The 56,392-nt window shown below is 70.7% G+C and carries 51 protein-coding genes and 1 other RNA gene (2 of these 52 only partly in view); 29 read left to right on the top strand and 23 right to left on the bottom strand.

Annotated elements, in window-relative coordinates; all coding sequences use genetic code 11:
* On the top strand, positions 1 to 1,034 hold the final stretch of the coding sequence (locus QRN26_RS00540; RefSeq protein WP_285034876.1) for a family 43 glycosylhydrolase. It extends 2,596 nt beyond the left edge of the window; only the last 1,034 of its 3,630 coding nucleotides appear in the window; the start codon falls outside the window, past its left edge; its stop codon occupies positions 1,032 to 1,034.
* A 98-nt stretch (positions 1,035 to 1,132) separates the two neighbouring features.
* Here the strand turns inward: QRN26_RS00540 and QRN26_RS00545 are convergent, their stop codons facing one another.
* On the bottom strand, positions 1,133 to 2,332 hold the full coding sequence (locus tag QRN26_RS00545) for an ROK family protein (RefSeq protein WP_285034877.1): 1,200 nt from the start codon (positions 2,330 to 2,332) through the stop codon (positions 1,133 to 1,135).
* A gap of 211 nt (positions 2,333 to 2,543) precedes the next feature.
* Here QRN26_RS00545 and QRN26_RS00550 point away from each other — a divergent pair, with 211 nt between their 5' ends.
* The 5 genes from QRN26_RS00550 (at position 2,544) to QRN26_RS00570 (ending at position 7,782) form a co-directional block, all read left to right on the top strand.
* The gene (locus QRN26_RS00550) at positions 2,544 to 3,842 is read left to right on the top strand and encodes an ABC transporter substrate-binding protein (protein WP_056780860.1); all 1,299 of its coding nucleotides are present in this window, start codon (positions 2,544 to 2,546) and stop codon (positions 3,840 to 3,842) included.
* Positions 3,839 to 4,750, top strand: coding sequence for a carbohydrate ABC transporter permease (locus QRN26_RS00555; protein ID WP_056006124.1), 912 nt, complete (start codon positions 3,839 to 3,841; stop codon positions 4,748 to 4,750). Before QRN26_RS00550 ends, QRN26_RS00555 begins: the two co-directional genes overlap by 4 nt.
* Positions 4,750 to 5,643 (top strand): carbohydrate ABC transporter permease, encoded by an 894-nt coding sequence (locus tag QRN26_RS00560; protein ID WP_056006121.1) that lies wholly within the window; start codon positions 4,750 to 4,752, stop codon positions 5,641 to 5,643. Before QRN26_RS00555 ends, QRN26_RS00560 begins: the two co-directional genes overlap by 1 nt.
* Positions 5,644 to 5,713: 70 nt before the next feature.
* Positions 5,714 to 7,393: a glycoside hydrolase family 13 protein gene (locus QRN26_RS00565; RefSeq protein WP_285034878.1), complete on the top strand. Its 1,680-nt coding sequence runs from the start codon at positions 5,714 to 5,716 to the stop codon at positions 7,391 to 7,393.
* A 107-nt stretch (positions 7,394 to 7,500) separates the two neighbouring features.
* Positions 7,501 to 7,782 carry an ArsR/SmtB family transcription factor gene (locus QRN26_RS00570; RefSeq protein WP_056006115.1) on the top strand — a complete coding sequence of 94 codons (282 nt, stop codon included), beginning with the start codon at positions 7,501 to 7,503 and terminating at the stop codon, positions 7,780 to 7,782.
* A 6-nt stretch (positions 7,783 to 7,788) separates the two neighbouring features.
* On the opposite strand, the gene QRN26_RS00575 is transcribed toward QRN26_RS00570, so the two are convergent.
* The 9 genes from QRN26_RS00575 to QRN26_RS00615 all read right to left on the bottom strand — a co-directional run bounded on the left by QRN26_RS00575 (position 7,789) and on the right by QRN26_RS00615 (position 18,996).
* Positions 7,789 to 9,489 carry a sensor histidine kinase gene (locus QRN26_RS00575; protein WP_285034879.1) on the bottom strand — a complete coding sequence of 567 codons (1,701 nt, stop codon included), beginning with the start codon at positions 9,487 to 9,489 and terminating at the stop codon, positions 7,789 to 7,791.
* A 145-nt stretch (positions 9,490 to 9,634) separates the two neighbouring features.
* The gene (locus QRN26_RS00580) at positions 9,635 to 10,525 is read right to left on the bottom strand and encodes a siderophore-interacting protein (protein WP_285034880.1); all 891 of its coding nucleotides are present in this window, start codon (positions 10,523 to 10,525) and stop codon (positions 9,635 to 9,637) included.
* A complete protein-coding gene (locus QRN26_RS00585) occupies positions 10,522 to 12,339 on the bottom strand; it encodes an ABC transporter ATP-binding protein (protein ID WP_285034881.1) in 1,818 nt (605 codons plus the stop codon). Before QRN26_RS00585 ends, QRN26_RS00580 begins: the two co-directional genes overlap by 4 nt.
* A gap of 7 nt (positions 12,340 to 12,346) precedes the next feature.
* Positions 12,347 to 13,984 carry an ABC transporter transmembrane domain-containing protein gene (locus QRN26_RS00590; RefSeq protein ID WP_285034882.1) on the bottom strand — a complete coding sequence of 546 codons (1,638 nt, stop codon included), beginning with the start codon at positions 13,982 to 13,984 and terminating at the stop codon, positions 12,347 to 12,349.
* Complete coding sequence (locus QRN26_RS00595) at positions 13,981 to 14,769, bottom strand: ABC transporter ATP-binding protein (protein ID WP_285034883.1); 789 nt, start codon at positions 14,767 to 14,769, stop codon at positions 13,981 to 13,983. Before QRN26_RS00595 ends, QRN26_RS00590 begins: the two co-directional genes overlap by 4 nt.
* 10 nt (positions 14,770 to 14,779) lie before the next feature.
* A complete protein-coding gene (locus QRN26_RS00600) occupies positions 14,780 to 15,826 on the bottom strand; it encodes a FecCD family ABC transporter permease (RefSeq protein WP_285034884.1) in 1,047 nt (348 codons plus the stop codon).
* A complete protein-coding gene (locus QRN26_RS00605; protein ID WP_285034885.1) occupies positions 15,823 to 16,920 on the bottom strand; it encodes a FecCD family ABC transporter permease in 1,098 nt (365 codons plus the stop codon). Before QRN26_RS00605 ends, QRN26_RS00600 begins: the two co-directional genes overlap by 4 nt.
* A gap of 8 nt (positions 16,921 to 16,928) precedes the next feature.
* A complete protein-coding gene (locus tag QRN26_RS00610; protein WP_285034886.1) occupies positions 16,929 to 17,990 on the bottom strand; it encodes an ABC transporter substrate-binding protein in 1,062 nt (353 codons plus the stop codon).
* Positions 17,991 to 18,153: 163 nt separating this feature from the next.
* Positions 18,154 to 18,996: a helix-turn-helix transcriptional regulator gene (locus QRN26_RS00615; protein WP_285034887.1), complete on the bottom strand. Its 843-nt coding sequence runs from the start codon at positions 18,994 to 18,996 to the stop codon at positions 18,154 to 18,156.
* Positions 18,997 to 19,129: 133 nt separating this feature from the next.
* On the opposite strand from QRN26_RS00615, the gene QRN26_RS00620 reads away from it, so the two are divergent.
* The 3 genes from QRN26_RS00620 (at position 19,130) to trxA (ending at position 21,247) form a co-directional block, all read left to right on the top strand.
* On the top strand, positions 19,130 to 19,660 hold the full coding sequence (locus tag QRN26_RS00620; protein WP_285034888.1) for a hypothetical protein: 531 nt from the start codon (positions 19,130 to 19,132) through the stop codon (positions 19,658 to 19,660).
* Between the two features lie 237 nt (positions 19,661 to 19,897).
* Positions 19,898 to 20,776 carry a DUF2510 domain-containing protein gene (locus tag QRN26_RS00625; protein ID WP_285034889.1) on the top strand — a complete coding sequence of 293 codons (879 nt, stop codon included), beginning with the start codon at positions 19,898 to 19,900 and terminating at the stop codon, positions 20,774 to 20,776.
* Positions 20,777 to 20,869: 93 nt separating this feature from the next.
* Entirely contained in the window at positions 20,870 to 21,247 is a 378-nt protein-coding gene (gene trxA / locus QRN26_RS00630) for a thioredoxin (protein WP_056006082.1), read from the top strand.
* Positions 21,248 to 21,267: 20 nt separating this feature from the next.
* Here the strand turns inward: trxA and QRN26_RS00635 are convergent, their stop codons facing one another.
* The 5 genes from QRN26_RS00635 to QRN26_RS00655 are packed head-to-tail and all read right to left on the bottom strand — an operon-like array spanning position 21,268 to position 29,779.
* Complete coding sequence (locus QRN26_RS00635; RefSeq protein WP_056777640.1) at positions 21,268 to 23,658, bottom strand: glycosyl hydrolase family 95 catalytic domain-containing protein; 2,391 nt, start codon at positions 23,656 to 23,658, stop codon at positions 21,268 to 21,270.
* Positions 23,658 to 24,956, bottom strand: coding sequence for a glycoside hydrolase family 27 protein (locus QRN26_RS00640; protein ID WP_235522544.1), 1,299 nt, complete (start codon positions 24,954 to 24,956; stop codon positions 23,658 to 23,660). The genes QRN26_RS00635 and QRN26_RS00640 overlap by 1 nt, the downstream gene beginning before the upstream one ends.
* Entirely contained in the window at positions 24,953 to 26,485 is a 1,533-nt protein-coding gene (locus QRN26_RS00645; protein ID WP_056006076.1) for an alpha-N-arabinofuranosidase, read from the bottom strand. The genes QRN26_RS00640 and QRN26_RS00645 overlap by 4 nt, the downstream gene beginning before the upstream one ends.
* Before the next feature lie 32 nt (positions 26,486 to 26,517).
* Positions 26,518 to 28,728: an alpha-galactosidase gene (locus QRN26_RS00650; protein ID WP_285034890.1), complete on the bottom strand. Its 2,211-nt coding sequence runs from the start codon at positions 28,726 to 28,728 to the stop codon at positions 26,518 to 26,520.
* Between the two features lie 52 nt (positions 28,729 to 28,780).
* Entirely contained in the window at positions 28,781 to 29,779 is a 999-nt protein-coding gene (locus tag QRN26_RS00655) for a LacI family DNA-binding transcriptional regulator (protein ID WP_056006070.1), read from the bottom strand.
* A 258-nt stretch (positions 29,780 to 30,037) separates the two neighbouring features.
* Between QRN26_RS00655 and QRN26_RS00660 the strand changes: the two genes are divergently transcribed.
* The 7 genes from QRN26_RS00660 to QRN26_RS00690 all read left to right on the top strand — a co-directional run bounded on the left by QRN26_RS00660 (position 30,038) and on the right by QRN26_RS00690 (position 39,719).
* Positions 30,038 to 31,297, top strand: coding sequence for an ABC transporter substrate-binding protein (locus QRN26_RS00660; protein WP_162235729.1), 1,260 nt, complete (start codon positions 30,038 to 30,040; stop codon positions 31,295 to 31,297).
* Between the two features lie 80 nt (positions 31,298 to 31,377).
* Entirely contained in the window at positions 31,378 to 32,337 is a 960-nt protein-coding gene (locus QRN26_RS00665; protein ID WP_285034891.1) for a carbohydrate ABC transporter permease, read from the top strand.
* Entirely contained in the window at positions 32,337 to 33,230 is an 894-nt protein-coding gene (locus tag QRN26_RS00670; protein ID WP_056006061.1) for a carbohydrate ABC transporter permease, read from the top strand. The genes QRN26_RS00665 and QRN26_RS00670 overlap by 1 nt, the downstream gene beginning before the upstream one ends.
* Positions 33,227 to 35,626, top strand: a complete 2,400-nt coding sequence (locus QRN26_RS00675) for a beta-glucosidase family protein (protein WP_285034892.1) — start codon at positions 33,227 to 33,229, stop codon at positions 35,624 to 35,626. The genes QRN26_RS00670 and QRN26_RS00675 overlap by 4 nt, the downstream gene beginning before the upstream one ends.
* 3 nt (positions 35,627 to 35,629) lie before the next feature.
* Complete coding sequence (locus tag QRN26_RS00680; protein ID WP_285034893.1) at positions 35,630 to 37,882, top strand: beta-L-arabinofuranosidase domain-containing protein; 2,253 nt, start codon at positions 35,630 to 35,632, stop codon at positions 37,880 to 37,882.
* 43 nt (positions 37,883 to 37,925) lie between these two features.
* A complete protein-coding gene (locus tag QRN26_RS00685) occupies positions 37,926 to 38,939 on the top strand; it encodes a LacI family DNA-binding transcriptional regulator (protein ID WP_056006055.1) in 1,014 nt (337 codons plus the stop codon).
* Positions 38,940 to 39,005: 66 nt separating this feature from the next.
* A complete protein-coding gene (locus QRN26_RS00690; protein ID WP_285034894.1) occupies positions 39,006 to 39,719 on the top strand; it encodes a cyclodeaminase/cyclohydrolase family protein in 714 nt (237 codons plus the stop codon).
* Between the two features lie 21 nt (positions 39,720 to 39,740).
* Here QRN26_RS00690 and QRN26_RS00695 read toward each other — a convergent pair whose 3' ends face one another.
* Entirely contained in the window at positions 39,741 to 40,748 is a 1,008-nt protein-coding gene (locus tag QRN26_RS00695) for a diacylglycerol/lipid kinase family protein (protein WP_285034895.1), read from the bottom strand.
* Positions 40,749 to 40,826: 78 nt separating this feature from the next.
* On the opposite strand from QRN26_RS00695, the gene arfB reads away from it, so the two are divergent.
* The 6 genes from arfB to QRN26_RS00725 all read left to right on the top strand — a co-directional run bounded on the left by arfB (position 40,827) and on the right by QRN26_RS00725 (position 45,489).
* Positions 40,827 to 41,249, top strand: coding sequence for an alternative ribosome rescue aminoacyl-tRNA hydrolase ArfB (gene arfB, locus QRN26_RS00700; RefSeq protein ID WP_285034896.1), 423 nt, complete (start codon positions 40,827 to 40,829; stop codon positions 41,247 to 41,249).
* Between the two features lie 107 nt (positions 41,250 to 41,356).
* Positions 41,357 to 42,319 carry an NAD-dependent epimerase/dehydratase family protein gene (locus QRN26_RS00705; RefSeq protein ID WP_285034897.1) on the top strand — a complete coding sequence of 321 codons (963 nt, stop codon included), beginning with the start codon at positions 41,357 to 41,359 and terminating at the stop codon, positions 42,317 to 42,319.
* A 49-nt stretch (positions 42,320 to 42,368) separates the two neighbouring features.
* The gene (locus QRN26_RS00710; RefSeq protein ID WP_285034898.1) at positions 42,369 to 43,028 is read left to right on the top strand and encodes a ThuA domain-containing protein; all 660 of its coding nucleotides are present in this window, start codon (positions 42,369 to 42,371) and stop codon (positions 43,026 to 43,028) included.
* Positions 43,029 to 43,204: 176 nt separating this feature from the next.
* Entirely contained in the window at positions 43,205 to 43,555 is a 351-nt protein-coding gene (locus QRN26_RS00715; RefSeq protein WP_056777626.1) for a hypothetical protein, read from the top strand.
* A gap of 49 nt (positions 43,556 to 43,604) precedes the next feature.
* The gene (locus QRN26_RS00720; protein ID WP_285034899.1) at positions 43,605 to 44,648 is read left to right on the top strand and encodes an LLM class flavin-dependent oxidoreductase; all 1,044 of its coding nucleotides are present in this window, start codon (positions 43,605 to 43,607) and stop codon (positions 44,646 to 44,648) included.
* 64 nt (positions 44,649 to 44,712) lie between these two features.
* On the top strand, positions 44,713 to 45,489 hold the full coding sequence (locus QRN26_RS00725; RefSeq protein ID WP_056777620.1) for an SGNH/GDSL hydrolase family protein: 777 nt from the start codon (positions 44,713 to 44,715) through the stop codon (positions 45,487 to 45,489).
* Between the two features lie 18 nt (positions 45,490 to 45,507).
* Here QRN26_RS00725 and QRN26_RS00730 read toward each other — a convergent pair whose 3' ends face one another.
* Together QRN26_RS00730 and QRN26_RS00735 are read right to left on the bottom strand one after the other, a co-directional pair.
* Positions 45,508 to 47,082, bottom strand: coding sequence for a molybdopterin-dependent oxidoreductase (locus tag QRN26_RS00730; RefSeq protein ID WP_285034900.1), 1,575 nt, complete (start codon positions 47,080 to 47,082; stop codon positions 45,508 to 45,510).
* A 90-nt stretch (positions 47,083 to 47,172) separates the two neighbouring features.
* Positions 47,173 to 47,817 carry an FMN-dependent NADH-azoreductase gene (locus tag QRN26_RS00735; RefSeq protein WP_285034901.1) on the bottom strand — a complete coding sequence of 215 codons (645 nt, stop codon included), beginning with the start codon at positions 47,815 to 47,817 and terminating at the stop codon, positions 47,173 to 47,175.
* 71 nt (positions 47,818 to 47,888) lie between these two features.
* Between QRN26_RS00735 and QRN26_RS00740 the strand changes: the two genes are divergently transcribed.
* The 3 genes from QRN26_RS00740 to QRN26_RS00750 all read left to right on the top strand — a co-directional run bounded on the left by QRN26_RS00740 (position 47,889) and on the right by QRN26_RS00750 (position 50,510).
* Positions 47,889 to 49,187 (top strand): kynureninase, encoded by a 1,299-nt coding sequence (locus tag QRN26_RS00740; protein WP_285034902.1) that lies wholly within the window; start codon positions 47,889 to 47,891, stop codon positions 49,185 to 49,187.
* 9 nt (positions 49,188 to 49,196) lie between these two features.
* Positions 49,197 to 50,123, top strand: coding sequence for an aldose 1-epimerase family protein (locus QRN26_RS00745; protein WP_285034903.1), 927 nt, complete (start codon positions 49,197 to 49,199; stop codon positions 50,121 to 50,123).
* 147 nt (positions 50,124 to 50,270) lie between these two features.
* On the top strand, positions 50,271 to 50,510 hold the full coding sequence (locus tag QRN26_RS00750; RefSeq protein ID WP_285034904.1) for a hypothetical protein: 240 nt from the start codon (positions 50,271 to 50,273) through the stop codon (positions 50,508 to 50,510).
* 46 nt (positions 50,511 to 50,556) lie between these two features.
* Here the strand turns inward: QRN26_RS00750 and QRN26_RS00755 are convergent, their stop codons facing one another.
* From QRN26_RS00755 to QRN26_RS00765, 3 genes are all read right to left on the bottom strand, one after another.
* Positions 50,557 to 50,706, bottom strand: coding sequence for a hypothetical protein (locus QRN26_RS00755; RefSeq protein ID WP_157579782.1), 150 nt, complete (start codon positions 50,704 to 50,706; stop codon positions 50,557 to 50,559).
* A gap of 82 nt (positions 50,707 to 50,788) precedes the next feature.
* Entirely contained in the window at positions 50,789 to 51,208 is a 420-nt protein-coding gene (locus tag QRN26_RS00760; RefSeq protein WP_056006014.1) for an organic hydroperoxide resistance protein, read from the bottom strand.
* Positions 51,209 to 51,271: 63 nt separating this feature from the next.
* Positions 51,272 to 52,171 carry a LysR family transcriptional regulator ArgP gene (locus tag QRN26_RS00765; RefSeq protein ID WP_200921007.1) on the bottom strand — a complete coding sequence of 300 codons (900 nt, stop codon included), beginning with the start codon at positions 52,169 to 52,171 and terminating at the stop codon, positions 51,272 to 51,274.
* Between the two features lie 68 nt (positions 52,172 to 52,239).
* Between QRN26_RS00765 and QRN26_RS00770 the strand changes: the two genes are divergently transcribed.
* The 4 genes from QRN26_RS00770 (at position 52,240) to rnpB (ending at position 54,947) form a co-directional block, all read left to right on the top strand.
* Positions 52,240 to 52,857 (top strand): LysE/ArgO family amino acid transporter, encoded by a 618-nt coding sequence (locus tag QRN26_RS00770; RefSeq protein ID WP_285034905.1) that lies wholly within the window; start codon positions 52,240 to 52,242, stop codon positions 52,855 to 52,857.
* A gap of 50 nt (positions 52,858 to 52,907) precedes the next feature.
* A complete protein-coding gene (locus QRN26_RS00775; RefSeq protein ID WP_285034906.1) occupies positions 52,908 to 53,747 on the top strand; it encodes a Nif3-like dinuclear metal center hexameric protein in 840 nt (279 codons plus the stop codon).
* 23 nt (positions 53,748 to 53,770) lie between these two features.
* Positions 53,771 to 54,508, top strand: coding sequence for a zinc ribbon domain-containing protein (locus QRN26_RS00780; protein WP_056777599.1), 738 nt, complete (start codon positions 53,771 to 53,773; stop codon positions 54,506 to 54,508).
* A 72-nt stretch (positions 54,509 to 54,580) separates the two neighbouring features.
* An RNA gene (gene rnpB / locus QRN26_RS00785) (RNase P RNA component class A) lies at positions 54,581 to 54,947 on the top strand.
* 141 nt (positions 54,948 to 55,088) lie between these two features.
* Here the strand turns inward: rnpB and ppgK are convergent.
* Together ppgK and map are read right to left on the bottom strand one after the other, a co-directional pair.
* Positions 55,089 to 55,865 (bottom strand): polyphosphate--glucose phosphotransferase, encoded by a 777-nt coding sequence (gene ppgK, locus QRN26_RS00790; RefSeq protein ID WP_285034907.1) that lies wholly within the window; start codon positions 55,863 to 55,865, stop codon positions 55,089 to 55,091.
* Positions 55,866 to 55,875: 10 nt separating this feature from the next.
* Positions 55,876 to 56,392 carry the 3' portion of a type I methionyl aminopeptidase gene (gene map / locus QRN26_RS00795; RefSeq protein ID WP_285034908.1) on the bottom strand. It continues 386 nt past the right edge of the window, so only the last 517 of its 903 coding nucleotides appear in the window; its start codon lies off the right edge, out of view; its stop codon occupies positions 55,876 to 55,878.

Raw genomic sequence — 56,392 nt, forward strand, 5'->3', positions numbered from 1 at the left:
GCCCCACCGGCCCGTTCACGGCACAGCCGGACGCGATGATCCTGAACGATGAGGCGGTGACCTCGGGACAGGCGATCGACCCGGCCACCTTCACCGACCCGGTGACGGGGAAGAGCTACCTGTTCTGGGGCAACGGTTCGCCGGTGTACGCGGAACTGTCGGACGACATGCTCTCGATCAAGGCGGACACGCTCAAGCGGATCGACGGCTTGACCGACTTCCGCGAAGGGGCCTTCGTCAACTACCGGGACGGCCTGTACCACCTGACCTACTCGATCGACGACACCGGTTCGGAGAACTACCGGGTCGGCTACGCGACGGCGACGAGCGTCGACGGGCCGTGGACCGCCCACGGCGTGATCCTGCAGAAGCGACCGGAACTCGGCATCCTCGCCACCGGTCACAGCTCGATCCTGAACGTGCCGGGCACCGACGACTGGTACATCGTCTACCACCGGTTCGCCATCCCTGGCGGCGACGGTCAGCACCGCGAGACGACGATCGACCGCGTGACCTTCGATCCGGAGACGGGTCTGATGAACCCGGTCGTCCCGACCCTCGAGAGCGTGGGTCCGCAGCGGATCGCGGTGCCCGGTGCCGAGGGCACGCTGACGATCGATGCGGCGTCGGTGCGGGTCGAGGAGTCGTTCTCGGTGTCCGGGTCCGGCTTCACTGCGGGGGAGCAGGTGCAGCTCACCCTCTTCTCCACCCCGACGGAGCTCGGGACGGTCGTCGCGGACGCTTCGGGTGCGTTCACGACCACGGTGCGGGTTCCCGCGTCGGTGGACCCCGGTGCCCACACGCTGCGGGCCCTGGGTGCGGACTCCGGGATCACGGCGGAGGCGGCGCTGACCGTCCTCGCCGCCGACGGGAGTGCGCCGTCCGCCGGGACACCGGGCGCGGGAACCGCCGGGCCGGGCTCGCTCTCGACCACCGGTGTCTCGGTCGTCGGGTTCCTGAGCCTGGCGGGCCTCCTCTTCGCGGCCGGCGCCTGGCTCGTCGTCCGTCGCCGCCGGGCGACCCAGGCGAGCTGATCGCGGCACCGGATGACCGTCCGACCCAGGCGTTCCACCGCCCACGGGTCGGACGGTCAGTCGGTGCTGCGACAATCGTGGACGACTGAGCCCGGAACCTAGCGGGCGAGGTCGATGCGCAGCGCGTTGCGCCGGACGTGGTCGACGGCGGTGGCGACAGCCCCCTGCGCCACGATGTCCGCACCGAGTGCCGACGCCACGAGCAGCGGCGGCTCGGCGCTCATGTACCCCGGGAGGCGCTCCGAGGCGATCTCGAGCAGCAACGACATCGAGGGGGCGATCGCCCCGGCGAACACGATCCGCTCCACGTCCAGGAGCCCACCGAGGACGGCACTCATCCGTGCGACGCGGTCGGCCAGACGCCGGACCAGGTCGAGCGCCGCCTCGTCGCCATCGTCGGCCGCCGCCAGGACGGACGACGCGTCGACCCGCTCGACGGGCAGCCGGCTGAGCGGGCTGCTCTCGGGCAGACCGCCGCTCTCGCGATGGGCGCGACCCCAGTCGCGGAGCACCGCGGCGAAACCCCGCGCGGAACCGACACCGTCGACGAGGTCGAGGAGGTGCAGTTCGCCCGCCCGTCCTCGGCCGCGCACGAGACGCCCGTCGACGACGTAGCCGGCGCCGAGCCGTTCACCCGTCATCACGGCGATGTAGGAGTCGACGCCCGCACCCGCACCGCGCGCGCCTTCAGCCACGGCGGCGAGGTTGGCGTCGTTGTCCGTGAGCACCACGCAGCCGTGGTCTTGGAGGCGTTCGCCGAGCCTCGGGTTCATGCGCTCCCAGAAGACGTTGCCCTCGGGGGAGCGCCCGAGCGCGTCGATCGGGGCCGGTACGCCGAGGGTGATGCAGAGCGGCCTCCCCGTGCCGTCGGACTGCAGGACCTCGGTGATCGCCGCGTCGACCACGGAGACGCGTTCCTCCGCGTCGGCTGCCGGGTCGATCGCCCGGTGCGAGCGCGCCAGTTCTCGCCCACGGAGGTCCGCGGCGATCGTCGTGATGGAGTGGGCTCCCGCGTCGACGCCCACGACGACCCCGGCCGCATCGTGCAGCTCGTAGCGCCGCGCGGGGCGCCCCTTGCGATACGCGACACCCGCCTGACGTGCGTCGTCGAGTTCGGTGAACCAGCCGAGATCGATCAGGTCGTCGCAGAGGGCGATCGCCGTCGATCGGGACAGGCCGGTCGCCGCCATGACGTCGGCCGCGGTGAACGCCGATTCGGCCCAGGCGTGGGCCAGCACGGCGGCGAGGTTCGTGGCCCGCGGCTCCGGTGGTCCGGTGAGGCTCGTCGTCGCGTCCATGAGCGTCAACGATATCGGTCCGGGGCGCGGCCGGACGGCGCGGGTCCGCGCGTCGCGCTCGACCGTGAACGATCACGCCCGCGCGGCTCGGCGCGGCGTGACCCAACCGATGCTTGACCCTGCCGCGCGCGGATGGCAGAGTGTCCGACATGAGTTGATTTGCTCTCTGTATTTAGTCAGTGGTCCGGTCGGACCGCGTGGAAGGACAATGATGTCGAACCAACTGAAACGCGCGTTACGCGTCACGGCGGGGGTGGCGACGGGACTCCTGGTCGCGAGCACCCTCGTCGCCTGCTCGAGCGACGGCCGGGAGACCGTCCACTTCACCTTCAGCAAGCGCGAGGCGTTCACCTTCATGAACCAGGCCGTCGCGGACTACAACGCCTCGCAGCAGCAGTACGAGGTCGTGATGGACACCTCGGGGCCCGATCCACTCGCCGCCAGCTTCGTCCGAGGCAACCCGCCGGACCTCATGCTCTCGAACTACAACCACGAGGTCTCACGCTTCGTGGAGCGGTGTGCGCTCTCCGACCTCTCCGACACGACGGCGGCGGCGTCCATCCGCGACGACCTCCAGCCGTTGCTCGACCAGTACGGCGTCTGCGAGGGGCGCACGAGTGCGCTGCCCTACTCGGTGATGGCCGCCTCCGTCATCTACAACAAGACGATCTTCGCCGAGAACGGCCTCGAGGTGCCGACGACGTGGAGCGAACTCATCGCCGTCTCCGACACCCTCAAGGCCGCCGGTGTGGCGCCGTTCTACGCGACGTTCGCCGATGCGTGGACCGCCAACCAGGGCTGGTTCGACTATTCGGTCGGCGGCGCCGTCGACATCCCCGAGTTCTACGACCGCCTCGCGGAGGAGGGCACCGAGGTGGGACCGGACGCCCCGGTCTCCTTCGAGAAGGACTTCCTCGAGCCCATCGAGAAGATGCAGCTGCTGGCGAAGGAGTACACGCAGGCGGATGCGCCGAGTCGCACCTACGACGCCGGCAACGTCGCGTTCGCCGAAGGCCAGGGCGCCATGTACCTGCAGGGGCCGTGGGCGTTCAGCCAGATCGCACTCACCGCACCCGACCTGGACCTCGGCACCTTCCCCCTGCCGATGACGGAGGACCCGAAGGACCTGAAGGTCCGCGTGAACCTCGACCTCGTGACGATCATCCCCGAGGAGGCGAAGAACCCGGAGGGTGCCCGCGACTTCCTGGAGTACCTGTACCAGCCGGAGGTCATCCAGGCCTACAACGAGTCGCAGCTCGGCTTCGTCCCGACGGACGACGGCACGGCTCCTGACGACCCCCGCGTGGCCGGCATGATCCCGTACTACGACGCCGGAGCGTTCTACCAGGGCCCCGGCGTGCTCAACCCGCGCGCCATCCCGACCGAGAACTACGCGCAATCGCTGGTCCTCGGGACCAACGCGGCGTCGATGCTCCGCACCATGGACGCGGACTGGGCCCGGCTCGCGTTCAGACAGCCGCCCGTGTCGACCAAGGAGGGATCCGAATGAGCGCCACCACCGCCATCGTGACCGGGGGAGACCCGAAGGTCCGCCGCAGCCGCAAGCGCGTCGAACCGATCTACTACCTCTTCCTCTTCCCGGCCGTCGTCCTGTTCACGCTCGCGATCACCGTCCCCGGCGTCGTCGGGATCGTCTTCAGCTTCACCGACTCCATCGGCATCGGTGACTACGAGTTCATCGGGTTCACGAACTACATCGCCGCGTTCAGCGACCCGGCGATCCTCACCAGCTTCCTCTTCACCTTCGGGTTCTCCCTCGTGACGGTGATCGTGGTGAACGTCATCGCGTTCCTGCTCGCCGTCGGACTGACCTCGAAGATCAAGTTCAAGATGGGGCTCCGAGGGGTCTTCGTCATCCCGATGGTGATCTCGGGCATCATCATCGCCTACGTGTTCCAGTTCCTGTTCATGAACTCGGTGCCCTCCGCCGGTTCCGCCCTCGGGATCCCCTTCCTCGAGACGAGCATCCTCTCGAACCCGGACCTCGCCTGGCTCGGCATCGTCATCGTCACGGCCTGGCAGTCGATCCCCGGCACGCTGCTCATCTACATCGCCGGCCTGCTCGCGGTGCCCGGCGACGTGTACGAGGCGGCGTCCCTGGACGGCGCGAACAAGCGTCAGCAGCTGCTGCGGATCACGCTGCCGCTCGTGATGGGGTACGTCGTCATCAACGTGATCCTCGGCTTCAAGAACTACCTGAACGCCTACGACATCATCGTCGGCCTGACGAACGGTGGTCCGGGTACCTCCACGCGGAGCATCTCGATGACCATCATCCGCGGGTTCCAGACCGGTGACTACGCGTACCAGATGGCCACGGCCACCCTCTTCTTCATCATCACGATCATCATCGCCCTCGTGCAACTGTCGGCGACGCGCGGAAGGAACGCACTCTGATGGCCACCCCGACCGCACTCAGCACCCGATCCATCACGACGGCGAACGCCAGCACGAAGCAACGCACGAAGGGGGAGCGCGTCAGCTGGTCGACGACGGTCATCCTGCTGCTCTGCGCCGTGACGGTGCTCCTGCCGCTCTACGTGACCATCTCGATGGCGTTCAAGACCGACACCCAATCGGTCGACGGGAACGCCTTCTCGCTGCCGGCGCCGTTCAGCATCGACGGGTTCGTCCAGGCGTGGACCCTCACGAAGTTCCCCGTGGGCTTCGCGATGTCGCTCCTCGTGACCGCGGGGACCGTGGTGGCGACGATCATCCTGGCCTCCTTCGCGGCGTACGCGATCGTGCGCAACTGGGACCGCCGACTGTTCCGCTTCTCGTTCTTCTACCTGCTCGCGGCGATGTTCATCCCGTTCCCGGTGGTGGCGCTCCCGCAGATCCAGCTCACCGGCCGCGTCGGACTCGACAACCCGTTCGGGGTGATCATCCTCGCGACGATGTTCCAGCTGAGTTTCAGCGTGCTGCTGTTCACGGCGTTCCTCCGGTCGATCCCGATCGAGCTCGAGGAGAGCGCCCGGATCGACGGCGCGAGCACCTGGCAGACGTTCTGGCGGCTCATCTTCCCGCTCCTGGCACCGATGAGTGCGACGGTCGGCATCTTCGCGTTCCTGTACGCCTGGAACGACTTCATGATGCCGTCGCTGATCATCTCGGACGCGAGCCTGCAGACCCTCCCGGTGCGGCAGAACCTCTTCCAGACGCAGTTCAGCAGCAACTACAACGTCGCCTTCGCCTCGTACCTCATGGCCATGGCGCCGGCCATCATCGCCTACCTGTTCGCGCAGCGCTGGGTCATGTCCGGCGTGACCCAGGGGGCGGTCAAGGGATGACGCCGGCGCCTCGACGCTGAACCGACACCGCAACACCACCACGACCCGAGAGACCGAAGGACCGCACGTCATGACCGATGCCGCACTCGTCGACGCCCAGCAGGCGGCCGCAGCCACCTGGTGGCGCCAGGCCGCCGTTTACCAGATCTATCCGCGGAGCTTCGCCGACGCGGACGGGGACGGACTCGGGGACCTGCCGGGCATCCGGTCGCGGGTGGACTACCTCGCCGCGCTCGGCATCGATGCGATCTGGCTCAGCCCGTTCTACCCCTCGGCGTTGGCGGACGGCGGGTACGACGTCGCGGACTACCGTGACGTCGACCCGCGGCTCGGCACCCTGGCGGACTTCGACGAGCTCATCGCCGCCCTGCACGAGCGCGGTATCCGGGTCATCGTCGACATCGTGCCGAACCACACCTCCGACCGGCACGCCTGGTTCCAGGAGGCGCTGGCCGCGGGTCGCGGTTCGGCCGCGCGAGCGCGGTACCTCTTCCGGGAGGGCACCGGCGAGTCGGGTGAGGAGCCGCCCACCGACTGGGAGTCCGTCTTCGGCGGTTCCTCCTGGGAGCGGGTGGCGGACGGCCAGTGGTACTTCCACCACTTCGCGACCGAGCAGCCGGATCTCGATTGGGATCACCCGGAGGTGCGCGAGGACTTCCTGAAGACCCTGCGGTTCTGGTCGGATCGGGGCGTGGACGGCTTCCGGATCGACGTCGCGCACATGCTCACCAAGGACTTCTCCGAGCCGTTGCCGAGTCGCGCGGAACTGGAGCTGATCCCGCAGGACGGGGCCCACCCGTTGCTCGACCGCGACGACGTGCACGAGGTGTACGCCGAGTGGCGTCGGGTGTTCGACGAGTACGACCCGCCGCGCACCGCCGTCGCCGAGGCGTGGGTGAGCACCCCCGAGCGGCGCGCGAAGTACGCGTCGGCGGCTGGGCTCGGGCAGGCGTTCAACTTCGACCTGCTCGAAGCCGACTTCGACGCGACCGAGTTCCGGACCGTCATCGCGGACAACCTCGCGCAGGCGCAGGCGTCCGGATCATCCACCACGTGGGTGCTCTCGAACCACGACGTCACCCGGCACGCGACGCGGTACGGGCTCCCGCCCCTGGCCGGGCGCCCGGTGAAGCAGGGCACGGAGTGGGTGGCTGCCGGTGGTCCTCCCGACGGGGTCGACCTGGACCAGGGAGCGCGCCGTGCGAGGGCCGCCACCCTCCTCATCCTCGGACTCCCGGGCAGCACCTACCTGTACCAGGGCGAGGAGCTGGGCCTGCACGAGGTCGCCGAGATCACCGACGGGGAACGCCAAGACCCGGCGTTCTTCCGTGGGGGAGCGTATGACGGCCTCGGGCGGGACGGCTGCCGGGTCCCGTTGCCGTGGACGGCGGACGGTGCCTCGTTCGGCTTCGGTGATGCGGTCGCGCACCTGCCGCAACCGCGGTGGTTCGCGCAGCACGCCGTCGAGGTCGAAGCACAGGATCCCACGTCGACGCTCTCGCTGTACCGCGAGGCGCTCCGGCTGCGACGACTGCTGCAGACGGGGGAACAGCTCGACTGGATCGAGACCGGCCGGGAGGACGTCCTGCGGTTCACCCGACCGAACGGTTGGCAGGTGGTGGCGAACTTCGCCACGGAGCCGTATCCGCTCGGCGCGCCCTCCGATGCGGTGGTGCTCGGCGCGCTCCTCGACGACGCGGTTCCCGGGGAGTCGACGGTCTGGATCGCTCCGGCGCAGCTCCTCGGGTGACCGACCGCGGCAGCGCGGAAGCCGGATCGGGCTGGTCGGCTGCGGACCGCCCGGGGGTTCTGACGACGCGGGACCCGCGATCCATTCGTGTCTGCTTATATGGGGGGATGACTGAGGATCTGGAACCGGCTGCCGAACTGTTCAAGGCCCTCTCCTCGGTGTCGCGGCTCCGACTGCTGCGGATCCTCGCCGCCGGCACCTCCACGGTCGGTCAGCTCGCGGACGCGAGCGGCCTGTCCCAACCGCTGGTGTCGCAGCACCTCCGGACGCTGCGTTCGGCGGGCCTCGTGTCCGTGGAGCGCGTCGGGCGGGAGGCCCACTACGAGGTCGCCGACGTCCACGTCTCGCACATCGTCGACGACGCGGTCCTCCACGCGCTCGAGGGATAGCCGGCGTCAGCCCTGATCTGCACCACGGCGGGCCGGGCCGACGCGTCGTGAGCGTGGATCCGCGACCTTGGGCGCCCCTGCAGGGTCGGCCCGCTGGAGCGGCAGCCGCACCAGGATCGTCGTCCCGGGGTTCCCCGTCGCGAACGCCTCGATCGTGCCGCCGTGCGCGCGGACGATCGACCGGGCGATGGTGAGTCCGAGCCCCGACCCTCGGATGGTCTCCTCCCGCACGTTCGCCGCCCGGTGGAAGCGCTCGAAGACGGAGGCGAGTTCGTCCTCGGGGATGCCGATCCCCGTGTCCGAGACCCGGATGACCGCCTCTCGTCCGTCCGACCGGGCGCTCACGAAGATCTCACCCTCCCTCGTGTACGCCGCCGCGTTGTCGAGCAGGATGGCGAGCAGCTCCTCGATCCGACGGCGATCGGCGTCGAGGCGCAGTTCGGGACGGGCTCCCAGTCGGAGTTCGACGCCGGTGGGGAGTCCGAGGCGTCGCCGCTCCGCGACCGCGTCGACGACGAGTGCACCGAGGTCGACGGCTTCGGTGGAGAGCTCCAGCTCCGGTGCGCTGGCGGCGAGGAACTGCTCCGCGAGACGCCCGAGGTGGTCGGCGCTCCGGCGGATGACGGCGAGCTGCGAGCGCACCTGCGGAGCGAGGTCGTCGTCGTCACCGAGGAGGTCGAGGTAGCCGAGGATGCTCGTGAGCGGCGTCCGCAGCTCGTGGCTGAGGCTCGTGAGCGACTCGGATCGCATCCGGACCGCCTCGGTGAGTTCGGTCACGTCCTGTCCGACGAGGACCGCTCCGTGCGGTGCGCCGGTCGCATCGCGGACGGACCGGCCGTTGGCGACGAGGGCCCGCTGCTTGCCGGGCGGCCCCACGCGATAGAAGAAGTCGCGGACGTCCTGACCGCCGAGGACCCGGATCACCGGCTGTTCCTCGCGGGCCAGTGGCGTGACACCGTCCGCCGCCCAGACGAAGCGTGCACTCCCGGTCGCCGGGTCGTAGCCGGCCAGCGCGGCGAGCTCGATGGAGGTCCGGTTGTTGAGGATCTGCTCGCCGTGTTCGTCGAAGAAGACGAGTCCGACGTTCACCTCCGCGACCACGGAACGGAGCATCACGGCGAGCCGGTTCTGCGAGGCGAGGGCTTCGACCTTCGCGTCGGCCTCGGCGCGGAGGCTCGCCTGGGCGCGCTCGAACCGTCCGGACTGCAGACTCACGACGACGATGACGAGCAGCAGCAAGACCGTGAGCGCGATCAGCTCGCTCCAGGCCTGGACGCTCCCGGGGTACTCGCCGTAGAGGACGTTCGGCAACCAGATGACGAGCACGCTGCCGATGAGCGCGAGGGCGGCGCCGAGACGACCGAAGCCGTGGGCCAGCCACAACACCGGGAAGGCAAGCAGGACGATCGATGCGCCGAGGACCGGCGACACCGCATGGGTCACGAGCCCGACGACGGCGAGGTCCGCACTGACCAGGACGAGCGCCCAGGAGCGCCCGAGCCGCTCCCACGGGATCGCGAGGGTGGCGATGAGCGCCAAGCCCATGACGACCCAGGACAGCTGGAGCTCCCTGACGCTGAGAAGCGCCGGCGTCGTGGCACCGACGATCGCGGTGACCACGACCACCCCCAGCGCCAGCGGCCCCTGGCTCCGGCTCACCAATCCGAGCCGGGGGTGGCGCTCGCCCTGACCGATCCAACGTGGCATCTGCGCTCCTCCTGCTCGCCGCGGGTGCCTCCTAGTCTGCAGTGGTCGCGGCGCTCGCATCCGAGGGCGGGCGGCGGGTCCCGGAACCTGCGCCGTCAGCGTCGGTCGAACGCGGCGCTGCGAGCGCTCGACGGAGTGCGGCGGTTCAGAGTCCGAGTCGGTCGAGCTGCTCCTCGAACCGGATCTGGACGTCCTCGGGCTCGGCGTCGTCGGTCGCGGTCCAGATCGCGTCGAGCTCGGCTTGGACGTCGGTGGGGAGGGCGGCGAACTTCTCGTCCCAGGCGGCGATCGGCGTCCAGTAGCCCACGACCTTGAACCGCGTGGCCGGCAGTCCGAGCTCCCGGCGCAGGTACTTCCGCGCGTCCCGGAGGGCGACCGTCTCACCCGCCACCCAGACGTAGCCCTGATCGAGGGCGAGCCGCTCGTCGACGACGCTCCGGACGAGTCGTCCGAGCGCGCTCGGACCGTGCCCGTTCCCGCCGACCACCCAGGTGACCAGCACATCGAGGCTCGTCTCGAACGCGATCCGGTCCTGCTCGGACGGCACCTCGATAACCACCCGGGTCCGGAGTCCGCGTGGGGTCTGCGCGACGATCCGGCGGACGGCAGGCAGGCCGGAGAGGTCTGCCACCAACACCTGCCACTCGGTGTCCTCCGGAGGGTCGTACAGCCCGGTCGGCGAGTTCAGCCCGAGTACGTGCCCTGGCCGAGCCCGCACCGCCCACGGGCCGGCGACGCCCGCGTCGTGCGCGACGAAGTCGAGGTCGATCTCGCTCTGGTCCGTGCGGACGCCGGAGACCGTGTAGGTCCGCATCGGTGCCTGCGGGGTGTCCTCGGGCCACTCCCACCAGTCGCCGACGGGGAGGGGCAGCGAGACGTCCGCCAGGTCGTCGCCATGGGGGAAGAAGACGCGGACGTACTCGTCTCCCGTCCCGGTGCTGATGAAGTCGGCGACGCCCGGGCCTCCGAGGGTGACACGGATCAGGTTGGGGCTGAGGACGCTCGTCTCGGTGACGATGCCGCGGTGGATGGTCATGGGTGCTCCGGCTCTGGGGTGGGGTCGGTGGATTCGGTGGATTCGGTGGATTCGGTGGTGTCGGCGGGTTCGGCGACGTGCTGCCGGTGGGCGAGCCACGAGTCGCGGTAGGCGCCGGGGGCTGCGAGCAGATCGTCATGGGTGCCGTGCGCGATGATCCGGCCGTCCGAGAAGACCGCGATCCGGTCGGCGGTCGCCGCCTGCTCCAGCCGGTGGGCAATGAGGAGGGTGGTGCGATCGGCCCGGAGCCGCAGCATCGCTGCTTCGACGGCTGCACGATGGTGCAGCCCGACGTCGGCCGTCGCCTCGTCCAGGATCACGACGGCCGGGTCCGCCAGGAGGGCTCTGGCGAGGGCGAGTTGCTGGATCCGCCCCTCGTCCAGCGGCACCGGTGCGTCGACCGCATCGGTCGGGTCCCGAGTCGGACCGTCCACCAGTCCGGCGACCGCCCATGCCGCACCGACGGTGTGCACCGCGGCGACCATCTCCTCCTGGCTCGCGTCCGGCGCCCCGAGCCGGAGGTTGTCGGCGATCGAGCCGCGGAAGTGGTGGAGCTCCTGCGACAGGGAATACGGGGTGTCGGCGACGTGCAGACTCCCCGACGTCGGTGCATGGTGCCCCGCGACGACCCGAGCCAGGGTGCTCTTGCCGGAACCGGAGGTGCCGACGAGTGCCGTGGTCGTGCCGCGCGGGACGTCGAGCGTGACCCCGACGATCCCGCGTCCGGTGGTCGGGTACCGGAACGTGAGGTCGCGCACCCGGATCGCCGCTGCGTCGCCGCTGCCGCCGTCGGTCGGTGAGCCGGCCGACGGCGAGCTCGCCGATGCGAGGTCGATGACCCCGACGAGGCGTGCCAGCCCCACGGTGGCGCGCTGGATGTCGTCGAGCCCGAAGATCACCTGGCCGACCGGGCCGAACAGTCGGTGGAACAGGAGGGCGGCCGTGGTCACGAGGCCGACGGTGACCGCCCCCTGCGCGTGCAGCAGGAATCCGGTCGCCAGGATCGCCGACAGCCCGACGAGTTCACCGCCGTTGATCCACCGGAAGAGCCGGTTCGCCACCCGCACGCCCTCGATCTGCGCGTCGATGGACGCTGCCGCGCGTTCGCCGACGCGCTCGATCGCGTGGTCGGCGGCGGCGAACGCGGTCAGCGTCTCCGCGCCGTGGACGGTGTCCAACACGGCCTGGCTGCGCGACGCCTCGCGCGTGCGGACCTCCCGGAACACGATCCGGGAGCGTCGGAGGAACGCCCGGGTCCCGATGACGTAGCACGGCGCGGCGGCGAGGCCTGCGAGGGCGAGCCAGGGGTCGAGGGCGGCCAGCGCGATCACCGACACGCCGATGGCGAACCCGGCGGACAGCAGGGTGGGGGCGACACCACCGCCGGCCTCCGCGACGGCGTCCACGTCGCCGGTCACCCGGGACAGCAGGTCGGCACTCTCGCCGTCGTCGATGGTTCTCACCGGGAGTCGCATGGCCGAGGCGAACACCTCCTCGCGCAATTCGGCGAGCAGGTCCTGCACGAGGCCGGTGAGGACGCGCACGGCCCAGAGCATGACCACGACCGCGGCGACCGCGCCCACGGCGGCTCCGGCGACCCAGCCCGCGACGACGGACGGCCCGGCCTCCGAGGTGATGGCGTCCACGACCCGCCCGAGGCTGGTGGGCAGCACGACCCCGAGGGCGGAGGCCGCGAGGAACAGGACCACCACGGCAGCGGTCCGCCCACGGTGTCGGCGCAGCAGGGTGGCGACGACGGCGCGGACCCGGGCCGCCTCGGCGACCGGCAGCCGGGCGGTGGTCGCGGAGGTCATGTCTTCATCAACCACGGTCGGCGTCCTCTCCGCGACCGACCCCGACGACCCGGTCGCAGGCGTTGAGGAGGACGGCGGAGGTCGTGATGACCACGACGGTGCCATCGTGCTCCGCGAGTGCACGCGCGATGCGGGTCTCGGTCAGCACGTCGACCGCTGACGTCGGTTCGTCGAGGACGAGCACCTCCGCCTCGGCGTGCAGTGCCCGCGCGATCCCGACGCGTTGGCGCTGTCCGCCGGAGAGCCGTCGGCCGGCCTCGCCGACCGGCGACGACCAGCCGCCGAGCTGGACCACCGCGTCGTCGAGCGCGGCCATGGCGACGAACGCCGTGTCGGGATCGCCGGTCATGCCGTGTCCACGCACCGCGTCGGCCAGGGTGCCGCTCATGACCCGCTGCTCGTGCGGCGGGGCGAGCACCCGCCGGCGGTAGGCGACCGGGTCGAGGTCCTGCTGATCGACGAGCACGCCGTCGACGGCGAGCGAGACGCTGCCGCGGGCCGCGGGGGTCCGCATGCCCAGCAGGCGGGAGAGGGCGCGCGCCGCGTCGCTGTCCGTGGGACGGACGCCGAGCAGCTCGCCGGCCCGCACGTCCACCCGGGTCTCGGCGTCGCCCGCTCGGAAGGACAGGACGACGTCCCCCGCGGGGCTGGCGGACGATCCAGCCGGCGCCACGGGCTCGTCGAGGAGGTCCGCGGCGTCGACGACCGCGGCCAGCCGTTTGGCGGAGGCCAGCTTGTGGATCCAGTTGGACGGGAACGACCCCACCTGCGCGAGGTAGCCGCTGATGAACTGGGCGAGCCCGAGCACGGTGACCAACTCGCCGATGCTGATGCGGCCCGCAGCGGCGAACCAGGCGGACAGTCCCACGAGGGCAGCTGTCACCAGCGCCGCCAGGGCGCCACTCACCGCCTCGGAGGCGGCGAGCGACCGCCCGGCCACGGTCGCCGCCTGTCTCGAGACGTCGCTGGCGGCCCGGTATCGTCGCTCGGCCTCGCCTCGCCCGCCGATGCCGACGAGGACCCGGAACCCGCTCATGAAGTCGGCGGCGACCGCGCCCGCCTCCGTCGCGGCCCGCTGCTCCGCGAGCCCGCGCAGCTCCAGCGGGCGTGAGACGACGCGCATCACGAGCATCATGCCGATGGTCGCGGCGAACACGACCATCGTCGCGACCGGGGAGATCACCGACATCGCGAGCGCCGCGCCGATGATCGCGGCGATCGTGGCGCACTGCTGTGCGACCGACCACGCGACGCCCGCGACGCGATACGTGTCGGAGGTGACGACCGTCAGGGCCTCACCCGGGCTCAGGATCCGTCGGGACAGTCGTGGCCGGAGCATCCGCGAGAGGGTGAGGTGTCGGAGTGCCTGCTCGCCGCGACCGTAGACCGACACCATGAGGCGGGACGCGGACTGGTAGCTGACGGTGAGGACGAGGAACGTGCCCGCCAGGACGCTCATCCAGACCGCGAGGGCGACGGGATCCGAGGGGACCACCGCCTGATCGACGGTCGCACCGATGATGACGGGGATCGCCGCCTCCGACAGGGCGTGCACGACGAGGAGGACGGTCGCTGCCGCGAGTGCAGGCCCGCGCCCGTCCGCGACGAGGGCGATCCCGACGAGCCGAGCGGGGGAGCCGGTCACCGGTCCCGCCGCCCGAGCGGGAGCACCAACGGCGTGCCGGAGACGGGATCGGTGATGACCCGGCACGGCAGGTCGTAGACCGCTTCGACGAGCTCGGCGGTGATGATCTCCTGCGGGTCGCCCTGGGCGACGATCGCGCCGTCCCGCATGGCCACGAGATGGGTCGCGTAGCGTGCCGCGTGGTTCAGGTCGTGCAGGACGGCGACGAGGGTCGTCCCGTCGCGGTGGAGATCCGTGAACAGCTCCATCAGCTCGATCTGGTGTGCGATGTCGAGGAACGTCGTGGGTTCGTCGAGGAGGAGGTGCCCGGTCTGCTGCGCGAGGGCCATCGCGACCCAGACCCGTTGTCGTTGCCCGCCGGACAGTTCGTCGACCAGGCGGCGGGACAACTCGGTGACCCCGGTGGCGGCCATGGCCGCTGCGACGGCCTGCTCGTCGGCTCGGCTCCAGGTCCGCATGGCGCTCTGGTGCGGGAACCGTCCGCGTCCCACGAGATCGGCGACGGTGATGCCGTCAGGGGCGATCGCCGACTGGGGGAGCAGCCCGAGCCGGCGCGCGATGTCCTTGGACTTCAGGGTGCGGATGTCGTCGCCGTCGAGCAGCACGGCCCCGGTGGCGGGTCGCAGGAGCCGGGCGAGCCCGCGCAGCAGGGTCGACTTCCCGCAGGCGTTCGGCCCGATGACGATGGTGAACGAGCCGTCGGGGATCTCGAGCGACAGCCCCGAGACGACGGGGGTGTCCCCGTAGCCCAGGCTCAGGTCGCGGGCGAGGAGCGTCGTGGTCATGGTGGTCCTTTCACGTGCGGCGCAGGAACTGCGCCGCCAGCAGGCAGGTGAGGTAGATGCCGCCGACCGAGACGGTCACCACGCCGACCGGCACGGCGACCAGCTGGGCGACGACGTCGGACACGACGACGAGGGCCGCGCCGGTCAGCATCACCGGCGCGAGCCCCATCGGGGTGTTCGAGCGGGTGAGCCGTTGGGCGATCTGCGGGGCCGCGAGCGCGATGAACGAGATGGGGCCGGCCGCGGCCGTGACGAGGGCCACGAGAGCCACGCCGATGACCATGGCGCCGAGGCGGGTGCGCCCGGGCCGGACGCCGAGCGCGGTGGCCGCGTCGTCGCCCATCTCGAGCACCGGGAGGGTGCGGCGGAGCGGGCGCGCGAGCACCGCGAGGACGAGGAACGCGGTGGCGGCGGGGAGCAGTTGGTCGAAGCCGAGCGAGGCGAGCGATCCTGCGCCCCAGGTCGCCGCCATCATCGCCTGCTCGACACTGACCGAGATGAGGATCCAGGACGTGAGTGAGCCGAGCCCTGCCGAGACACCGATGCCGACGATGATGAGGCGGAAGGACGACATCGTGTGCCGGTTCGCGAGCACCGCGACGAGCAAGGCCGTCAGCAGCCCGCCGACGAGTGCTCCGGCCGCTTTGAACAGGTAGGTGTTGAGCCCGAGGACGAGCATCGTCAGCGTCACGCCGAACTGCGCTCCGACACCGAACCCGATGATGTCCGGCGAGCCGAGCGGGTTGCGGGTGAGCGATTGGAAGATGCCTCCCGAGAGGGCGAGGGCCGCACCACAGAGCACCGCGAACAGCACCCGGGGGAGCCGCCACTCGAACACGACCTGGCGCACGTCGGGATGGGAGGCCGGGTCGACGATCGCCCGGAGCACCGCGTCGAACTCGATCGTGTATGCGCCGATCGTCGTCGCGGCGAGGCCGGCACCGATGATCACCACGACGAGCGCGAGACAGACGACGACGGACCGGACGGGGACGAGGGTCGCGACATGCGCGGTGTCCACGCGGATCTGGCGGCGCCCGTGGTCGACGACGCTCACAGGCCGCTCACCCGCTTGCGGCGCACGAGCATGATCAGGATGGGCGCGCCGAGCAGGGCCGTGACGATCCCGACCCGGAGTTCGCCCGAGGGCAGCACGATCCTGCCGAGCACGTCCGCGAGCAGGAGGAAGGCCGGGCCGACCACCATCGAGGTGCTCAGCACCCAGCGCTGGTCCGGCCCGGTGAACCACCGGACGACGTGGGGGATCATGAGGCCGACGAAGGCGATGGGCCCCGCTGCCGCGACCCCGGTACCGGCCAGGATCGTGACCGCGACGACCACCCACACGCGTGTGCTGCGGACCCGTGCCCCCAGCGCCTGCGCGAGGTCGTCGCCGAGGGTCAGGGCGTTCAACGACCGGGCGCAGGCGAGGCCGATGAGGAGCCCCACGACGATCAGCGGTGCGGCCCACACGAGTTGGTCGAGGGTGCGTCCGCCGATCGACCCGACGCTCCAGAACCGCATGACCTGGAGGGTGCCCTCGTCGCGGAGCACGATCGCCGTCGTGAACCCGGTGCAGGCCGCACCGAGTGCGACCCCCGCGAGGGTCAGCTTCATGGGTGTCGCGCCAGAGGAGCCGACCGATCCCAGGACGTACACGAGCAGCGTGAGGACGAATGCACCGGCGAGCGCGAACGGCACGTAGGCGCCGGGCGTCGTCAATCCCAGCACCCCGACGGCGAAGGTCACGGCGAAGGAGGCCCCGGCGTTCACCCCGAGGATGCCGGGGTCGGCGAGGGGGTTGCGGGTGAAGGCCTGGATGAGCCCGCCGCACACCGCGAGCGCGGCACCGACGAGTACCCCGAGGAGGGTGCGGGGCACGCGCAGTTCGACGACCATCAGGTGCAGCGGGTTCTCGTGGTCGTAGGAGAACAGGGCGTGGAGGACGGTCACCGGGTCGATCGCGCGATTGCCGACGGCGAGGGAGGTGATGGTGGCCGCGGCCAGGAGCAGGGTCGCGACGAGGAGACCGGTCGCGAGCACCGCGGTCCGGTGCGGGGAATCGCTCGAGCGCTTCCCCGCACCGGACGTCGGGACGTCGGAGCCGTCGGCCGGGTCCAGCGTGGCTGGAGCAGCTGGCGGCCGTGACATCGTCGGGATCACTTCCCGTCGATGGTGGGCTCGCTCTGGAGGGCGGCTGCAAGGTCGTCGACGTAGCCAGGCAGCACGTACTGCAGGGACAGCACGGTCGGGGCGCTGATCGCCGAGGCCTTCGCAGCGTCGGCGTAGATCACGTATGAGCCTGCGGCGATCGGCGCCCAGCGGGAGACGACGGCGTTCTCGACCGTGTACGTGCCCTCGGCAGCGCTACCGCCCCAGGCGGCGAAGAGGTCGGCGTCGACGTCGTAGAGCTGCTCGAGGCTCACCCCGGTGTACCAGTTGTCGCCTTCGGCGCTCTGCAGGAAGCTGTCCATCGCGGACGTGGAGGTGAAGCCGAGTGCCTCGGTGATGCGCACCCGCGGGTCGTACTCGAGGTAGACGCCGAGGTCGGTCCCGCCCTCGTTGAGGGTCAGGCCCCAGACGAAGGTCTTGTCGTCGAACTCCGGGTGGGCGTCGGCGAGCGAGGTGATGAGCGTCTCGGTCTCGGTGATCAGTTCCTCGGCCTTGGCGTCCTCCGACATCGCCTTGCCGACGGTGCGGGTCATACCCTCCCAGGTGCCGGGGTTCCACGGGCCCTCGATGTACGGGACGGTCGGGGCGATCTCGGTGAGCCGCTCGTACTCGATGTCGGTCACCCCCGAGTACAGGCTGAGGATCAGGTCGGGCTTCAACGACTTGATCGCCTCGTAGTTGGGGCCGTCGTCGACGAAGGGGATGATCTCGGGCAGCTCGCCGTACGCGTCGGAGACGTAGTCCTCGAACCAGGGCTGGTAGCCGCTCTCGCCGGCACCCCAGACCGCTTCGACACCGACGGGGTTCGTGCCGAGGGCCGCGACGATGTCCGGCGTCATCCACCCGAGGGCGACGATCCGCTTCGGCTTCTCCGGGATGACCGTCTCGCCGTGTGCGTGTTCGATGACGACGCCGTCGCCCGCGGCCGTGGTCGATCCGGTGCTGCCTGCGGCGGTGGAACACCCGACGAGGGCGAGGGCGGTGGCGACGACGACCGCGACGAGCGATGATCGGCGGCGGACGTTCGGGCGCGCGAGAACGTGCGACATGGAGCTCCTTCGGAGTGGTGGGGGAGAGGGCCGCTGCTGCGCGGCCGGAAGTTAGGTAAGCATGTCCTAACAGAACGATCGTAGGGCGCGCCGACGGCGCGCGGTGTCGGCGAACCGACGACTTCTGTCGGGAATCCGCCAGCCTGCGCTCGGCTCCGGCCGATCAGCGCCAGTAGCGCTGGTGCGCCGGATCCGCCTGGACCCGCGCCACGTACTCCCGCGGCGTCATCCCGAAGCGGGTACGGAAGCTCGCCGAGAAGGCGCTCGAGGAGGCGTAGCCGCAGCGTCGCGCCGCTGCGCCGATCGGTGTGCCATCGACGATCAGGCGTGCTGCGAGCGTCATCCGGACACTCGTGCGCCACCGCGCGAAGCTCATCCCGATGTCGTGCTGGAAGATCCGCAGGACGGTCCGTTCGTGCAGTCCATGCGCCTCGAACAGGTCCAACGCGCTCCGCGGATCACCCGGGTCGCCGAGGACCGCGCGGACGAGCGGGCGCACGCGCTCATCGGACGGCATCGGGACCTCACCCCATCCGTCGGTCGCTTCGGGCGCGGGCTGCTGCAGCATCTCGATGAGCACGGCCTGCGCGCGGACACGGAGATCGGTGGGCATGTCGTTCATTCCGAGGTGGAGGAGCATCTCCTGGACGGCGCGCGGCACCAGCACCTGCCGCACCTCGTCGACCGGCAGGATCAACGAGGCGCTCGGCAGGTACGTGTAGCAGCCCGTCGAATCGCGTTCATGATGCGCGGTGTGTGGTGTGTGCGCGGGGATCCACACGCCTTGGCCCGGGGCCAGACGCCACATCGCGTTCGGGAGATGCACCCACACCGTGCCGCGGTAACACCAGGCGAGCATGGCGTCCGGGTGCCGATGTGGCGGCGAGAGCGGGCGGCTCCCGGTGTCCTCGTCGGTGACGACACCGGTGCCCATGAGATACGGTTCGGCGACCGACGACGGATGCTCAGGGCTCTCGTCCCAGTCCACCTGCCCGTAGGTGCTCACCGGGCGCCCCGGACCGGACGACCGTCCACGCCGTCGAGACGTCGGGTCGCTGAGCCTGCCATGTCCGTCATGGTAGCCGCCCCGCTCCGGCGACCTCCGTTCCGCTCGACGGCGACGCGCCTAGGATCGGTGCATGGGAGACCACCGCGAGCTGATCGTCGACCTCGATGCACGCGCGGCCGAGGTCGAGTCCGCATCGGCGCAGCTGGAGCGGTCGCTGTCGTCGGACGGCTGGATCTCCCGCAGCGACACCGGCACGGATTGGCTGTACCCGGATCGCATCGCGTTCCTGCTCGGACAGACGGCGACATCGCGGTTCCCGGTGCACGCGCGGGACTCGCTCGTCATCCTCGCGGCACGCGAACCCTACGGCGTCGGCGACGGCACGACCGACCCGGCCTGCCCGTCGTGCGGCTCACGCCTCAGCGCGGAAGTTGCAACACCCGTCCTCGCCGCCTGGTGGGACGGCGACGAGCAGGTCACACGCTGCCCGGACTGCGGACTCCAGGCGTCCGTCGGCGATTGGAACCTCCTCGACTCCGTGGCGATCGGCGAACTGGCGGTCGCCCTCGACACCGACGATCCAGCCGTGGCCGATGCGCTCGCCGAACACCTCACCGCCAGCACCGGACGCCGTTGGGTCCGCACCCACCTGCACCTCTGAGGAAGCAAGCCCTGCCTCGAGGCTCAGTTCGGAGCTGCCGGATCCTCGATCAGGAGGCCGTCGGCGAGCTGCTCGGGCGTCTTGCGCTTGGCCACGGTGGTCCCTTCATCGTGTCGCCGTCAACCTACCCGTCAGGGGTCCGGACGACAACGGCGGCTTGCCCCGTCGGTCCCGACCGGGAACACTGGGGTCGCTGCATGGTCGTCATGAGCGGGATCTTCGGGGGAAGGAGCGGCGATGACTGCTGCACCGGGATGGTACGACGCGGGGACACCGGGCGAACTGCGCTGGTGGGACGGAACGCGGTGGACCGGGCAGGTGGCTGCCGCCGGCCCGACCGCCGGGCCACCGCCGTCGCACCAGGCGCCCGCGCAGCCGGGTTCGCCGAGCGGCACCGCTGCCGGCCCGCAGCCCGGCTGGTATCCGACCGGGCCCGATCAGCTGCGGTGGTGGGACGGCTCGCACTGGACGGGGCTGCGGGTGAAGGACGGCAAGCCGGGCACGGACTGGGCGACCACCGAGCAGCCCACCCTGGCGTGGGTGTTCGCCTCGGTGTTCCTCGTCCTCTCGCTGTCGCCGTTCAGCCTGGGACTCCTGTCCAGTCACCTGTCGTTCAACGGCGTCCCCTTGCTGCTCGTGTCGATCCTCTGGTTCGGCATCGCCGCCAAGACGACCGCGGTGCGCAGGATCCCGCGACCCACGGGTGCGCCCACGGTCATCGACGCGGTCCGGCCCTTGCCCGGCGAGCAGGACGGCCCTGGTGCAGGCTGGTACGACGTGTCGTCGCGGGCGACGAGGTGGTGGACCGGCTCACGGTGGGCCCAGTACGTCGGCACCCAGTACGGCATCCGACCGACGTTCCACGGGGCGCGTGCGTTCCGCACGTATCTCGTCCTGTGCTGGGTGCTCCTCGGGATCGGCGTGCTCGGACTCCTCGTCGGTGTCGTGCTCGTGGTCAACGGCTCCGACGACAGCTACGCCTTCCTCGGTGCGGCCATCGGCATCGCCGTCATCGCTGGCGGGGTGCTGTTCGGCGTGCTCGGTGGTGTCCTCCTCGCCATGTCACGGACGCAACGCCGCCTGCTGCTCCTCCCGGAGCTCCCACCGAGTCGCTGACCAGGTGGCGCCCGAGGGAGGACGAGCGGTCGTCCGCGGGTAGGCTCGTCACTCGGATGCGACGCGTCCGACCACCGACCCGAAGGGCGCACGATGACCACGCAGGAACTGACCATCTCGAACTTCGAGGACACCGTGTCGGCCGAGGGCATCGTCCTCGTCGACTTCTGGGCCGAGTGGTGCGGCCCCTGCAAGGCCTTCGGTCCCGTCTTCGAGCAGTCGAGCGAGCAGCACCAGGACGTCGTGTTCACCAAGGTCGACACGGAGGCGAACCAGGAGCTCGCGAGCGGCATGCAGATCACGTCGATCCCGACGCTCATGGCGTTCCGCGACGGCGTCCTCGTCTTCTCCCAGGCCGGAGCCCTGCCGGCACCCGCGCTCGAGGACCTCATCTCGCAGGTGCGCGGTCTCGACATGTCCGAGGTGCACGCGGCCATCGCCGCGGCGAAGGCCGAAGCCCAGGCCGAGTGAGCTGAGGACCGCCGGGCACGTCAGGGCCGACTCCCGACACCTGGCGCGGCGAACACCAGCTCGTGGACACCGGGCGTCGCCAGCAGGATGCGCCGCCGTCCGCTTGGTGCGCCGTCGACGACGTGAGGCGGGCACGGTCCGTGCGGGCCGGTGACGGTGATCGTCGATCCGTCGTCCGGCAGCTCGACGATCACCTCGGCTGCGGCGAGGCGCAGTCGTGCGCTGGAGATGCGGTGATCATTCCACGCCGCCGCGACGACGTGCCCACCACGGACTCGGAACCCTCTGAAGCTCCCGGCCGACCACTCGGCAGGGACGGTCGGGAGGAGCGACACGACGCCGCCATGCCCCTGGACGAGCAGCTCGACGACACCGGCGGTCCCGCCCAGGTTGCCGTCGATCTGGAACACGGCGTCGAGCTCACCCATGGGGTGGAGGTCGAGCAGCGAGGCCGACGACAGCGGTCCGAGCAGGGCCTTGAGCGCGTGCGACGCGAGCTCCGGCTCCCGGAGTCGCGCGGCCAGGCAGAGCACCCACGCCATGCTCCATCCGGTTCCGCCACCACCGTGCTCGAGTCGCTGTCGCAGCGCACGTCGGGCCGCCGCGAAGTCCTCCGGCGTCCCCGTCTCCGTGATCCGCGTCCCCGGATACAGGCCGTACAGGTGGGAGAGGTGCCGGTGGCCGGGCTCGGTCGTCTCGCGTTCCGCCGCCCACTCCAGGAGCGCGCCGTCGTGACCGATCCGCGGGAGGCGGAGGGCGTCGAAGGCCCCCTGCGATCGACCCACGAGGTCGACGTCCGCGAGGCCGACACCGACCCGCTCCGCGAGAGCGAGGTAGTCGCGGAGGCACTCGTACGCCAGCTCCTGGTCCATCGCCGCCCCGGCGGTCAGCGCAGCCGAAGACCCCACGCCGACGACGAACCGGTTCTCCGGGGAGGTCGACGGACTCACCACGAGCGATCCGTCGGCATCGGTGATGAGCATCCCGAGGACGAAGGCGACCACCGGTTCCAGGAGCTGGAGGACCTTCACCTGTGCGGCGCGATCGGCGCCGTCCTCGAGACGGCGGTGGAGGTGCGCGACGAGCCAGGGGAGTGCGCTCGGCCAGTTCGCCCAGTGGGCGTCGAGCGGCACGGCGTCCGTGTGTCGCCAGAGGTCGCTGTTGTGGTGGGCCGCCGCACCGGCGAGTCCGTAGGCGTCTCGAGCGGTGCGCCGCCCGGCGTCCACCAGCTCGCCGATGAAGCGGGCGAGCGGTTCGGCCAGGCCACCGAGTCCGGTGCTCTCCGCCGGCCAGTAGTTCATCTGGAGGTTGATGTTGGTGGTGAAGTTCGCGCTCCAGGGCGGCCGCACCTGATCGTTCCACACGCCCTGGAGGTTCGTCGGTTCGCCTCCGGCTCGGGAACTGCCGATGAGGAGCGACCGTCCGAGGTCGAAGTACCGCTCCGCAGCGTCGGCCGACGCGGACGCCGATCCCGAGAGATCCAGCTCGACACGGTCGAAGAGCGACCGGTGGTCGGCCATGTGCCTGGCGAGCAGGGCACCGTCGGGTTGACGCAGCGCACGCGCGACCGTCGTCCGCGTCTGCGAGAGCAGCGAGGACGGATCACCGAGCGGCCGTTCCCGCCAGCCGCGGTGTCCTGAACGCGCACCGGCGACGAGGCGGAATCCGCCAGGGATCGGCTGCACCGCGATCGTCAGCGCCCACGCCATGCCCGCATCGACGAGACCGTCCGGGTCCGGCAGATCGGTCGCGTATCGGACGGCGTCGTGGTCGTCACCGCCGAGGTAGGAGGGCCGCACCCCCGAGGGCGCGCGGCCCGTCGACGACCACCACCGGGTGTCGCCGACGGCGTCCTTTGTCGTGGTCGACGGGTGCGGTGTCTCGAAACCGAGCATCGGCTCTCGGACCCCGTCGCCCACCACCTCGACGACGAGCACCCCGTCGGGTGCGGACACGAACGCGGAGAGCGTGGCCGCCCGCCCGCTCCACGTGCTCCTCGTCTCGACCACACCCCGTGCGAGGTCGTGTGCTCGTCGCGAGCGCGCACCGTCGTCGGGCGACGCGTAGTCGACGGTGAGCCGGCCGAGGGGCTGGAAGGACTCGGTGAACGTCGTCCCGCGCAGGGCGGCCGCGCGGGCGTCGGCCGCCAGCGGGTCGTCGTCGGCGATCGCCCGACGCACCGAGGCCAGTGCGCCGCGAGCCGAGCGTGGTCGCGACGCACCGTCCGGCCGTCTCGGACCTCCCGACCACAGCGTGTCGAGGGACAGGTCGATGCCCTCGCGTCCCGGTACGCCGTCGAGCGCCGCGCCGAGGGAGCCGTTCCCGATGAGGAACCGGTCGACGAACCGCGTGGCCGGTTCTTCGAGCTCGACCCGATGCCGTGCGACGGGCGGCTGCGGGTGGTGGTCCATCAGTCGTCGATCCGGAGGAGGGCGGCGCCGTGCGCGGTCAGGGACAGGTCGACGGCGCCACCCGTGACGGGTACCGGCTGCGCGCTCCACAGCTCGGTGACGGACGACCGGTCGGCGCACCCGAGATCGGCCAGGTGCATCCGCACCTCGGCGTCCGCGTCTCCCAGCCAGAAGACCGCGCGCCATCGGGTCTCGCCGAGCTCCGCCGCCCAGACGACGAGGTCGCCGTCGCGGATGATCTCCCGGCTGCCGTCACTGCCGAGCAGTGCGAGCACCTGTGGGTTGCTGAGGAGTGAGAGCGTGTGCGCCGGGGTGTCGGGGAGATGGCCTCCGACGAAGAGCGGGGATCTGGCGATGCACCAGAGCGTCATGAGCGTCTGCTGCTCGGTTGCGGTGAGGCGGCTCAGCCGGTCCGCACCGACGTGGGCGCGGATGCCGATCCGCCCGAGCGGCAGCATGTCCGCGTCGGCCCACGCCCCCGGGCGCTGGTGTGGCGCCCAGCGGGCCAGCCGTTGGAACTGTTCGAGCACCGCGGACCAGTCGTCCCAGAGGTCGTCGGAGATCCGCCACAGCTGAGCGGTCGATCGCAGGGTGTCCAGGTGCTCGGTGGATAGCCGCTTCCCGGGGGACAGACTGAGCACCATCGGCCGACCGCTCGTGTCGATCGCCCGCGAGATGGCCTCGATCTCCGCAGTCTGGATCGGCGGGTACAGCACGTCGTCGAGTTTGACGAAGTCGACGCCCCAGTCGGCGAGCTGCGCCATGACCGAGTCGTAGTAGGCCTGGGCGCCAGGCGCGCTCATGTCGACGCCCACGTTGTCGGGGTTCCACGGGCACACGTTGCTCGGATCGGCGATCTCCGCGCACGTGGCCGTCGAGCCGAGGATCGGCAGGTCGAGCTCGACGGCCCGGCGCGGGACGCCCCGCATGAGGTGCACCCCGAAGCGCAGTCCGAGCGCGTGCACCCGGTCGGCGAGGGCGCGGAACCCGCCGGATGCCGCGGACGGGAACCGGTTCGGTGCCGGTTGTGGTCGGCCCCAGGCGTCGAGCGTCGGGTGGGAGACGCGTTCGTAGTCGTCGACCCCCGGCGTCGCTTCGTACCACTGGATGTCCACGACCACCGTGTCCCAGCCGACAGGGAGCAGGTGCTCGGCGAGGAACGCCGCGTTGGCGAGTACCTCGGCCTCCGTGACGGACCCGCCGAAGCAGTCCCAGCTGTTCCACCCCATCGGCGGCCGGGCGGCCTGCGACCGACGCTCGGCGCGCACGGCGGTGTCCGCGTCGTCCACCCCGCTCACGAGGCGACGACCTGAGCCGTGATGGTGGCGAAGGAGTGCGGCGGCAGCGTCACCCGGATACCGGTGGCGGTGACGTGGAGGTCGGTCAGCGGTCGTGGCGACACGGCGTCGGTCTCACCTGGGCGGTTGTGGGCGTCGGGCCGCTCGGCGGTGAGCAGTCGCCCGTGCGGATCCGTCACCGATCCGCCGCGGAAGTCGATCTCGACGACGAGCGGCGCGTCGAGGTCGACGTTCGTCAGCGAGCAGTGCAGGACGCCGTCCTTGACACTCGCCGAGGCGGAGACGGTCGGGATCCCGGGAGCCGTCGCGTCGGCCACCCGGCTCGGTCCGACCACGTGGGTCGGGAGCGAGGTGGCGTCCTGGTGCCGGCTGTTCATCTCGAAGACGTGGAAGGTCGGCGTGCGGACCATCTCGCCGCCCTCGGGATCGGTCAGGAGCATCGCCTGCAGCACGTTGACCGTCTGGGCGATGTTCGCCATGCGCAGCCGGCCGGCGAACCGGTGGAACACGTCGAAGTGCCAGGCCGCGACCATGGCGTCGCGGATGGTGTTCTGCTGGAACAGGTGCCCGGGATGGGTGCCCGGCTCGACGTCCCACCAGGTGCCCCACTCGTCGAGCACCATCCCGAGCCGTTCCTCCGGGTCGTACACGTCCATGACCGCGGCATGCGACGACAGGAGTCGCTCGACCCCCTGGGCCGCGGCGATCGTGCTCCAGTACTCGGCGGCGGCGAACCCGGTCGCGCCGCCCTTCGCCTTCCAGCTGCCGCCGATCGTGTAGTAGTGCACGGAGACGGCCTCCCAGGGCGTCGCCGAGAACGGGTGGGAGGCGACGTCCTCCACGACCTCCATCAGGGTCTTCGTCCAGGCGACGTCGAAGCCGTCGGCACCGGCCGCGATCCGGTAGAGCGGGACCTTCCCACCGCTCTCGCAGAACGTGCCGAACTGGCGTGCCAGGTCCGCGTAGGCGCCGGCGCGCAGATTGCCGCCGCACCCCCACGGCTCGTTGCCCAGCCCCCAGAACGGCACGTCCCAGGGTTCATCGCGGCCGTTCGCTCGGCGCAACTCGGCCATCGGCGTCTCGCCGGCACCGGTCAGGTACTCGATCCAGTCGGCCATCTCCTGCACCGTGCCCGAACCGAGATTGCCCGAGATGTACGCGTCGGCGCCGAGGAGTTCGCACAGCTCCATGAACTCGTGGGTGCCGAACGCGTTCGTCTCGCTCGTCCCACCCCACTGCGTGTTGATGAGCTTCGGGCGGTCCTCGCGAGGCCCGACACCGCTCGTCCAGTGATACCGGTCCGCGAAGCAACCACCCGGCCAGCGGAGGTTCGGGATGCGCAGTTCGCGGAGCGCCTCCACGACGTCGAGCCGGATGCCGCCGACGTTCGGGACGGGCGAGTCCTCGCCGACCCAGAAGCCGTCGTAGATGCCGCGTCCGAGGTGTTCGGCGAAGTGGCCGTAGACGTGTCGGCTGATAGTGGGGCCCGGGCGGTCGAGGTCGACGGCGATGGTCGCAGTGGAGTCCATGGATGGTCCTGTTCTGTGCAGCGGGTCGTGGGTCAGACGGCGGTCACGAGGATCGTGATCACGCGGTCGGGCTGGAAGGTGGGGAGGTCGAGGCCGACTCCGGAGAGCTGGCCACCGCTCAGCACGGGTGCCGCCTCGAGCGCGGCCGGGTCGGCGTCGAGCGGCGGCGCTTCCCGGAGCCAGGCTGGGATCACCCAGCGGGGGCCGAGGGAGTCGTCCTGGGCGACGGCGAGGCGGTAGTGGCCGTCCGGGCGGAGCCCGGGGAGGCGGACCCGACGCCGGGAGTCGGCCGACCGTGGGGGAGTCACGAGGGTGTACAGCGCGGTACCACCGTCCTCGGCGACCACGCCGCGCAGCGTCGGGGCGTCGTCGTCCCACTCGCCGTCGCCGACGACGCGTCCCGAGGCGATGAGGGCCCGGTGACGCTTGAACACGCTGATCCACCGGGCGACGACCGCGCGTTCGTCCTCGTCGAGCTCCCGCAGGTCCCACTCCACGCCGACATGCCCGAGCAGCGCGATCGCGCTCCGCGTGTGGAGCGTGTGCGTGCGTCCGGTCGTGGCCGATCGTGCCGAGGCCACGTGGGATCCGAGCATCTCGGGTGGCACGAGGAGTCCTGTCCACCGGAGCATCCGTGCGCGCTCGACGGGGTCGTGGTTGTCGGAGGTGTGGACGCGATCGGTCCGTTCGAGGATGCCGAGGTCGATGCGACCGCCACCCGATGCGCAGCTCTCGATCTCGAGCTGCGGGTGCCTCGCCCGGAGCTCGTCGAGCAGCCGGTAGAGGGCTTCGGTCTGGTCGTGCACGGCCGCCCGGCCGGACGACGGATGGCCGGCGTCGACGAGGTCGCGGTTGTGGTCCCACTTGAGGTACGCGATCCCCAGGTCGGTCACCAGCGTGTCGATGGATCGGAGGATGTACGCGAAGGCTGCCGGATTGTCGAGGTCGAGCACCTGCTGGTGCCTGACGGGCGGCGGGAGCTCGTCCCGCGCGCGGAGGATCCAGTCCGGGTGCTCCCGGGCGAGGTCGGAGTCCTCGTTGATCATCTCCGGTTCGAACCACAGCCCGAACTCCATGCCGAGCGACCGGACCCGGTCGGCGAGTGGGGCGAGACCGTCCGGCCAGCGTTCGGGGTCCGGGGTCCAGTCGCCGAGGCCACGGGTGTCGTCGTGGCGTCCACGGAACCACCCGTCGTCGAGGACGAAACGTTCGACCCCGAGATCCGCGGCACGGGTCGCCAGCTCGGCCAGCACGTCGAGGTCGTGATCGAACAGGACCGCCTCCCAGACGTTCAGGGTGACCGGTCGCGGACGACGAGCCGCCCGCGAGGCGGAACGCAACCACCGGTGATACCGCGACGACGCGTCGTCGAGGCCCACGCCGTAGGCGCCGTACAACCACGGCGTCCGGTGGTCGTCACCCGGGCCGAGTCGGATCTCGCCGGGCAGGAGCAGCTCTCCACCACGGAACGCGAGGTGTCCGTCGGTGCGTTCGACACCGATGGTGTGATTCCCGCTCCACCCCACGTGGCACAGCCACACCTCGCCCTGCCGGCTGTCGAACCCCGGCGTTCCGATCGCGGTCACCCCGGTGGCGTCGAGACCGGGGCGACCGTGCCGCGATTCGCGGAGGTGGGTGCCCGTCACGACGGGGTGACGCTGCGGAAGCTTCTCGGTGCCCCACCGCCCGGCGAAATCGAGGATCTCGCGCGCCGACGTCGGGATCGCCAGAGCGGGGGCGACGCCCTCGATCTCGAGGAGGTCGTCGCCGCGGTTCCCGACGGTCGCGCGGGTCCGCAGCAGACCGCTCGACGTCAGCTCGACCTCCAGGAGCATCACGGTGCCGGTCTGTCCGTCGACCGCCGACACCGCGATCAGCGCGGCGCCGCACTGCAGCACCTCGCCGGCCCGCAGGGCTCGACCGTCGACCTCGACCGAGGTGACGTCGAAGCGCGACGACCAGGCGGTTCCGGCCCGATGCGCCCGGAGGCCGGGGAGACCCGACCAGCCCAGCGCGTGTTCGGGCAGGAGGCTCGGCTCGTACGGTGCGTCCGAGCCGTCGACGAGGTCGCCGCGCACGGTGGCTGCAGCAGCCGCCAGCCACTCGGCGTCGGTGCCCTGGACGGCGGCTCCCCAGTGCGCGATCGCCGGGAGACGGGTCCCGCGTTGGGTGAGGACGACGGAGACGCCGTCGCACTGCAGATGGATGACGCGGAGGTCGGGCGTCGCTGGGAGATCGGACATGGTTCCTCCGAACCGGTCGATGAGGTGGTCTGAGTGGCCGGTGGGCCGATGGTCAGGCGGAGTCGCGGACGACGAGCGTCGTGTCGAGCCAGCGCGGAGCGACCGTCCGGCCGGCGATGAGCTCCATGACGAGTTCCGCGGCGACCCGTCCCATCTGCTCCAACGGTTGGCGGACCGAGGTGAGCGGCGGTTCCGCCGTGGCTGCGACGACCGTGTCGTCGAAGCCGACGAGCGCGATGTCGTCCGGGACGCTTCGGCCGCTGGCCTCGAGGACGCGCATCGCCCCGACCGCCATGAGGTCCGAGCCCGCGAAGACGGCGTCGAGGTCCGGGTATCGGGAGAGCAGCCGCGCCATGGCCGACGACCCGCTGGGCATGGTGAAGTCGCCTCGGGCGATCGCCCGGGTGTCGAGGCCGCGCTCGGTGAGGACGTCCCGCCAGCCTCGGACGCGGTCGCTGGAGGCGGCCATGTCGGCGGGGCCCGAGATGACGCCGATCCGCGTGCGGCCGAGGGCGATCAGGTGTTCGGCCGCGAGACGGCCGCCCGCGTAGTTGTCGGAGTCGACGAAGGTGACGTCCTCCGTGTGCTCGCCCATCGGGCGGCCGACGAAGACGATCGGGAGGTCCACCGGCGCGAGCGCCTGGGTGATCGTGCTGATCTCGTGCTGCAGGATCACCACCGCCCCGTCCACGTAGTGCGCCGCCAGGTAGGCGACGAGTGCGTCGAGTTGGTGTGGATCCGCGAGGAACAGGGCGGGCTGCTGGGCCGCCGAGAGAAGGGCGGCGGTCGCGCCCTTGAGCGGTGCCGCGACGAACGAGCCGGAGAACGGTTCGAGTTCGCCGGCCGCGAGGACGATCGCGACGGCGCCCGTCCTGCCGCCGGCCAGCGACCGGGCTGCGACGTTCGTCCGGTAGGCGAGTTTCACGGCCGCCTCCCGGACGGCGACGACCATCGACGCGTCGACCGTCGAGGCTCCGGCGAGGACCCGCGAGGCGGTCGCTCGGGAGACGCCGGCCTCTCGGGCGACGTCGACCAGGGTCGGTTTGCGCATCCTCGCTCCTTTGCGATCGTCCACCTGCCGGTGGTCTGGTGACGAGCATCGCAGAGTCCGAGAGAGCGGTCTCCGAGTTGCGCAATATTGACCTGGTGCCCCGGAACCGCGCTGCCTATGGTGATCACCACGCCCGAACGGTCCGGATGCTTCCCGATCCAGTCGACATCGGCGCGAGCCGGAGATCGCTCTCCGGCCGGTGACCGCAACGTAGCGCGACACCGCGGAACACGATCCCGCATAGGAGGGGGATTTCCAGTGAAATTCCGTCTTGCAGCAGCAGCAACCGTCGCCGTCATGGTCGGCGCCCTGGTCACCGGTTGTTCCGGGTCCGGCGGCGGCGATGACAAGACCTTCCAGTTCTGGTCCTTCACGGGCATCAACCAGAAGGCCGATGTCGCGAAGTACAAAGAAGCCCACCCCGACATCACCGTCAAGCTCACCGAGGTCGGCAGCACGCAGGAGACCGCTCAGGCGCTCACCGCTGCGCTGGCCGGTGGCAAGGTCCCCGACCTGGTGCTCATCCAGGGCGACGACCTGCCGAACTTCGTCGCGAACCCCGACAACTTCGTCGACCTGAGCACGATGGGCGCCGACGACATCTCCAAGGACTACCTGCCATGGGTCTGGGACCAGGCGGTCGCGCAGAACGACGCCGTCGTCGGGGTGCCGACCGACGTGGGCGGGATGTCGATGGCGTACCGCGCGGACCTCTTCGAGGCCGCCGGCCTGCCATCGGACCCGGACGAGGTCGCGGCGCTGTGGCCCACCTGGGACGACTTCATCTCTGTCGGGGAGCAGTACGTCGCCGCCACCGGGAAGCCGTTCCTCGACAACGCCGGCACCTCGGTCTTCTTCCAGACCGTGAACCAGGTCGACGAGAAGTACTACACGCCGGAGGGTGAGCTCGTGTACGACACGAATCCGCAGGTTCGGGAGGCGTTCGACATCTCGATCAAGGCGATCGAGGCGGGCATCACCGCGAACGTCCCCGCCTTCTCCACCGGCTGGAGCACGGGCAAGACCAACGGCGCCTTCGCCGCGATGGCGGCTCCCTCCTGGATGCTGAAGAGCATCAAGACGGACGCGCCGGACACCTCGGGCCAGTGGCGTGTGACGACGGTGCCGAAGGTCGCCGGCAACTGGGGTGGCAGCTACCTCGCCATCCCGAAGCGCGCGGCGAACCCGGAGGCCGCGTGGGCGTACATCAAGGAGATGCAGTCGCCCGAGTCGCAGCTGAAGAACTTCACCGACACCGGTGCCCTGCCCAGCACGGTCTCAGCGTACGAGTCGACGGCGATCGCCGACTACACCGACCCGTTCTTCGGCGACTCGAAGATCGGTGACGTGCTCGGCAAGTCCCTGCAGGAGTTCAAGCCGTTCTTCAACGGTCCGGAGACCGCGACGATCGGCTCGGCGATGATCAACACCGTCACCGACGTCGAGGCGGGCAACACCCCACCGGACAAGGCGTGGGACGCCGCGATGAAGGCCGTGAAGGACGCCCTCGGCGGCTGACCCCACTTCCGTCCACACCTCCGCTCCGACCCGGGGCGTTCCGGCCGAGCAGCACGCCGGAACGCCCCCGAAGGATCATCGTGACTACTTTCATCGCCCCACCCCGGTTGCTGCCGAAGCAGTCGCCGCCCGGTATCGGGACGCGGATCCGCAACACCCTGCCGGAACGCTTCGCCCCGTACCTCTACATCGCCCCGTTCTTCCTGATCTTCGCCGTCTTCGGCCTGATCCCGCTCGTGTTCACCTTCGTGGTCTCCCTGTTCGACTGGAACCCGATCGGGCAACAGACGTTCATCGGCTTCGACAACTTCACGAGACTCGCCGCCGACCCCCGGTTCTGGAACGCGATGCTCAACACCTTCGCGATCTTCATCATCTCGACGGTGCCGCAGCTGATCATCGCGCTCGGGCTCGCACACCTCCTCAACCACGTGCGTCTGCGCTTCGCGACCGGCTTCCGGATGGCCATGCTCGTGCCGTACATCACCTCGGTCGCGGCGACCACGATCGTGTTCGCCCAGTTGTTCGACCGCGACTACGGCCTGTTCAACTACCTGATCGGCTTCTTCGGGGGCGACCACGTCGACTTCCTGAACGACAAGGTCGGCTCCTGGTTCCTCGTCGCCCTGATGGTCGTCTGGCGATGGACGGGGTACACGACCCTGTTGTACCTGGCGGCCCTGCAGGCGATCCCGCGGGACGTGTACGAAGCCGCCGCGGTCGACGGTGCGGGTGGCTGGAAGCAGTTCGTCTACATCACCATCCCGTCGCTCCGACCGATCATCGTGTTCACGATCGTCACCTCGACGATCGGTGGGCTCCAGGTGTTCACGGAACCGTTGCTGGTCAACCCGGCCACCGGTCTCACCTGTGGTGCGGCCCGACAGTGTCAGACCCTCACGCTGTTCCTGTACGAGCAGGGCTTCGGCCAGTTCGAGTTCGGGTACGGGTCGGCGATCGGTGTCGCCCTGTTCGTGATCGTCGTGCTCGTCGCCCTCCTGAACTTCTTCCTGTCCACCCGAACCCGAGGAGGACGCTGATGTCCGAGACGCTCAACTCCACCCAGCTGCTGGCGAGCGCGACCTCCGCCGGCCGGAAGCGGAACAGTGGCCGGGTCGGCCGCATCCCGTGGTACACCTACGTGCTGCTCGTGTGTGCCGTCATCGTGAGCATGTTCCCGCTGTACTTCATGTTCGTGGTCGCCACCACGGATTCGGCGACGGCGACGACCCTGCCGCCACGGCTGTACCCGGGCGACAACCTGTTCCACCTCGTCGGGCTGGTCCTCGAGACGGTGCCGTTCGTCCAGTCGATGATCAACAGCCTCATCGTCGCGCTGTCGATCGGTGTCGGTTCGGCGCTGCTGTGCGCGCTGGCCGGTTTCGCTTTCGCGAAACTGGAGTTCCGCGGCCGGAACGCCCTGTTCATCCTCGTGGTCCTCACGATGACGGTGCCCACGCAGCTCAGCGTGATCCCGCAGTACCTCATCATCAGCGCCCTCGACTGGGTGGACACCCTGCAGGCGCTCATCGTCCCCGGGCTCGCGAGTGCGTTCGGCATCTTCTGGATGCGGCAGCACATCTCGAGCTCCGTCAGCGACGAACTGCTGCAGGCGGCGAAACTCGACGGTGCCAACACCTGGCAGATCTTCTGGCGGATCGTCTTCCCGGTCATCCGTCCCGCGGCGTTCGTCCTGGGATTGCTCGGCTTCGTCGGGTCCTGGAACGACTTCCTCTGGCCGTTCATCGTCCTGAAGTCGCCCGAGATGTACACCGTCCAGATCGCGATCAAGGCGCTGCAGTCGCAGCGGTCGATCGACCTCGGTCTCGCGATGGCCGGCTCGTTCCTCGCCACCATCCCGCTGCTCATCGCCTTCATCTTCGTCGGCAAGCGCATGGTGACGGGGATCATGGACGGAGCGTTCAAGGGATGACCCTGCAACACGAAGGCCCCCGGTCGGCCACGCGGCCGGTCGAGCGGGGTCGCTGGAACGTCCGCAGTCTGTCGCCGGTGGAGCGGGCGCAGGCGCTCCTGGAAGCGATGACGCTCGAGGAGAAGGTGGCGCAACTCGGTTCGGTGTGGTTCACCGACTCCGGCGGCGACTTCGCCCCGAGTGTCGAAGCGACCGATTCCACCGCAGCCGCGGAGACGGTGTCGTCTCCCACGGACACCGGCTTCGACGGCGGACTCGGACAGCTCACCCGGATCTTCGGGACTGAGCCGGTGACGGTGCCGGACGGGGTGCGCCGACTCAGCGAGCTGCAGCAGCAGGTCGTCGACGGCAACCGCTTCGGCATCCCCGCGATCGCGCACGAGGAGTGCCTGACGGGCTTCGCCGCGTACGGCGCGACCGCGTTCCCGACGCCGCTCGCCTGGGCCGCCTCCTTCGACGAGGACCTCGTCGAACGCCTGGCCGAGTCCATCGGCGCCGACCTGCGCGCCGTCGGGGTGCACCAGGGACTCGCACCCGTCCTCGACGTCGTCCGGGACTACCGCTGGGGCCGGGTCGAGGAGACCCTGGGGGAGGACCCGTACCTCGTCGGCCAGCTCGGCGCCGCCTATGTCCGGGGCCTCGAGCGTACGGGCGTCGTCGCGACGCTCAAGCACTTCGCGGGCTACGCCGCCTCGCGCGGGGCGAAGAACCACGGCCCGGTGAGCATCGGCCGGCGTGAGCTCGCCGACGTCGTGCTGCCGCCGTTCGAGACCGCCATCCGGCTCGGCGGCGCCCGGAGCGTCATGAACGCGTACACCGACCTCGACGGCGTCCCTGCTGGGGCGAGCGTGGAGCTGCTCACGGGCGTCCTGCGCGACGAGTGGGGCTTCGACGGCACCGTCGTCGCCGATTACTGGGCGATCCCGTTCCTCGCGACGATGCACCGGATCGCCGACGGTGCGGCGGAAGCCGGAGCCCTCGCCCTCACCGCGGGGATCGACGTCGAGCTCCCGGAGACCGTGGGGTTCGGCGCCGCTCTGGTCGGCTCGGTCCGGGACGGGACCGTCAGCGAAGCGCTCGTCGATCGGGCCGTCCTCCGGCATCTGCGGCAGAAGGTCGAGCTCGGCCTGCTCGACGGGGGCCCGCTGGTGCCGGAGGACGCCGCGGCGACCGATCTCGACGGTCCGCGGAACCGCGCCATCGCGACCCGGCTCGCCGAGGAGTCGATCGTGCTCCTCCGGAACAGCGGCGTGCTTCCGCTGGACGCGCGGTCGCGCATCGCTGTGATCGGCCCGGCCGCCGACCAGTTCCGCAGTCTCGTCGGGTGTTACGCCTTCCCGAACCACGTCCTGTCGAAGCACCCGGGCCACGATCTCGGGATCGCGATCCCGACCCTGCTGGACGCGGTGCGCACGGAGTTCCCGGGCGCCGACCTCGTGTCGGAGGAGGGCTGTGGCATCACCACCACCGACCGTTCCGGCATCCCGGCGGCCGTGAGGGCGGCGACGGAGGCCGACGTCGTGGTGCTCGCCGTGGGTGACATCGCCGGTCTCTTCGGCGACGGCACCTCTGGTGAGGGGTGCGACGCCGAGGACCTCCGGCTCCCGGGTGGACAGCACGAGCTCGTGCTCGCCGTCCTCGCGACGGGCACACCGGTGGTTCTCGTCGTGTTGTCCGGACGCCCGTACGCGCTGGGCGAGTACGGAGCCGCCGAGGCGGTCGTCCAGGCGTTCTTCCCCGGCCAGGAGGGTGCCGCAGCCGTCGCGGGTGTGCTCTCCGGACGCGTCGCGCCGAGCGGACGGCTCCCGGTCCAGATCCCGCGGTCGCCCGCCATGTCGGGCACCTCGCTGCAACCACCGCTCGGTCTCGCGTCGCGGGGGATCAGCGTGCTCGACCCCACACCGCTCTATCCGTTCGGTCATGGCCTGACCGGCGGCGACGTCCGCTACCGCTCACTCGAGGCGGCGCCCGAACTCGCCGTGGACGGAGAGCTCCTGGTGGAGGTGACGGTCGAGAACGTCGGTGACGCGGACGCCGTCGAGGTCGTCCAGCTCTACGGCTCGGACCTCGTCGCCTCGGTCGTCCGGCCCGCCGTCGAGCTGATCGCCTTCGCGCGCATCGACCTCGCGGCGGGGACGACAGCGACGGTCCGGTTCGCCGTGTCCGCCGATCGGCTCTCGTTCACCGGGGTCGACGGTCGGCGGGTCGTCGAGCCGGGCAGGTCCGTGCTGTCAGCCGGTCCGTCGGCCGGCGAACGGCCCGTCACCCGGACGATCGAGGTGACCGGTACGCGGCGCGTCCTCACCGGCCGACGCAGCCTCAGGGTGGACTGGCACCGACTCGGTCCAGACGATCGCGGCTTCGACCTCGCGGTCGACCCGACGGGAGGTCGGTGAGCCATGCCGTACATCCCCGTCTCCCAGGTGACGCTCACCGGGGGCCCGCTTCTGCAGGCGCAGGAGGCCGACCGCGCCTATCTCCACGCCCTCGAACCGGACCGGCTCCTCGCTCCGTTCCTCCGCGAGGCCGGACTGCCGACGCGCGCCCCGTCCTACGACGATTGGGAGCGGCGCGGGCTCGACGGCCACACCGCGGGTCACTACCTCTCGGCCTGCTCCCTCATTGTGGCGTCGACCGGCGACGAGGTCCTGGCGTCGCGGCTCGCGTACACCGTCGCCGAGCTCTCGCGTGCGCAGGCCCACCTCGGCACCGGATACGTCGGCGGCATCCCGAGGAGCGCCGAACTCTGGGAGGAGGTGGCGGAGGGCATCACGGCGTCGACCTTCGGTGGCGACCGCTGGGTGCCCTGGTACAACCTGCACAAGCTGTACGCGGGCCTCATCGACGCCGCGCGCCTGACCGGGAACGAGGCGGCCCGTGACGTCGTCGTCCGCCTGGCGGACTGGTGGGAGGCACTGGCGTCCGGCATCGACGAGGAGCACTTCCAGCTGATGCTCGAGACCGAGATCGGTGGGATGAACGAGGCCTACGTCGACCTGTTCGACCTGACGGGAGACCCGCGCCACCTCGCCATGGCCGCACGCTTCACCGGAACCGCCCTCAGCGGGCCCTTGTCGCGCTCCTCCGACGAACTGACCGGGTTGCACGCGAACACCCGGATCCCGCAGTTCGTCGGCTTCGCCGCGCTGGTCGCTCGCAACGGCGATCCCGCGCTCGGGCGGGCCGCCCGGTTCGCCTGGCAGACCATCGTGACGCGCCGGTCGGTGGCGATCGGCGGCAACAGCGTGCGTGAGCACTTCCACGCGGTCGACGACTTCACGCCGATGACGGAGGACCGTGAAGGCCCCGAGACGTGCAACAGCTACAACCTGATCAAGCTCGCGAGACGGCTCTCCGCGGACGCGGCCGATCCGGACGTCACCGACATGATCGAGCGGATCCTCTTCAACCACCTCCTGTCCGCGCAGCATCCGGGACACGGCGGTCTCGTCTACTTCACGTCGATGCGGCCGGATCACTACCGCGTGTACTCGGCGCCGCAGCACAGCTTCTGGTGCTGCGTCGGGACGGGGCTCGAGAGCCACGCGAAACACGGCGAGTCCCTCTACCGGTTGGACGGCGAGGCGGTGTCGGTGGAGCTCTTCGCGTCGTCGACCGCCCGCATCCCGGAGCTCGGTCTCACGCTCGAACAGGAGACCGCGTTCCCGGTGGACGGCCAGGTGGCGCTGACGTTCCGGCTCGGGCAGGGCAGGCGGTTCCCGGTGCGCATCCGCGTGCCGGGGTGGACCGCCTCGGTGCCGCTCGTACGGGTGAACGGCACCGGCGTCCAGGCGACGGTCGACGGCGGGCACCTCGTCCTGGACCGCGGGTGGGAGGACGGAGACGTCGTCTCGTTCGAGCTCGGGATGACCGGACGGTCGGAGCCGTTCCCGGACGGGTCCGACTGGACGGCGTTGCTCTGGGGTCCGTCCGTGCTCGCCGCACGCGGGGTGGCGCTCGACGCCGAGACGGTCGTCGCCGACCGACCGCGCGCCGCGCACACGGCGGTCGGCCAGCTCACCCCGCTCGCCACGGCACCGATCGTCCCGCGCTCGTCCGTGCCCCGGCGGGATGCTGACGGCGCGTTCTGGGTCGACTCGGATCGGGGCCCGATCCGGCTGGAGCCCTTCGCCGGGCTCCACGACGCGCGGTACACCGTGAGCTTCCCCGTCGCCTCCGGCACGGACCAGCGGTCCGTCGACGAACGCCGTGCGCGTCTGGCCGATCGGGACCGGATCGCCGCGACGCTCGACGGACGCACGGTCGACCGCGTCGCGCTGGGCGAGCAGCAACCGGAGGCCGATCACGGGTTCCGAGGCGCGTCGACCCGGTCAGGAGCGGCCGGCGGGGTCCGGTGGCGCAGCACCTCGGACCGGATGTCGGTCACCCTCGTGGACCCGCACCTGCTGGCGCGCGTCGTCCGGGTCTCGTGGCTGCACGACGACGACAGCCGGGGGTTCGCGATCGAGATCGACGGCCTGGTCGCTGAGGAACAGCTCGGCGGACGTGACGGCGAGTTGGACTGGGTCGAGGTCCCGTTGCCGCCGACGGCCGCCGGCTGGGGCGTCAGACGGTTCACGATCCTCGCCCCGTCGGGGCAGGAGACCCCGAGAGTCACCGAACTCAGGGTGCTGACGGCGAGCGACGCCTGAGCGGCTGCGGGCACGACGACCGCACGTGCGAGACGATGGGGACATGACGACGACGCCCGACCACGAGGACGATCGGGGCGTGACCCTCGCGGACGTCGCTGCGAGGTCCGGCTTCTCGGTGTCCCTCGTCTCGCGCGTGCTGTCCGGCAAGCGCCACGCGGCTCCCGAAACCCGGGACCGGATTCTGGCGGTCGCGCTCGAACTCGGGTACGACCGATCAGCACAGCGGCGCGGCCGGCCACGGTCCGTTCCTCGGCTCCTCGACCTGGCGATGAGCCAGTGGGACGATCCCTGGGCGAACACGGTCGTCACCAGCGTCCGGCGGGCGGCGGCCGCTGCGGACTACGACCTCGTGCTCACGCCGGAGAGCGACTCGATGGTCGACGACTGGCCCAACCGCGCCCGGGCACGCGGCTCGGCCGGCGTCGTCGTGTGCCTGATCCGCCCCAATGTCTCGCAACTCGACATCCTCGCTTCGGCGAACATCCCCGTGGTACTGCTCGATCCGCGTGCCGAGCCCGCGCGGAGCCTGCCGAGCGTCGGATCGACGGACTGGCAGGGCGGCTTCGACGCGGGTCGGCACCTCGCCCGTCGCGGGACCCGGCGGTTCCTGATCATCACCGGGAGACCGAAGTACCGGTTCGGACGCGCACGCGAGGCGGGGTTCCGCACCGCGGTCGAGCGGTTCGCCGAGGGTGCGACGGTCGAGGAGGTCTCGTCGCCGTGGTCCTCCGAGAGCGCGTTCGTCTCCGTCCGTCGGTTGCTGCGGCAGGGCGGGCTGCCGATCGGTGTCTTCAGCTGCAACGACGAGATGGCGTACGGCGTCTATCGGGCGGTCGAGGAACTGCAGTTGCGCATCCCCGACGACGTCCGGGTGGTCGGGTTCGACGATCTCCCGCAGTCCCGGCTCATGCCCCCGCCGATGACGACGGTCCGGCAACCCATGCGGGCCATGGCGGCCCGAGCCGTGCAGCTCGTGCTCGATGCGGAACCAGGCGCCGACCCGGGGGACCGTGCCGAGTTCCCGACGGAACTGATCGTCCGCGCCTCCAGCTGAGCCGGGCCGCCACGCGCCGCCGCAAGCCCTGCCGCCGGGCGCTCGGCCGCGGCGAGAATGGTCTCCATGACGGGATCACCGAAGCAGGACGAGGTGTCGACGGAGCGCTCCAGCGTCTCCGAGTGGATGCGGGCGTTGGGGCGGGCGACGGGGAACCCCGGCGGTGGTGCCGCGTCCGGGCTCATGCTGTCGATCGCCGCCGGCCTCACCGCGATGGTCGCGGGGTACACGGAGCCGGAGCATGCGTCGGCGCGCCGAACCGAGCGGAGCGGAGGTACCTCAGGATCCGGCGACGATCCGGAGGCGACGATCACCGCCCTGCGAGCCAGGGCCGAGGTACGTTCAGCACTCGCCCTCCGTCTGGCCGATGCCGACGCGGAAGCCTCTCACGCGTTCGGCAGCGCCTTCCGGCGGCCACGGGGTCCGGAGCGTGACGAGGCGATCCGGGCGGCGTCGATCGAGGCGGCCGCCGCATCGGCGCGGCTCGGGGAGCACGCTGTCGAGGCCGTCGACGATCTCGCCTGGTTGGCCGAGCACGGCAATCCGGCGTTGATCGCCGACGTCGCGGTCGCGATCGGCGCCCTCCGTGCCGCGATCACCGGCGCGCGCACGAACGTCAGTTTCGACCTCGGTTCGGTGCGCAGCGCCCACGAGTCGCTCGAGGAGGTCCGCCGGGCGGAGCCGGCACTGTTCGACCTCGTGCCGGTGTTCGACCGCGCCCTCGAGAGGATCGACCGGCTCGCAGCCTCCATCGACGCAGACGCGGCTCCCACGGAGTGACCCGCTGCGCCAGGTCGAGGCTCAGTCCGCGAGCGGACGCGGACGAGCGCCTTCCGGCACGCGGACGATCAGCGCGTGGTGGAGGTTGGTCAGCGCGACCGAGGTCACGGCGCCGTGGGAGTCCCCGTCGAGTTGGATCTCCTGGGGCTCGTCCAATCGGACCCGCATCGACGTCGCCTGGGCGTAGCTGATGGCGCGGACCTTCGGCGAGAACCGCCCGACGAGCCGACCGAACCTCGTCCGGTGGAGCATCCGGTTGAAGGTCAGGCGATAGCCGATGTTCGTCCACCCGGGGCCGCGCTCCGGCCGGAGCATGACGGCGTCGAGGAGGCCGTCGTCGACGACCGCCTCCGGGAGCAGCAGGACGCCTCCGGTGAGTGTCCCGGAGTTGCCGACGATGATCGTGTGCGCCCGGGCGGTCGTCTCCGGGAGCTCGTCCAGGCGGTAGTGCAGGTCGAACTGCCGGTTGCCGAAGATGCTCCGCGCGATGGGGTCCGAGTAGGCCAGCCACCCGATCCGTCGTTTCAGCCAGGCGTTGGTGTGGCCGGCCATGTGCGCGTCGAGTCCGATGCCGGCCATCACGAGGAAGACCTCCTCGCCGTGCGTGCCGTCCGAACGGCCGAGACGCACCCTGCCGACGTCGACGGGCTGATCGTGACCCGACCAGGCGATCTCGACCGACCGACGCAGGTCGTTGAGCGGCAGGCCGAGCGCTCGGGCGAAGAGGTTGCCGGTCCCCGCCGGCACGAGCGCGAGGGGGATGCCGGTGGAGGCGACGGCCCCGGCGGCGACCCGGAGCGTGCCGTCTCCGCCGGCCACGAGGATGACGGACGGCGTGGTCGCGATGGCGGCCTCGGCCGCGGCGCGGCCGTCGTCGTCGGCGCTCGTCTCGTGCCAGGTCGAGGGGGACAGTCCGTGGAGCGCCTCGGCGTCCGCGACGGCGGCGCGGAGTGCGGCGACATCCACCTTGGAGGGATTGACGACGACGGCGGCCCGTCGGGGGCCGGGTCCGGCTGGTGCATCGTTCACAGCCACAAGGATAGGAGGCCCACGCTCGGAAGCAGCCGTGGACGCCGGGGTGCCGTCGGCCCGTGAGACGCTTGCACCATGGACCTCGAGGTGTCGCCGCAGTTGACGATCCCCGCCGCCGAACTCCGGTGGCGGTTCTCGCGGTCTTCGGGTCCCGGAGGGCAGCACGTCAACACCTCGGACAGTCGCGTCCAGTTGTCCTGGAGTGTGGCCGAGTCCGTCGTGCTCTCCGAAGCGCAGCGTGAGCGGCTCCTCACCCAGCTCGGTGCCCGGCTCGTCGCCGGCACCATCACGGTGACCGTGTCGCAGGAACGGTCACAGCTGCGCAACCGTGAGCTCGCCTTGGACGCGCTGGCCGGACGCCTGCGTGCAGCGCTCGCGCCAACCGCCGCGCCTCGTCGGCCCACCCGACCGACCCGTGGATCGGCTCGACGCCACACCGCGGCGAAGCAACGGCGTTCGGCCACCAAGCAGCAACGGCGACGCCCCGCCGACGACTGACGGTCGTCGCCGTCCACGGCAAGGGCCTGCATCACCCGCGCGACTCGACTAGCCTGCCGTGCAGGCGCAGCCCCGAGGATGTCGGCGTGCGCGAACGGAGGATCATCATGCGAATCGTCGTCATCGGGGGTACGGGCCACATCGGGTCGTTCCTCGTCCCGAGACTCGTCCGGGCCGGCCATGAGGTCGTCAGCGTCAGCCGTGGGACGCGCGCGCCCTACGCCGAGGCCACGGAATGGGAGCACGTCGAGCGACTCGTCGTCGACCGCGAGGCCGAAGACGAGGCGGGGACGTTCCCGGCACGGATCGCCGCGCTCGGCTGTGACGTCGTGATCGACCTGGTCTGCTTCACCCTGCCGTCCGCCAAGGCGCTCGTCGAGGGCCTCCGCGGCCACGTCGGACACCTGTTGCACTGCGGGTCGATCTGGCGCTACGGTCCGAGCGCCGTGGTGCCCATCGTCGAGGGCTGTGGGACGCCGCCGTTCGGGGAGTACGGCGTCGAGAAGGACCGCATCGCCCGGATGCTCCAGACGGAGACCGCGAACGGCGGCCTGGTGACGACGTCGCTCCATCCCGGGCACATCGTCGGACCCGGCTGGGCCCCGGTGAACCCCCTGGGCAACTTCGACCCCGACGTCTGGCGGATCCTCGCGGACGGGGAGCCGCTGCGGGTTCCCGGGCTCGGCGCCGAGATGCTGCACCACGTGCACGCCGACGACGTCGCCCAGGCGTTCGAGCTCGCCGTGGCGCATCGGGACCGCGTCGCCGGCGAGGACTTCAACGTCACCTCGGCCTCGGCGATCACGGTGCGGGGGTTCGCCGAGGCGGCGGCCTCCTGGTTCGGGCGCTCGGCCGATCTCACCCCGGTCACCTGGGAGGAGTTCCGTTCGACCACGAGTGAGGAACATGCGGACACCTCGTGGGAGCACCTGGTGCGCAGTCACTGCGTCTCGATCGAGAAGGCACGCTCCTTGCTCGGGTACGCACCGGGGCACACCTCGACGGACGCGGTCAGGGACGCGCTCCGCTGGCTCGTCGCCAACGACGAGCTCGACGTCCCGAGCCCGTGAACCAGCAGATCGCCACGACATCGACCGTCGTCCGAGGAACGGAGCAGCGGTGAAGGCACTGATCGCCTCGGGGACGGGTCGGTACGGCGACCCCTGGCACCCGTATCCGAGGACGAGCCCGCTCCTCGCGGAGATCGCGCGGGACGCCGGGTTCGCGGTCGAGGTCGATGAGGACGTCGATCGTGCCATGACCCGGCTCGCCGACGTTGACCTGCTCATCGTGAACGCTGGCGATCCGTGGCGGTCGGAGGAGTCCGGCCGAGCACCCGAGGCCGCGGTCGAGGGGCTCTCCGAGGCGCTCCGGCGAGGCGTCGGCGTCCTCGCGATGCACGCGGCGCTCGCCTCGCTCCGCGACTATCCCGAGTGGGCGCCGGCGATCGGTGCGATGTGGCTGCCCGGGGTGTCCTGGCATCCGCCGATCGGCCACTCCGTCGTCCGCGGGCTCACGATGCCCGACGGCGCGCGGGTCGCCGACGTCCCGATCGAGGACGAGCAGTACCTGCGGTTGCAGCAGATCGGTCGGAGCACGACGGTCGCCGAACACGAGGTGGACGGCGAGCGGTTCCCCGCGGTGTGGGTCCGTGAGGTCGGAGCCGCGCGAGTCGCCGTCGACGCCCTCGGACACGATGAGCGCTCGTACGCCGCTCCCGAGCATCGCGCCCTCGTCGCGTCGCTCGCCCGATGGGCGGCGAGGGCCCCATCGGCATGATGCGGAACGGATCCTGACGGACGCCGTGTGTCGCGTGACCGCTCCGGATGCAAGCCCCGAGGGAAAGGGCGTCGCGCCGCTCGAGCGGGTCTAGGATCCTGTTCGGGGTTGCGAGAGAGCGGGAATACCGGCCGCGGCCCGTGTCAGGATCCGGGACCCCGAGAAAGCCGCACCACGTGTCACACGACCTCATGTCCTCCGAGCGCACCGTCGAGCGCATCATGCGTACCGGAACCGTCTGGTTCGGTGTCGCCGTCGGGAGTACCGCGATCACCCTGGGGCTGCTGCTCGCCTCCGGCTGGCGCCCCGCGATCCTCACCGAGGGGCTCCGCGTGGTGTGGTGGTGCTGCTCCGTCATCGTCGGCTTGAGCATCGGGCTGCTGGGGTGGTCCGGATGCCCGATCCTGGAGGTGGACGTCCCGACGGCGTCCCGCAACAAGTCGCTCACCATGCAGCTCGGCACCATGCTCTTCATCCTCGGCAGCATCGGGGCGATGTTCACGGTGCTGCTCGGCGCACCGAGCTGACGGGCGCCCGAGGGCGCATCCTGTCGCGTTGCCGTCGTAGGGTCGGAGTATGCCCCGATCCTCAGCACCGCTCCGCAGACTCGGCTTCCTCACGATGGGCCTGTTCGACCCCGAGGATCCGGCGGGCGGACACGAGTCGACGCTGCGACTGATCGAGCTCGGCGAGTACCTCGGATTCGACAGCGCCTGGTTGCGACACCGCCACCTGCAGTTCGGCATCTCGTCCCCGGTCGCCGTCCTCGCCGCGGCCAGCCAGCGCACCACGCGCATCGCGCTCGGGACGGCGGTGACCCCACTGGGTGCCGAGAACCCCTTCCGATTGGCCGAGGACCTCGGCACGGTCGACGTGCTGGCCGGCGGCCGCCTGCTGCCGGGCTTCAGCACGGGTGAGCCGATGCGGTTCGACGCGTTCAAGGACGCCCTCTATCCCACCACCCTCGAGCAGGAGGACCTCGGGTACGACCGCGTCCTGCGGCTGCGGTCGTTCATCCGAGGGGACGTCGTGAGTGACACCGCCGGTCGTGAGGGCCAGGAGGACTACTCCTCGCGCGTCGAGCCACACGCGGCCGGCCTCGCCGAGCGGCTCTGGTACGGCGCCGGCAGCCTCCGCTCGGCCGGCTGGGCCGGGGAACACGGCTTCAACCTCCTCACCAGCAGTGTCATCGCCGCTGAGGACGGCACGACCGACTTCGCCGCCAACCAGGCCGCGCAGGTCAGGCTGTTCCGCGAGCGGCATCCCGACGGCGCGCGGGCCCGCGTGTCGCAGGGCCTCGTGGTCATGCCGACCGATTCCGCCACGTCCGCGCAACGCAGCCGCTACCGCGACTACGTCGAGTCGAGGCGGCACCGCGTCGGCGTCGCGCACGGTCCGCGCCGCATGCTGTTCGCCGAGGACCTGCTGGGGACGAGTGCCGAGATCGCGGAGCGACTGCACGAGCACGCCGGGTTCCAGGAGGTGGACGAGGTCGCGTTCGCGTTGCCGTTCACCCTCGAACCCGACGACTACACCCAGTTGCTCACCGACATCGCCGGCGCCCTCGGGCCGGCGCTCGGATGGCGGCCTGCCGCGGATGGCGAGACCAGGCCAGCCTGAGCGGCGGACGTCCGGCCCGGACGGCCCGTCCGAGACCACGCCCGGTCGCGCGTAGGGTGCAGGTATGACGCAGCACGGGTTCAGGCGGTACGTGGCCATCGGCGACAGTTTCAGCGAGGGGTACGGCGACGTCCGCGACGACGGCTCGTTGCGCGGATGGGCCGATTTCGTGGCACTCGGGCTCGCCCGTTCGAGCACCGAGCCGGTCGCCTACGCGAACCTGGCCATCCGGGGCCGCAAGCTCATCCCCATCCTCGACGAGCAGCTCGATCGGGCCATCGGGATGGGGCCGGACCTCGTCAGCTTCAACGGCGGCGGGAACGACATCATGCGCCCTCGGGTGTCGATCGACGGCGTCGCCGATCGACTCGACGGTGCGGTCGAACGGCTGCGCAGCGGGGGAGCGCACGTCCTGCTCCTGAGCGGGGCGAACCCGTCCGCGCACATCCCGATGGGCTCGCTCCTCGCGCGCCGCGGTGAGCAGCTCGCCCGAGCGGTCCGCGTCCGGTACCCGCGCGACGGCGTCACCTTCGTCGACAACTGGGCCGACGAGCCGCTGGGCGATCTCCGCTACTGGTCCGTGGACCGGCTGCACCTCAACGCGCTCGGCCACGCCCGCGTGGCGAGCAACGTCCTCACGGCCCTCGGGGTGCCGGTGCCCGAGGAGTGGGGGATCGACGACGTCGCGGCGGCGCCGCCCGGCCCACGCCAGCGCCGAACGGCCGCCTACTACCGCGAGCACGTCCTGCCGTGGATCGGACGCCGGTTGACCGGGCGGTCCTCCGGCGACGGTCGCGAACCGAAGATCGCGGAGCTCCAGCCGGTGGACCCGCGCGGTTGACCGCGCGGGCCGGTCGGCTCAGCCGACGCGGACGAGCGTCCGCTGCCACCCGGAGGAACCGTTCGGCGCGATCGGCGCCTGCTCCTCGATCTGCAGGTTCCCGGCCTTGTCGGTGGCGCGGACGGCCACGTAGTGCGTCCCCGCGGTCGCCTCCCAGTCCATCCACCACTGCACCCAGGTGTCGTCGTTGATGGCGGTCGAGAGGTTCACGCTCTGCCAGTCACCGTTGTCGATGCTGACCTCGACCTTGGCGACGCCGACGGTCTGCGCCCAGGCGACACCGGCGATCTTCGCGGGGCCCGGCGTGACCTGCTTGTCGATGCGGGGTGTGTCGATACGCGAGGAGAGCTTGATCGGCGCCTTCGCGTCGTAGCCGCGGGGCGTCCAGTAGGCCTCGTCCTTGTCGAACGTCGTCACCGTCAGCTTCGTGAGCCACTTGGTCGCCGAGACGTACCCGTACAGCCCCGGCACCACCATGCGGACGGGGAAGCCGTGCTCGAGGGGCAGGGGTTCGCCGTTCATCGCGACCGCGAGGATCGCGTCGAGGTTCGGATCGGTCAGTGACTCCAGCGGGGTGCTCGCCGTGAAGCCGTCGACGCTCGTGGAGAGGACCATGTCGGCCTTCGAATCCGGCATCGCGCGCTTGAGCACGTCGCGCACGGGGATGCCGAGCCACTTCGCGTTGCCGAGCAGACTGCCGCCGACCTCGTTGGAGACGCAGGTCATCGTGATGACGTATTCGTCGAGCCCCATGGCCAGTAGTTCGTCGAACGAGATCTGGACCTGTTCGCCGACCATGCCGTCGATCGTGAGCGACCAGGTGCCGGGGTCGATGGTCGGCACGGTGAGCGCGGTGTCGACACGGTAGAACTTGTCGTTCGGGGTGAAGAGCGGGCTGATGCCGTCCACGTCCACTTCGGCGCCGTCCGGGATGGTCACGGTCGACTTCGGAGCGGGGAGCTTGAGCGCGTCCCGGACCGCGGTGATCGACGAGGTCGTGACGTTGATGATCCGGGCACCGACCCCCACGACGACCGCTCCGGCGGCGGCGATGCCGGCGACGCGGAAGAAGCCACGGCGGTCGAACCCGTCACGTTCGCGGGCCTCGGCTCCGGCCCCACGGCGGTTCGGCAGTCGTCGGCTGAGCAGGATCAGGATGGTGACGCCGGCTGCGAGCCCGAGGATCACCGGGACCACCGCGAGCGGCGTCGCACCGGCACGGGTCACCGTCGTCGCTCCGGCGAACACGCCGGCCGCCACGAGGATCACGACGCCGAGCGGCGGTCGGACCTGCTGGAGGACACCGGCGACCGCTGCCGCGATCACGACGGCGACGCCGAGGCTGACGAGCAGGAAGATCTTGTCGTTGCTCCCGAACGCCTCGATCGCGAACTCCTTCGCCCAGCGCGGGACGATGTCGATGACGAAGGAGCCGACGGTCAGCAGCGGGCTGCTGCCGCGGGCGAACAGCAGCGCGGCGAGCTCTGCGACGGCGAGGAACACCGCGGCCGAGACGATGCCGGCGAGGGCCGCAGCGAGGACGACGAGACGTCGTCCCGTTCGGTTGGTGCCGGTCTGATGCTTCGATCGCATGTGCAACTCCCTGGTCGTGGTTCGACAGGAGTTCGGAGCACAGCGACAATCAGGCTGGTCCGATCCGCGCCGGGTGCACCGACCGACGGCTCAGGCGGTCGCGACGGCCAGTCGGGTGCCGGTCTCGGCCGCCAGCCGCAGGGCCTCATCGAGCTCCTGTGCACTGCGGTCGCGCTGCCCGGCGAGGCCGGGCTCGCGGTCGGCCAGGGTCAGGCTCGTCGTGATGATGTGGACGTCCATACCGAGCGCGCCACCGAACAGGGTGCGGAGCGCCGGCACCTCGTGGTCCCACCCCTCCGTGGGCGTGCCCGCGTCGTACGCGATGCCGCGGCTGGTGGTGATCACGACCGGCCTGCCGGTCAAGGCGCCGGTGTCCGCCGACGTCACGCCGGGGACGTGGATGTGGTCGATCCAGGCCTTGAGCGACGACGGGATCGAGAAGTTGTAGAGCGGTGCCCCGATCACGACGATGTCGGCGGCGAGGAGCTCGTCGAGCAGGGCGCGTTGCAGCGCCTCCGCCTCGGCGGGCGGGTTCGAGCCGGGCTCGCGATCGGCGGCGGACCAGTGCAGGCTCGCGTCCGCGAGGTGCGGGACGGGGTCCAGGTGCAGGTCCCGTCGGACGACGACACCGGTGGGATCGGCATCCCGCCAGGCGTCGACCACCGCCTGCGACAGGCGGCGGGATCGGGAGGTGGCCAGATCGGCGGACGAGTCGAGGTGCAGGAGCGTTGGCATGCGGCAACGCTAGCAAGCCGAGCGGTGTGCACCTCCTTGCGGCGCTCATCGGGGCCGGTTAGCGTCGCACCATGAGCGCCACCCTCCCTGTCACGCCCGCCCGTCCGGATGCGCTCGCGCTCGACGCGGACGATCCGCTCGCCGAGCATCTCGCGGCCTTCCTGCCGGCGACCGGGGTCTCCGCGTACTTCGACGGGAACTCGCTGGGGCGCCCACTCCGGGCCACCGCGGACCGCCTGCAGTCGTTCATCACCGAGGAGTGGGGAACGAGGCTCATCCGCTCCTGGGACGACCGGTGGTTCGCGATGCCGCTGACCCTGGGCGACCGTCTCGGAGCCGTCGTGCTCGGGGCGGCCGGCGGGCAGACCGTCGTCGCCGATTCGACCACCGTGCTCCTGTACAAACTGATCCGCGCCGCGGTCGACGCGAGCACCGCCGACGGAACGACGGCACCGGTCCGCGAGGACATCGTCATCGACGTGGGGAACTTCCCGACGGATCGCTTCGTGGTCGAGGGGATCGCAGCCGAGCGTGGTCTCCGCGTGCGGTGGATCGACGCCGACCCGGTCCACGGCGTCACGGTGGACCAGCTGCGGGAGGTCGTCGACGAACGGACGGCCCTCGTGGTGTTGAGCCAGGTCGACTACCGGTCGGGAGCCCTCCTCGACGTCGCGGGATTGACCGCCGTCGCGCACGATGTCGGCGCCCTCGTGCTCTGGGACCTCTGCCACTCCGCCGGCGCGGTCCCGGTCGAGCTGGACGCCTGGGGGGTCGACCTCGCGGTCGGATGCTCCTACAAGTACCTCGGCGGCGGTCCCGGCGCTCCGGCGTACGCCTACGTCGCGAGGCGGCATCAGGATCGGCTCCTGCAGCCCGTCCAGGGTTGGATGGGGGCCTCCGACGTGTTCGCGATGGCCGACACGTACCGGCCGGCGGAGGGGATGCGCCGGTTCCTCAGCGGCACCCCGCCGATCGTGGGAATGCTGCCCCTCGAGGACGCCCTCTCGCTCATCGAGACCGCGGGTGTCCCGGCGATCCGCGAGAAGTCGCTCGCACTCACCGCCTTCGCCATCTCATGGGTCGACGAGCACCTCGCAGCCTTCGGCGTCCGGGTGATGACCCCACGGGAGCCGGAGCGCCGCGGCGGGCATGTGACCCTCGGGCATCCGTCGTTCCGTGAGATCACGCCGGAGCTGTGGGAGGTGGGCGTCATCCCCGACTTCCGGCACCCGGACGGGCTCCGCATCGGACTCGCCCCGTTGAGCTCCGGGTTCGTGGAACTCGAGCGCGGCCTCCTCCGTATCGCCGCCGCGATCGAGCAGTGGACCCAGCGCGCGGGTTCCACGCCGCGTGGAGGGCAGCCGTCGTAGGCTGACGACATGTCGCCTGTCTCCGGAATCCAGTACCGCCTCAGCCACCTCGGTCCGCACGGGGAGGTCCGGGCGACCGTCACCGAGCTCGCCGCGGGATTGCGTGAACTCTCCGTCGGCGGGCGCTCGCTCGTCCAGTCCTTCGGTGAGGACGTCGTCGCGCCGAAGGGCTGCGGCCTGATCCTCGTGCCCTGGCCGAACCGGGTGCGGGACGCGCGGTGGACGCTCGACGGTGAGCCGCAGCAGCTCGACGTCACCGAGGCTGCCACGGGGAACGCCTCGCACGGTCTGCTCCGCAACACCGGCTATCGAGAGGGGGAACGCACGGACGGCGGCGTCACGCTGACGGCCTCGGTGTTCCCGCAGCACGGCTATCCGTTCCACCTCGACACCTCGGTGGCATACGCCCTCGTCGACGACGGCCTGCGGGTCACCCACACGATCGTGAACCGGTCGACGCGACCGGCGCCGGTCGCCGTCGGCGCGCACCCGTATCTCGCGCTCGGGGGCGTCTCGACGGCGGATCTCACCGTCACGATCGCCGCCGACTCCTGGTTCGAGACCGACGAGCGGCGCATCCCGGTCGCCACTCGCCCCGTGGACGGCACGGACCACGATCTGCGCTCCGGCGTCCGCGTGGGCGACCTCGCGATCGATGTCGGGCTCGGCGACGTCCGCCCGATCGACGGAGGCGTCAGGCATCGGCTCACCGCTCCGGACGGCGATGGTGTCGAGCTCTGGGCGGACGACGACTTCCGGTTCGTCCAGGTCTACACCCCGAGCGACTTCCCGACGCCGGAGGGACCCGTACAGGCGATCGCGATCGAGCCGATGACGGCCCCGGCGGACGCCTTGAACAGCGGGACCGGTCTGCGGTGGCTGGAACCCGATGAGCAGTGGTCGCTGTCGTGGGGGATCCGTTTGACGGCCTCCTGAGCTGAGCGTCCCCGCAGGCACGCCGACCGGGGGAGGGCGCCTGGTCCCAGGTGCGGACGAGCGTCAGCTCAGAGGATGACTCCGCGGCCGCGATGATCGCCTCATCGTCCGATGCCGACCATGGTGGTCGCGACGGACACTGGATCCATGACCACGCACCTGGACACCAGCCCGATCACCTTCACGATGTCCACGCCGCGCATCGCCCGCGCCGAACGGGTGGCCGTGGCGCGTCCGGTGGACCGACCTCGAGGTCGCGTCGCCGCCTTCGTGGGCGTGCTGCTCGGGAACATCGTGCTCTGGAGCACCCTGTTCCTCACCATCGGCCTCGTGCTCGTCATGCAGCTCGGTATCGTCGGCGTGATCGCCGCGGCCATGGTGCGCTGACGATCGACGGCGGGGTGTTCCACCGGAGCGGCGAGGAGACGGCGATTCAGTCCGCAGTGGCGCTGTCGTCGGCAGCCGTCGGTTCCGGTGCCTCGTCTTCCAAGAGCTCGTCCTCCACCGCGTCATCGGGGAGACCCGGCAGCATCGCCGCCGCGCCCTCGTCGCGAATGCCTTCGACTGCTCCGAAATCCGACACGGTGTGTTCCTCTCGATCGTCGTGCCCGCCAGCCTAGCCAGCGGGCACGACGATCGACAGGGCTTGCGTGGGCGGTGTGACGTCAGTCGACGATGGAGACGGTGACCTCGATGTTGCCGCGCGTGGCGTTCGAGTACGGGCACACCTGGTGCGCCTGGTCGGCCAACTGCTGTGCCTCGTCGTGGGAGACGTTGGGCACGTAGACGTCGAGTTCGACCGCGAGGCCGAATCCGCCCTCGCCGTTCGATCCGATGCCCACGCTGGCGGAGACCGCCGCGTCGGTGGTGTCGAGCTTGGAGCTCCGTGCGACGGAGTGCAGGGCACTCAGGAAGCACGCGGCGTAGCCGGCGGCGAAGAGCTGTTCGGGGTTGGTGCCCTCGCCACTCCCACCGAGTTCCTTGGGGGGCCGGGTGTCGAAGTCGAGGAGGTCGTCCTCACTGCGGACGTGTCCGTCTCGTCCGCCTCCGGTGGCATGGGCAACTGCTGTGTACGCGATATCCATTGCTCCATCCTCGCACCGTCGCGCCCGGCTCGTGCACCTTGCTCGCGAGCTCTCGGCTGGCGTTCAGAGGAGTGCGTCGCGAGCGCCGGCGATGACCGCCGACGCGACGGTCTGGAGGAGCGGCGAGTCCAGTCGCCACTGCTGCCAGTACAGCGGCACGTCGAGCACGCCGTCGTCGTCGAGGGCCACGAGGTCGCCCGCCGCGGCCGGTGCCGCCCCTTGCGCATCGGGGAGCATGCCCCAGCCGAGGCCGAGGAGGACGGCGGTCGCGAAGTCCGCCGACGCCGGGACATGGTGTCGGGGCGGGCCGGCCGGGTCGACACCGCGACGACGGAGATAGGCGTCCTGGAGATCGTCCTTCCGGTCGAACACGACCACCGGAGCATCGGCCAGGGCGGCTGCCGTCACCCCGTCGGCGAACCACCGTGCTGCGAAGTGCGGCGACGCCACGGGTCGGTACCGCATCCGGCCGAGCGATTGGACGGTGCAGCCTTGGACCGCTTCCGAACTCGAGGTGACCGCCGCCATCGCGGTCCCGTCTCGCAGGAGGGCCGTGGAGTGGTCCTGGTCCTCGCGGGAGAGGTCGAAGGCGACCGGTTCCGTGGCGGCCAGCTCGGCCAGCACCGGGAGGAGCCAGGTGGCGAGCGAGTCGGCGTTGACGACGATCGGGATGGCTGAGGGAGCGGCGCCGCCGGACGCACCGTCCGGGTGCAGCTCCCTCGAGGCGTCGCGCTCGAGGAGTCGCACCGCTCGCGCGAGGCGGAGGATGGTCTCGCCGGATGCGGTGGTCGTGATGGGTCGCGTCCGGAGGAGCAGGACCCGGCCGACGTGCTGCTCGAGCGCCTTGATCCGCAGACTGATGGCCGACGGGGTCACCGAGAGCTCGCGGGCCGCCGCGTCGAACGAGCCTCGGTCGACGGCGGCGAGGAAGGCACGGAGCTGATCGAACTGGAGGTCCATCATCAGAGTTTCTCATGGTCCATGAGAAACATGAACTGGTCTCATGTTCCTGGGTGGCTTACCGTCGCCTCATGACCTCCGCCATCCAGGACATCCTCGCCGGTTTCGGGCTGGGCCTCTCGCTGATCGTCGCCATCGGTGCGCAGAACGCGTTCGTGCTCCGTCAGGGCATCCGCCGCGAGCACGTCCTCCCGGTGGTCCTCGTCTGCGCTCTGTCGGACGCGGTCCTGATCGTGGCCGGCGTCAGCGGGATCGGGTTCGTGATCGAGCGTTTCCCCCTCGTCCTCGACATCCTCCGTTGGGCCGGTGCCGCCTTCCTCGTCGCGTACGGGCTGCTCGCCGCCCGCCGGGCCATCTCACCGAGTGGTCTCACGGCCGACGGGCCGGGGACGAAGACCTCGCTCCGCGCGGCCGTGCTCACGGTGGTCGGCCTCACCTGGCTCAACCCCCACGTGTACCTCGACACGGCGCTCCTGCTCGGGTCGATCGCGAACACGCACGGCGAACCGGGCCGGTGGTGGTTCGCGGCCGGCGCCGCGCTGGGGAGCGTGGTGTGGTTCACGGCCCTCGGCTTCGGCGCCCGTCTCCTGAAGGGACTCTTCGCGAAGCCGGTCGCCTGGCGGGTGCTCGACGCCGCCATCGCCGTGGTGATGGTGACCCTCGCCGTCCTGCTCATCGTGCGGCACTGACCGTCGGTGCCCGCCACCGGCTGATCGTCCATCGTCGGTAGGCTTGCCGGGTGACGAGAACACTCCGTGAGGTCAATGCCGTCGTCGAGCGGCTGTGGCCGCTGTCCGGAGCGTCGGACTGGGATGCGCCCGGCCTCGTGGTCGGCGACCCGGATCAGCCGGTCGCGCGGGTCCTGCTGGCGGTCGACGCCGTGGGTGCCACGGTCGACGAGCTGCTCCAGGAGCCCGGCGGGCTCCTGCTCGTGCACCATCCGCTGCTCATGCGTGGCGTCACGACGGTGGCGGGCGACCGCTACAAGGGCGCGCTCATCGCACGGCTCATCCGCGGTGATGCGGCCCTCATCGCCGCCCACACGAATGCGGACGTGGTGGTCGACGGTACCTCCGACGTGCTCGCACGCCGCCTCGGCCTGCTGGACGCCGTCCCGATCGTCCCAGCGCCCGACGGGGTGACCGGCCTCGGCCGTGTGGGCGACCTGGCCGAACCGACCACCCTCGGGCGGATCGCCCGGCGCCTCGCCGAGGTGCTTCCTGCGACGGCCACCGGCGTGCGCGTGGCCGGCGACGTCGACCAGCCGGTCCGGCGGATCGCGGTCTGCGGGGGAGCGGGCGACTCGCTGCTCTCCCACGACACCGTCCGAGGAGCCGACCTGTACGTCACCGCGGATCTGCGCCACCACCCGGCGTCCGAGGCCCGGGAGCAGGCGATCCTCGCCGGCGGGCCCGCGCTCATCGACGTCTCGCACTGGGCGAGCGAGTCACTCTGGCTGGAGGTCGCGGCCGTCGCGCTGCGCCGGGAGCTCCCGGAGCTCGACATCCGGGTCAGCGGACAGCGCACCGACCCGTGGGATTTCGTCGTCACCCAGGAGGCGACGCGGCCGGTAGGGTGATGAGTCGAGAGTTTGGAACAGACGTGAAAGCCAGCCCAGCAGACCAGAAGACGTTGCTCACCCTGCAGAGCATCGACACCGGCGTGCAGCGCACCGCCCACCGTGCGTCGAACCTCCCCGAGGTCGCCCGGATCGCCCAGCTGCAGGCCGAGATCGAGACCGTTCGGCTCCGTCGGCTGGAGCGTGTCGGGGTGCGCGACGACGCGCAGACCGAGCTCGGACGCATCGAGTCCGACGTCGCCGTCGTCGCGGCCCGCCTGAAGCGCGACGCCGACCGCCTCCAGTCGTCGACCTCCGTCAAGGACGTCGAGGCCCTGCAGAGCGAGATCGCCTCCTTGCAGAACCGCCAGAACAACCTCGAAGAGATCCAGCTGAACGTCATGGAACGGGTCGAGACGGCCGATGAAGCCGTCGCCCAGGTCGACGCCGAGCGCGCCGGACTCCAGGAGCTCCTCGACGAGGTCGTCGCCAAGCGCGACGCGCAGCTCGTCGAACTCGAAGCGGAACGGGCGCGCCTCACCGCCGACCGCGAGTCGCTCGCCCCCGGCATCCCCGCCGATCTCCTCGCGCTCTACGACCAGCGTCGTGCCCGCGGCGGCATCGGCGCGGCCCTCTTCCGCGCAGGCACCTGCGGCGCCTGCAAGATGTCCCTCACCGGGAACGACCTGCAGGCCGTCCGCGCCGCGCCGTCCGAGGACGTCGTGCAGTGCCCGGAGTGCGCCGCGATCGTCGTACGGACCGACGAGTCCGGCCTCATCTGACCAGTCGGGTCCGGCCGAGCAGCACGCCGGTCCATCGTGCCGGCCGTGGGCCGGTAGACTCGTCTCCGTGAACGGGCCGGCTAGACGGTCGCGTCACCGCGGCCTCCGGGTCACGGTGCCGAGGAACGTCCGGGCTCCACAGAGCAGGGCGGTGGGTAACACCCACCCGGGGTGACCCGCGAGACAGTGCCACAGAGAACAGACCGCCGTGGGCGACCACGGTCAGGGTGAAACGGTGGGGTAAGAGCCCACCAGCGACCGGGGTGACCCGGTCGGCTCGGTAAACCTCGTCCGGAGCAAGGTCAACAGGGAACGCTGAGGCTGCTCGCCAAGTTCCCGGGTAGACCGCTAGAGGGCGGCGGCAACGTCGTCCCGAGAGAGATGGCCGTCCAAACGCGAGAGCGTGGGACAGAACCCGGCGTACCGGTCGACCCGTTCACACCCCAGCACGGCCACGACTCCGTCGAGCCGTGCGGTGAAATCCGCGAGAGCGTGGGACAGAACCCGGCGTACCGGTCGACCCGTTCACACCACAGCACAGCCACGCTGCGACGACACCGCCACAGCGCGACCGCCGTGCTCAGGCGATGCGTTCCGCGGGGCCGGCGGCGAGTGAGGCCGCGCCGAGGATGCCCGCGTTGTTGCGGTGCACGGCCGGGATGATGGGGGTGTCGAGCTTGAGCAGCGGCAGGAAGTGGTCGGCGTGCTTGGACACCCCGCCACCGACGACGAACTGGTCGGGCGAGAAGTAGAACTCGAGGCGCTCGTAGTACTTCTGCAGGCGCTTGGCCCACTTCTCCCAGCTGAGGTCCTCGCGCTCCTTGACGGCGTAGGAGGCACGGGTCTCCGCATCCTTGCCGTCGATCTCCAGGTGCCCGAGTTCCGCGTTGGGGATCAGCGTGCGGTTGTAGATGAGCGCCGTGCCGATACCGGTGCCGAGGGTGGTCAGGATCGTGAGCCCGGACGCGCCTTTCGCCGCTCCGAACTCGGTCTCCGCGTATCCGGCCGCGTCCGCGTCGTTCACGAAAGTGATCTCCCGGCCGAGCCCCTGCTCGAACAGCTGCTCCGCCTCGAGACCGATCCAGGCGTCGGAGACGTTCGCGGCGGACATCGTCCGGCCGTTGCGCACGATCGCCGGGAAGCACACGCCGAGCGGCAGCCCGTCGGAGGCGGGTGAGAGCTGCTCGAGCACCTCGCGGACGGTCACGACGATGTCCTTCGGCTCCCCGCCCTTCGGGGTCGGGATCTTCACCCGATCGGTGAGGAGCGCACCCGTCGTGAGATCGACGACCGCGCCCTTGATGCCGGTCCCTCCGATATCGATGCCGACGGCGGACCGGGGAGCTGCATTCGTCATGTCGTCCAGCCTAGAGCGCTCGGGGCGCTGGAGTGGTGTCGATCCCACTCGGGAGCGTGAGGACCTCGGCACCACGTTCGGTCACGACGAGGGTGTGTTCGAACTGGGCCGTGAGGGACCGGTCGCGCGTCGTGACCGTCCAATCGTCGTCCCACTGCTCCCACTCCTGCGCGCCGATGGTGAGCATCGGTTCGATCGTGAAGACCATGCCGACCTCCATGACGGTGTCGTACTGCGGCGCCGCGTCGTAGTGGGGCACGATGAGCCCCGAGTGGAACGACCTGCCGACCCCGTGGCCGGTGAAGTCGCGCACGACGCCGTAGCCGAACCGCTTGGCGTAGGACTCGATCGCCCGTCCGATCACGTTGATCTGGCGACCGGGTGCGACCGCTTTGATCCCGCGGTTGAGCGCCTCCCTCGTGCGCTCCACGAGGAGGCGCGTCTCCTCGGCGGCGTCGCCGACGAGGAAGGTGACGTTGCTGTCACCGTGGGCGCCGTCGAGGTAGGCCGTGATGTCGATGTTGATC

Origin of the sequence: Plantibacter sp. ME-Dv--P-095, from assembly GCF_030209365.1 — a bacterium.
GTDB lineage: Bacteria > Actinomycetota > Actinomycetes > Actinomycetales > Microbacteriaceae > Plantibacter.

Bases quoted from the DNA above. Each gene is read 5' to 3' on its own strand.
- QRN26_RS00545 (WP_285034877.1), bottom strand. From the start codon at position 2,332: ATGGACGCGACGACGAGCCTCACCGGACCACCGGAGCCGCGGGCCACG.
- QRN26_RS00550 (WP_056780860.1), top strand. From the start codon at position 2,544: ATGTCGAACCAACTGAAACGCGCGTTACGCGTCACGGCGGGGGTGGCG.
- QRN26_RS00555 (WP_056006124.1), top strand. From the start codon at position 3,839: ATGAGCGCCACCACCGCCATCGTGACCGGGGGAGACCCGAAGGTCCGC.
- QRN26_RS00560 (WP_056006121.1), top strand. From the start codon at position 4,750: ATGGCCACCCCGACCGCACTCAGCACCCGATCCATCACGACGGCGAAC.
- QRN26_RS00565 (WP_285034878.1), top strand. From the start codon at position 5,714: ATGACCGATGCCGCACTCGTCGACGCCCAGCAGGCGGCCGCAGCCACC.
- QRN26_RS00570 (WP_056006115.1), top strand. From the start codon at position 7,501: ATGACTGAGGATCTGGAACCGGCTGCCGAACTGTTCAAGGCCCTCTCC.
- QRN26_RS00575 (WP_285034879.1), bottom strand. From the start codon at position 9,489: ATGCCACGTTGGATCGGTCAGGGCGAGCGCCACCCCCGGCTCGGATTG.
- QRN26_RS00580 (WP_285034880.1), bottom strand. From the start codon at position 10,525: ATGACCATCCACCGCGGCATCGTCACCGAGACGAGCGTCCTCAGCCCC.
- QRN26_RS00585 (WP_285034881.1), bottom strand. From the start codon at position 12,339: ATGACCTCCGCGACCACCGCCCGGCTGCCGGTCGCCGAGGCGGCCCGG.
- QRN26_RS00595 (WP_285034883.1), bottom strand. From the start codon at position 14,769: ATGACCACGACGCTCCTCGCCCGCGACCTGAGCCTGGGCTACGGGGAC.
- QRN26_RS00605 (WP_285034885.1), bottom strand. From the start codon at position 16,920: ATGTCACGGCCGCCAGCTGCTCCAGCCACGCTGGACCCGGCCGACGGC.
- QRN26_RS00610 (WP_285034886.1), bottom strand. From the start codon at position 17,990: ATGTCGCACGTTCTCGCGCGCCCGAACGTCCGCCGCCGATCATCGCTC.
- QRN26_RS00620 (WP_285034888.1), top strand. From the start codon at position 19,130: ATGGGAGACCACCGCGAGCTGATCGTCGACCTCGATGCACGCGCGGCC.
- QRN26_RS00625 (WP_285034889.1), top strand. From the start codon at position 19,898: ATGACTGCTGCACCGGGATGGTACGACGCGGGGACACCGGGCGAACTG.
- trxA (WP_056006082.1), top strand. From the start codon at position 20,870: ATGACCACGCAGGAACTGACCATCTCGAACTTCGAGGACACCGTGTCG.
- QRN26_RS00635 (WP_056777640.1), bottom strand. From the start codon at position 23,658: ATGGACCACCACCCGCAGCCGCCCGTCGCACGGCATCGGGTCGAGCTC.
- QRN26_RS00645 (WP_056006076.1), bottom strand. From the start codon at position 26,485: ATGGACTCCACTGCGACCATCGCCGTCGACCTCGACCGCCCGGGCCCC.
- QRN26_RS00650 (WP_285034890.1), bottom strand. From the start codon at position 28,728: ATGTCCGATCTCCCAGCGACGCCCGACCTCCGCGTCATCCATCTGCAG.
- QRN26_RS00655 (WP_056006070.1), bottom strand. From the start codon at position 29,779: ATGCGCAAACCGACCCTGGTCGACGTCGCCCGAGAGGCCGGCGTCTCC.
- QRN26_RS00670 (WP_056006061.1), top strand. From the start codon at position 32,337: ATGTCCGAGACGCTCAACTCCACCCAGCTGCTGGCGAGCGCGACCTCC.
- QRN26_RS00675 (WP_285034892.1), top strand. From the start codon at position 33,227: ATGACCCTGCAACACGAAGGCCCCCGGTCGGCCACGCGGCCGGTCGAG.
- QRN26_RS00680 (WP_285034893.1), top strand. From the start codon at position 35,630: ATGCCGTACATCCCCGTCTCCCAGGTGACGCTCACCGGGGGCCCGCTT.
- QRN26_RS00685 (WP_056006055.1), top strand. From the start codon at position 37,926: ATGACGACGACGCCCGACCACGAGGACGATCGGGGCGTGACCCTCGCG.
- QRN26_RS00690 (WP_285034894.1), top strand. From the start codon at position 39,006: ATGACGGGATCACCGAAGCAGGACGAGGTGTCGACGGAGCGCTCCAGC.
- arfB (WP_285034896.1), top strand. From the start codon at position 40,827: ATGGACCTCGAGGTGTCGCCGCAGTTGACGATCCCCGCCGCCGAACTC.
- QRN26_RS00705 (WP_285034897.1), top strand. From the start codon at position 41,357: ATGCGAATCGTCGTCATCGGGGGTACGGGCCACATCGGGTCGTTCCTC.
- QRN26_RS00720 (WP_285034899.1), top strand. From the start codon at position 43,605: ATGCCCCGATCCTCAGCACCGCTCCGCAGACTCGGCTTCCTCACGATG.
- QRN26_RS00725 (WP_056777620.1), top strand. From the start codon at position 44,713: ATGACGCAGCACGGGTTCAGGCGGTACGTGGCCATCGGCGACAGTTTC.
- QRN26_RS00730 (WP_285034900.1), bottom strand. From the start codon at position 47,082: ATGCGATCGAAGCATCAGACCGGCACCAACCGAACGGGACGACGTCTC.
- QRN26_RS00735 (WP_285034901.1), bottom strand. From the start codon at position 47,817: ATGCCAACGCTCCTGCACCTCGACTCGTCCGCCGATCTGGCCACCTCC.
- QRN26_RS00740 (WP_285034902.1), top strand. From the start codon at position 47,889: ATGAGCGCCACCCTCCCTGTCACGCCCGCCCGTCCGGATGCGCTCGCG.
- QRN26_RS00745 (WP_285034903.1), top strand. From the start codon at position 49,197: ATGTCGCCTGTCTCCGGAATCCAGTACCGCCTCAGCCACCTCGGTCCG.
- QRN26_RS00750 (WP_285034904.1), top strand. From the start codon at position 50,271: ATGACCACGCACCTGGACACCAGCCCGATCACCTTCACGATGTCCACG.
- QRN26_RS00760 (WP_056006014.1), bottom strand. From the start codon at position 51,208: ATGGATATCGCGTACACAGCAGTTGCCCATGCCACCGGAGGCGGACGA.
- QRN26_RS00765 (WP_200921007.1), bottom strand. From the start codon at position 52,171: ATGATGGACCTCCAGTTCGATCAGCTCCGTGCCTTCCTCGCCGCCGTC.
- QRN26_RS00770 (WP_285034905.1), top strand. From the start codon at position 52,240: ATGACCTCCGCCATCCAGGACATCCTCGCCGGTTTCGGGCTGGGCCTC.
- ppgK (WP_285034907.1), bottom strand. From the start codon at position 55,865: ATGACGAATGCAGCTCCCCGGTCCGCCGTCGGCATCGATATCGGAGGG.